Annotated in this window: 54 protein-coding genes (1 of these 54 only partly in view); 28 read left to right on the plus strand and 26 right to left on the minus strand. The window is 71.9% G+C overall.

What is annotated here, in order from left to right; genetic code table 11:
* The coding region (locus J5Y09_RS06795; RefSeq protein WP_209351005.1) for a hypothetical protein at nucleotides 1–249 on the minus strand (249 nt) is incomplete at its 3' end.
* A gap of 169 nt (nucleotides 250–418) precedes the next feature.
* Between J5Y09_RS06795 and J5Y09_RS06800 the strand changes: the two genes are divergently transcribed.
* The gene (locus tag J5Y09_RS06800) at nucleotides 419–1933 is read left to right on the plus strand and encodes a glycosyltransferase family 61 protein (protein WP_209351006.1); all 1515 of its coding nucleotides are present in this window, start codon (nucleotides 419–421) and stop codon (nucleotides 1931–1933) included.
* Here the strand turns inward: J5Y09_RS06800 and zapE are convergent.
* From zapE to J5Y09_RS06815, 3 genes are all read right to left on the minus strand, one after another.
* A complete protein-coding gene (gene zapE / locus J5Y09_RS06805; RefSeq protein WP_209351176.1) occupies nucleotides 1926–3122 on the minus strand; it encodes a cell division protein ZapE in 1197 nt (398 codons plus the stop codon). The two genes, J5Y09_RS06800 and zapE, sit on opposite strands and share 8 nt — an antisense overlap.
* A gap of 81 nt (nucleotides 3123–3203) precedes the next feature.
* Nucleotides 3204–3794 carry a c-type cytochrome gene (locus tag J5Y09_RS06810; RefSeq protein ID WP_209351007.1) on the minus strand — a complete coding sequence of 197 codons (591 nt, stop codon included), beginning with the start codon at nucleotides 3792–3794 and terminating at the stop codon, nucleotides 3204–3206.
* The gene (locus tag J5Y09_RS06815) at nucleotides 3791–5020 is read right to left on the minus strand and encodes a PQQ-dependent sugar dehydrogenase (protein ID WP_209351008.1); all 1230 of its coding nucleotides are present in this window, start codon (nucleotides 5018–5020) and stop codon (nucleotides 3791–3793) included. The genes J5Y09_RS06810 and J5Y09_RS06815 overlap by 4 nt, the downstream gene beginning before the upstream one ends.
* 129 nt (nucleotides 5021–5149) lie before the next feature.
* Between J5Y09_RS06815 and J5Y09_RS06820 the strand changes: the two genes are divergently transcribed.
* A complete protein-coding gene (locus tag J5Y09_RS06820; RefSeq protein ID WP_209351009.1) occupies nucleotides 5150–5917 on the plus strand; it encodes a sulfite exporter TauE/SafE family protein in 768 nt (255 codons plus the stop codon).
* On the opposite strand, the gene J5Y09_RS06825 is transcribed toward J5Y09_RS06820, so the two are convergent.
* Both J5Y09_RS06825 and J5Y09_RS06830 read right to left on the minus strand, forming a co-directional pair.
* Complete coding sequence (locus J5Y09_RS06825) at nucleotides 5904–6590, minus strand: RraA family protein (protein WP_209351010.1); 687 nt, start codon at nucleotides 6588–6590, stop codon at nucleotides 5904–5906. The genes J5Y09_RS06820 and J5Y09_RS06825 overlap by 14 nt on opposite strands.
* A gap of 64 nt (nucleotides 6591–6654) precedes the next feature.
* Nucleotides 6655–7887 (minus strand): MFS transporter, encoded by a 1233-nt coding sequence (locus tag J5Y09_RS06830; RefSeq protein ID WP_209351011.1) that lies wholly within the window; start codon nucleotides 7885–7887, stop codon nucleotides 6655–6657.
* A 159-nt stretch (nucleotides 7888–8046) separates the two neighbouring features.
* Here J5Y09_RS06830 and atpH point away from each other — a divergent pair, with 159 nt between their 5' ends.
* The 9 genes from atpH (at nucleotide 8047) to aat (ending at nucleotide 16903) form a co-directional block, all read left to right on the plus strand.
* Entirely contained in the window at nucleotides 8047–8619 is a 573-nt protein-coding gene (atpH, locus tag J5Y09_RS06835; protein WP_209351012.1) for an ATP synthase F1 subunit delta, read from the plus strand.
* A 2-nt stretch (nucleotides 8620–8621) separates the two neighbouring features.
* Entirely contained in the window at nucleotides 8622–10154 is a 1533-nt protein-coding gene (atpA, locus tag J5Y09_RS06840; protein WP_209351013.1) for a F0F1 ATP synthase subunit alpha, read from the plus strand.
* Between the two features lie 25 nt (nucleotides 10155–10179).
* Entirely contained in the window at nucleotides 10180–11064 is an 885-nt protein-coding gene (locus J5Y09_RS06845; protein ID WP_209351014.1) for a F0F1 ATP synthase subunit gamma, read from the plus strand.
* Nucleotides 11065–11129: 65 nt separating this feature from the next.
* Nucleotides 11130–12560 (plus strand): F0F1 ATP synthase subunit beta, encoded by a 1431-nt coding sequence (atpD, locus tag J5Y09_RS06850; RefSeq protein WP_209351177.1) that lies wholly within the window; start codon nucleotides 11130–11132, stop codon nucleotides 12558–12560.
* Nucleotides 12561–12738: 178 nt separating this feature from the next.
* Nucleotides 12739–13149: an ATP synthase F1 subunit epsilon gene (gene atpC, locus J5Y09_RS06855; RefSeq protein ID WP_209351015.1), complete on the plus strand. Its 411-nt coding sequence runs from the start codon at nucleotides 12739–12741 to the stop codon at nucleotides 13147–13149.
* Nucleotides 13150–13282: 133 nt separating this feature from the next.
* A complete protein-coding gene (locus J5Y09_RS06860; RefSeq protein WP_209351016.1) occupies nucleotides 13283–14143 on the plus strand; it encodes a ferritin-like domain-containing protein in 861 nt (286 codons plus the stop codon).
* Between the two features lie 362 nt (nucleotides 14144–14505).
* Nucleotides 14506–15636: a type III PLP-dependent enzyme gene (locus tag J5Y09_RS06865; protein ID WP_209351017.1), complete on the plus strand. Its 1131-nt coding sequence runs from the start codon at nucleotides 14506–14508 to the stop codon at nucleotides 15634–15636.
* A gap of 75 nt (nucleotides 15637–15711) precedes the next feature.
* Nucleotides 15712–16182: an Lrp/AsnC family transcriptional regulator gene (locus J5Y09_RS06870; protein WP_209351018.1), complete on the plus strand. Its 471-nt coding sequence runs from the start codon at nucleotides 15712–15714 to the stop codon at nucleotides 16180–16182.
* 31 nt (nucleotides 16183–16213) lie between these two features.
* Nucleotides 16214–16903, plus strand: coding sequence for a leucyl/phenylalanyl-tRNA--protein transferase (gene aat, locus J5Y09_RS06875; RefSeq protein WP_209351019.1), 690 nt, complete (start codon nucleotides 16214–16216; stop codon nucleotides 16901–16903).
* Between the two features lie 39 nt (nucleotides 16904–16942).
* Here aat and J5Y09_RS06880 read toward each other — a convergent pair whose 3' ends face one another.
* Together J5Y09_RS06880 and thiS are read right to left on the minus strand one after the other, a co-directional pair.
* Nucleotides 16943–17737, minus strand: coding sequence for a thiazole synthase (locus tag J5Y09_RS06880; protein ID WP_209351020.1), 795 nt, complete (start codon nucleotides 17735–17737; stop codon nucleotides 16943–16945).
* Nucleotides 17738–17739: 2 nt separating this feature from the next.
* Nucleotides 17740–17952: a sulfur carrier protein ThiS gene (gene thiS, locus J5Y09_RS24730; protein WP_245216900.1), complete on the minus strand. Its 213-nt coding sequence runs from the start codon at nucleotides 17950–17952 to the stop codon at nucleotides 17740–17742.
* 130 nt (nucleotides 17953–18082) lie between these two features.
* On the opposite strand from thiS, the gene aroQ reads away from it, so the two are divergent.
* The 3 genes from aroQ to accC are packed head-to-tail and all read left to right on the plus strand — an operon-like array spanning nucleotide 18083 to nucleotide 20357.
* Entirely contained in the window at nucleotides 18083–18535 is a 453-nt protein-coding gene (gene aroQ / locus J5Y09_RS06890) for a type II 3-dehydroquinate dehydratase (RefSeq protein WP_209351022.1), read from the plus strand.
* Nucleotides 18532–19005 (plus strand): acetyl-CoA carboxylase biotin carboxyl carrier protein, encoded by a 474-nt coding sequence (gene accB / locus J5Y09_RS06895; protein ID WP_432761233.1) that lies wholly within the window; start codon nucleotides 18532–18534, stop codon nucleotides 19003–19005. The genes aroQ and accB overlap by 4 nt, the downstream gene beginning before the upstream one ends.
* A gap of 5 nt (nucleotides 19006–19010) precedes the next feature.
* Entirely contained in the window at nucleotides 19011–20357 is a 1347-nt protein-coding gene (gene accC, locus J5Y09_RS06900) for an acetyl-CoA carboxylase biotin carboxylase subunit (protein WP_209351023.1), read from the plus strand.
* 9 nt (nucleotides 20358–20366) lie between these two features.
* Here accC and J5Y09_RS06905 read toward each other — a convergent pair whose 3' ends face one another.
* Nucleotides 20367–21935, minus strand: coding sequence for an ABC transporter substrate-binding protein (locus J5Y09_RS06905; protein WP_245216901.1), 1569 nt, complete (start codon nucleotides 21933–21935; stop codon nucleotides 20367–20369).
* A 96-nt stretch (nucleotides 21936–22031) separates the two neighbouring features.
* On the opposite strand from J5Y09_RS06905, the gene J5Y09_RS06910 reads away from it, so the two are divergent.
* From J5Y09_RS06910 to J5Y09_RS06935, 6 genes are all read left to right on the plus strand, one after another.
* The gene (locus J5Y09_RS06910; protein WP_209351024.1) at nucleotides 22032–23618 is read left to right on the plus strand and encodes an ABC transporter substrate-binding protein; all 1587 of its coding nucleotides are present in this window, start codon (nucleotides 22032–22034) and stop codon (nucleotides 23616–23618) included.
* A 16-nt stretch (nucleotides 23619–23634) separates the two neighbouring features.
* Nucleotides 23635–24612, plus strand: a complete 978-nt coding sequence (locus J5Y09_RS06915) for an ABC transporter permease (protein ID WP_209351025.1) — start codon at nucleotides 23635–23637, stop codon at nucleotides 24610–24612.
* Nucleotides 24609–25535 carry an ABC transporter permease gene (locus tag J5Y09_RS06920; RefSeq protein ID WP_209351026.1) on the plus strand — a complete coding sequence of 309 codons (927 nt, stop codon included), beginning with the start codon at nucleotides 24609–24611 and terminating at the stop codon, nucleotides 25533–25535. The genes J5Y09_RS06915 and J5Y09_RS06920 overlap by 4 nt, the downstream gene beginning before the upstream one ends.
* Before the next feature lie 2 nt (nucleotides 25536–25537).
* A complete protein-coding gene (locus J5Y09_RS06925; RefSeq protein WP_209351027.1) occupies nucleotides 25538–26524 on the plus strand; it encodes an ABC transporter ATP-binding protein in 987 nt (328 codons plus the stop codon).
* A complete protein-coding gene (locus J5Y09_RS06930; protein WP_209351028.1) occupies nucleotides 26521–27558 on the plus strand; it encodes an ABC transporter ATP-binding protein in 1038 nt (345 codons plus the stop codon). The genes J5Y09_RS06925 and J5Y09_RS06930 overlap by 4 nt, the downstream gene beginning before the upstream one ends.
* Before the next feature lie 174 nt (nucleotides 27559–27732).
* A complete protein-coding gene (locus J5Y09_RS06935; protein ID WP_209351029.1) occupies nucleotides 27733–28485 on the plus strand; it encodes an FkbM family methyltransferase in 753 nt (250 codons plus the stop codon).
* Here the strand turns inward: J5Y09_RS06935 and J5Y09_RS06940 are convergent.
* The 4 genes from J5Y09_RS06940 to J5Y09_RS06955 all read right to left on the minus strand — a co-directional run bounded on the left by J5Y09_RS06940 (nucleotide 28466) and on the right by J5Y09_RS06955 (nucleotide 33247).
* On the minus strand, nucleotides 28466–29353 hold the full coding sequence (locus J5Y09_RS06940) for an esterase-like activity of phytase family protein (protein ID WP_209351030.1): 888 nt from the start codon (nucleotides 29351–29353) through the stop codon (nucleotides 28466–28468). The two genes, J5Y09_RS06935 and J5Y09_RS06940, sit on opposite strands and share 20 nt — an antisense overlap.
* Before the next feature lie 195 nt (nucleotides 29354–29548).
* Nucleotides 29549–31423: a cobaltochelatase subunit CobT gene (cobT, locus tag J5Y09_RS06945; RefSeq protein ID WP_209351031.1), complete on the minus strand. Its 1875-nt coding sequence runs from the start codon at nucleotides 31421–31423 to the stop codon at nucleotides 29549–29551.
* Nucleotides 31424–31574: 151 nt separating this feature from the next.
* On the minus strand, nucleotides 31575–32579 hold the full coding sequence (gene cobS / locus J5Y09_RS06950; protein ID WP_198375989.1) for a cobaltochelatase subunit CobS: 1005 nt from the start codon (nucleotides 32577–32579) through the stop codon (nucleotides 31575–31577).
* A gap of 56 nt (nucleotides 32580–32635) precedes the next feature.
* Complete coding sequence (locus J5Y09_RS06955; protein WP_209351032.1) at nucleotides 32636–33247, minus strand: J domain-containing protein; 612 nt, start codon at nucleotides 33245–33247, stop codon at nucleotides 32636–32638.
* An 86-nt stretch (nucleotides 33248–33333) separates the two neighbouring features.
* Here J5Y09_RS06955 and J5Y09_RS06960 point away from each other — a divergent pair, with 86 nt between their 5' ends.
* Complete coding sequence (locus J5Y09_RS06960) at nucleotides 33334–33618, plus strand: BolA family protein (RefSeq protein WP_198375991.1); 285 nt, start codon at nucleotides 33334–33336, stop codon at nucleotides 33616–33618.
* Here the strand turns inward: J5Y09_RS06960 and J5Y09_RS06965 are convergent.
* From J5Y09_RS06965 to J5Y09_RS06980, 4 genes are all read right to left on the minus strand, one after another.
* Nucleotides 33612–33983 (minus strand): hypothetical protein, encoded by a 372-nt coding sequence (locus tag J5Y09_RS06965; protein WP_209351033.1) that lies wholly within the window; start codon nucleotides 33981–33983, stop codon nucleotides 33612–33614. The genes J5Y09_RS06960 and J5Y09_RS06965 overlap by 7 nt on opposite strands.
* Nucleotides 33980–34516, minus strand: a complete 537-nt coding sequence (locus J5Y09_RS06970; protein ID WP_209351034.1) for an NUDIX hydrolase — start codon at nucleotides 34514–34516, stop codon at nucleotides 33980–33982. The genes J5Y09_RS06965 and J5Y09_RS06970 overlap by 4 nt, the downstream gene beginning before the upstream one ends.
* A 52-nt stretch (nucleotides 34517–34568) precedes the next feature.
* A complete protein-coding gene (locus tag J5Y09_RS06975) occupies nucleotides 34569–34778 on the minus strand; it encodes a hypothetical protein (protein ID WP_209351035.1) in 210 nt (69 codons plus the stop codon).
* 172 nt (nucleotides 34779–34950) lie between these two features.
* The gene (locus J5Y09_RS06980; protein ID WP_209351036.1) at nucleotides 34951–36144 is read right to left on the minus strand and encodes a phosphoglycerate kinase; all 1194 of its coding nucleotides are present in this window, start codon (nucleotides 36142–36144) and stop codon (nucleotides 34951–34953) included.
* A 28-nt stretch (nucleotides 36145–36172) separates the two neighbouring features.
* On the opposite strand from J5Y09_RS06980, the gene J5Y09_RS06985 reads away from it, so the two are divergent.
* Nucleotides 36173–36559 carry a DUF6636 domain-containing protein gene (locus J5Y09_RS06985; protein WP_209351037.1) on the plus strand — a complete coding sequence of 129 codons (387 nt, stop codon included), beginning with the start codon at nucleotides 36173–36175 and terminating at the stop codon, nucleotides 36557–36559.
* A gap of 4 nt (nucleotides 36560–36563) precedes the next feature.
* Here the strand turns inward: J5Y09_RS06985 and J5Y09_RS06990 are convergent, their stop codons facing one another.
* The 4 genes from J5Y09_RS06990 to J5Y09_RS07005 all read right to left on the minus strand — a co-directional run bounded on the left by J5Y09_RS06990 (nucleotide 36564) and on the right by J5Y09_RS07005 (nucleotide 40558).
* Nucleotides 36564–37043 carry a flavin reductase family protein gene (locus tag J5Y09_RS06990; RefSeq protein ID WP_342451426.1) on the minus strand — a complete coding sequence of 160 codons (480 nt, stop codon included), beginning with the start codon at nucleotides 37041–37043 and terminating at the stop codon, nucleotides 36564–36566.
* Between the two features lie 119 nt (nucleotides 37044–37162).
* The gene (gene gap / locus J5Y09_RS06995) at nucleotides 37163–38179 is read right to left on the minus strand and encodes a type I glyceraldehyde-3-phosphate dehydrogenase (RefSeq protein WP_209351039.1); all 1017 of its coding nucleotides are present in this window, start codon (nucleotides 38177–38179) and stop codon (nucleotides 37163–37165) included.
* A 31-nt stretch (nucleotides 38180–38210) separates the two neighbouring features.
* Entirely contained in the window at nucleotides 38211–40241 is a 2031-nt protein-coding gene (gene tkt / locus J5Y09_RS07000) for a transketolase (RefSeq protein WP_408904051.1), read from the minus strand.
* Nucleotides 40242–40288: 47 nt separating this feature from the next.
* A complete protein-coding gene (locus J5Y09_RS07005; RefSeq protein WP_209351040.1) occupies nucleotides 40289–40558 on the minus strand; it encodes a helix-turn-helix transcriptional regulator in 270 nt (89 codons plus the stop codon).
* Between the two features lie 109 nt (nucleotides 40559–40667).
* Between J5Y09_RS07005 and J5Y09_RS07010 the strand changes: the two genes are divergently transcribed.
* A complete protein-coding gene (locus J5Y09_RS07010) occupies nucleotides 40668–42323 on the plus strand; it encodes a cation:proton antiporter domain-containing protein (protein WP_209351041.1) in 1656 nt (551 codons plus the stop codon).
* A 3-nt stretch (nucleotides 42324–42326) separates the two neighbouring features.
* Here J5Y09_RS07010 and J5Y09_RS07015 read toward each other — a convergent pair whose 3' ends face one another.
* Together J5Y09_RS07015 and J5Y09_RS07020 are read right to left on the minus strand one after the other, a co-directional pair.
* Nucleotides 42327–43409: a calcium:cation antiporter gene (locus J5Y09_RS07015; protein ID WP_209351042.1), complete on the minus strand. Its 1083-nt coding sequence runs from the start codon at nucleotides 43407–43409 to the stop codon at nucleotides 42327–42329.
* A 52-nt stretch (nucleotides 43410–43461) separates the two neighbouring features.
* Nucleotides 43462–44598 (minus strand): alpha/beta hydrolase, encoded by a 1137-nt coding sequence (locus tag J5Y09_RS07020; RefSeq protein ID WP_209351043.1) that lies wholly within the window; start codon nucleotides 44596–44598, stop codon nucleotides 43462–43464.
* A gap of 78 nt (nucleotides 44599–44676) precedes the next feature.
* Here J5Y09_RS07020 and J5Y09_RS07025 point away from each other — a divergent pair, with 78 nt between their 5' ends.
* From J5Y09_RS07025 to J5Y09_RS07040, 4 genes are all read left to right on the plus strand, one after another.
* A complete protein-coding gene (locus tag J5Y09_RS07025; protein WP_209351044.1) occupies nucleotides 44677–45438 on the plus strand; it encodes a VIT1/CCC1 transporter family protein in 762 nt (253 codons plus the stop codon).
* Nucleotides 45435–48050, plus strand: a complete 2616-nt coding sequence (locus J5Y09_RS07030) for an HAD-IC family P-type ATPase (RefSeq protein ID WP_209351181.1) — start codon at nucleotides 45435–45437, stop codon at nucleotides 48048–48050. Before J5Y09_RS07025 ends, J5Y09_RS07030 begins: the two co-directional genes overlap by 4 nt.
* A gap of 74 nt (nucleotides 48051–48124) precedes the next feature.
* Complete coding sequence (locus J5Y09_RS07035) at nucleotides 48125–49288, plus strand: amidase (protein ID WP_209351045.1); 1164 nt, start codon at nucleotides 48125–48127, stop codon at nucleotides 49286–49288.
* A 162-nt stretch (nucleotides 49289–49450) separates the two neighbouring features.
* Nucleotides 49451–50779, plus strand: coding sequence for an OmpA family protein (locus tag J5Y09_RS07040; protein ID WP_209351046.1), 1329 nt, complete (start codon nucleotides 49451–49453; stop codon nucleotides 50777–50779).
* Nucleotides 50780–50797: 18 nt separating this feature from the next.
* Here J5Y09_RS07040 and J5Y09_RS07045 read toward each other — a convergent pair whose 3' ends face one another.
* The gene (locus tag J5Y09_RS07045) at nucleotides 50798–52042 is read right to left on the minus strand and encodes a Zn-dependent hydrolase (protein ID WP_209351047.1); all 1245 of its coding nucleotides are present in this window, start codon (nucleotides 52040–52042) and stop codon (nucleotides 50798–50800) included.
* 495 nt (nucleotides 52043–52537) lie between these two features.
* Here J5Y09_RS07045 and J5Y09_RS07050 point away from each other — a divergent pair, with 495 nt between their 5' ends.
* Entirely contained in the window at nucleotides 52538–52903 is a 366-nt protein-coding gene (locus J5Y09_RS07050; RefSeq protein WP_209351048.1) for a septal ring lytic transglycosylase RlpA family protein, read from the plus strand.
* A 142-nt stretch (nucleotides 52904–53045) separates the two neighbouring features.
* On the opposite strand, the gene J5Y09_RS07055 is transcribed toward J5Y09_RS07050, so the two are convergent.
* Together J5Y09_RS07055 and J5Y09_RS07060 are read right to left on the minus strand one after the other, a co-directional pair.
* Complete coding sequence (locus tag J5Y09_RS07055) at nucleotides 53046–54266, minus strand: ABC transporter substrate-binding protein (RefSeq protein ID WP_209351049.1); 1221 nt, start codon at nucleotides 54264–54266, stop codon at nucleotides 53046–53048.
* A gap of 73 nt (nucleotides 54267–54339) precedes the next feature.
* A protein-coding gene (locus J5Y09_RS07060) for a molybdate ABC transporter substrate-binding protein (protein ID WP_209351050.1) crosses the window boundary here: on the minus strand, nucleotides 54340–54840 show its 3' portion. It continues 255 nt past the right edge of the window; 501 of the gene's 756 nt are visible here — the last part of the coding sequence; the start codon falls outside the window, past its right edge; its stop codon occupies nucleotides 54340–54342.

Consider the following 54840-nt stretch of genomic DNA (forward strand, 5'->3'; position numbering starts at 1 on the left):
GGCAGCCGCCTGGCGGCCCGCCGCCGTCCGGCTGGGGGCGGCCGCCCCGCGCGGCGCGGGGGCCGCGGCCCGGGCCTGCTGCCGTTCCGGCGCCGCCGCCCGGCGGGTCGCCGTCGCCCGCGCCGCCTGGGTCGAGGCCGGGCGCGACTGGGCCTGGGCCTCGCTGGAGCGGGTGCGGGCCTCGGCCGCCGGCGCGAGGCTCAGCAGGCCGGCCAGGGCGACAAGCGCGAAAGCGAGCGGTCGGAACATGCGTGGGCCTCTCGATTCATTGCTGCGTGTTTCTTGGGCAAAGGGTCTAGACGCCCCCCGCCGGTCCGCCAAGGGGTGAAACGCATTCTTGACGATTGTGTGGGCGACGGGGCCCGGCGGTCGGGTTCCGGCGCGCCGGCCAAGCGGCTATTGTCGATCCGTGTCCGGAATGGCCAGCAGCCAGCGCCCCAGCCCCCCGCGCGCGAACCCGCGCGCGATCCTCCGCGCGGAGGTGATGGCGATGAGCGAGGCGGGCGACATCGCGGGGATCGCGCGACGCCTGGCCGATATCCCGCCCGCGGACCAGTTGCCCGGCCTGGTTCCCCTGCATGTCGCCGCGGCGATCGAATTGCGGGATGCGGACGCGATCGCCGCCTCCGTCGCCGCCGCGATAGCGGCCCCCCTCGCGCCGAGGATGCGCGCGCTGATGGCGTGGCGCCTCGCCGTCGCGGGCCATGCGGCCGAGGCCTGGGCGGTGCTGCATTCCGACCCGGCCATCCTGCCCGCCGAGGACGCGCGCGGCGCGGTGCTGCAACTGCTCGGGCGGATCGGCAACGAGGCCTCGGCCCGGCCCGACCTCCGCCTCGCCGCCCGGACGCTCGCCGCGCGCCTCGCGAGCACGCCGGCGGAGGTCCAGACGCACCCGGCGCCCTTCGCCTACGTCGCGGGGGATGCGCAACCACGCCCGGGCGGCGCGCCGCCCGAGATCGTGGCCGCGCCCGGTCTCCGGCCGCATGTCCTCGCGGCCTTCGCGAAGCAGGCCGAGACCTTCGAGGGCATGATCGCGGCCCGCCGCCGGCCGCTCGAGGTCAGGGCCCACCACGACGTCTTCATCAACCGGTTCGGCCAGGTCTGGCGGAGCGAGGGCGGGCTCCTTGGCCATCTCCTGCGCGGCGTGGAACAACCCCTGCCGGCCGCGTCGCTCGATGCCATGTCGACCGCGCCGGCGGTCGAGGAGGCCGTCTTCGCCGTCGAGCAGTTCAACAACATGTTCCACTGGGTCGCGGACGCGCTGCCCAGCATCGCCTGGCGCTTCGCGCCGGGCGTCCCCCCCGTTCCGCTCGCGATGCAGCCGGACGCGGCACCCTACAAGGCGGAAGCCCTCGCCGTGCTGGCGGGCGGCGAGCCGCCGCCGATCCTGCCCGCGGGCGATGCGCTGTTCGTGCGGCGCCTGTATTTCGGGCCCTTCGGCGCCCACACCATCGCGCCGCTCGGCGCGCATCGCGACCTGATCGGATCGATCGCCGACGCGGCCGATGCCTCGCCCGCCCCGGCGGACGGGCTGCCGCCGCTGCTCTACATCTCCCGCCGCGACGCGGCCAAGCGCGCCCTGGGCAACGAGGCCGCGCTCGAGGAAGCGCTCGCGGCGCGCGGCTTCGGCGTCCGCCTGTTCTCCGGCCGCGGCTTCCTCGAGCAGGTGCGCCTCATCCGCGGGGCGCGCGTCATCGTGGCACCGCACGGCGCGGCGCTCGGCCTGCTGCTCTTCGCGCATGCGGGAACGGCGGTGTTCGAGGTGATGCCCGGCATGGCGCAGGCGGCGGGCCTCCGCTTCTGCATGGCGCGGCTGTCGCGGCTGCTCGCGCTGCGGCACCGCATCTGGCTCGAACCGATCAACGCGCTGACGGGCGCCTGGGCCGCGAGCCTCGATCCGCTGCTCGCCGACCTGGACGCCTGGCTCAGGTGAGGTGCGGCAGGGCGAGGTAGTCCTGGCTCTGCATCTCGACCAGCCGCGACGCCGTGCGCTCGAACATCGCCGCGTTCTCGCCGCGCTCGTACAGCCGGTCGGGATGGTCCTCGGCGCTGGCCACCAGCTTGCAGCGGTGCTCGTACAGCGTGTCGATCAGCGTGATGAAGCGCCGCGCGCGGTCGAAATTCTCCGGCCCCAGGCGCGGGATGCCGTCCAGCACGACGGTGTGGAAATGCGTCGCGACGGCGAGGTAGTCCGCCGGGCCGAGCGGGCGGCCGCAGATCTCGTCGAAGGCGAAGCGCGCCACGCCGCGGGCGGCCTGCGGCACCGCGACCGACCGGCCGAGCAGCGTCAGGTGCATCGGCGCCGCCGGCGCCTCGCCCGTCAGTTCCGCGAAGGCGGCGTCGAGCGCGCGTTCCGCCCGCCCGTCCGGCGGCACGTGCCAGGTGGGCAGGCCGCGGATGCGGTCGCGCCGGTAGTCGCGCGCGGAATCGAGCACCAGCACCTCGATCCGCGACTTGATCAGCGCGATGAAGGGCAGGAAGGCGTCGCGCCCCGGCTTGCCCTTGAACAGGTCGTCCGGCGTGGTGTTCGACGTGGCGACGACGACCACGCCGCGGGCGAACAGCGCCTCGAACAGCCGGCCGAGGATCATCGCGTCGGTGATGTCGTGCACCTGGAATTCGTCGAAGCACAACAACGCGGCCTCGGCGACGATCGAATCCGCGAGCGGCGGGATCGGGTCGTGGTCGTGCACGTCGCGCGGCGCGGGCGCGTCGGCGTCGCGCATCTTCCAGGCATGGATGCGCCGGTGCGCCTGCTGCATGAACTGGTGGAAGTGCAGGCGCTTCTTGCGCGGCACGTCGGCCGATTCGAAGAACAGGTCCATCAGCATGGACTTGCCGCGCCCGACCTCGCCGACGAGGTACAGCCCGACCGGCGCGCCTTCGGGCGCTTCCTCGACCGGCTTGCGGCGGAAGAAGCGGGAGAGGAAGCCGCGGCTTTCCGGCGGCTCGGACTTGGGGTCGTAGCCGCGCGTGCGGCGCCAGAGGTCCTGCAGCTTCTCGGCCGCGAGTTCCTGCGCCGGGTCGGCGGCGATCAGCCCGGCCGCGATCCGCGCGCGCAGCGCGGGCAGGGGGCCTTCGTTTCGGGCGGCGGCGGACGCGCCGGGGGAAGCGGCCGGCATGGCGTCCGGGGGCGGTGTCATGGCGCGGCAGCGTTAGCCCGTGGCAGCGCGGGCGGCAACGGGGCCGCCCGCCCGGGGCGTTCAGTCCCGCTGCGAGAGATAGTGCGCGAGCGCGTCGAGCTCGGCGTCCGAAAGCCCGAACACCGCCCCGTTCATCTGGGAATCGACGCCGACGCGCTGGCCGTCGCGGTATTCGCGCATGGCGCGGGCGAGGTATTCCTCCCGCTGCGCGGCCAGGCGCGGCATCTGCTCCCGCCCGGAATAGCCCGGCAGGTGGCAGACGCCGCAATTGCGCGGGCCCGCGATCGCCTGCCCGGCGGCGAACAGGGCGGCGTCGCGCGGGCGCCGGTCCTCCGGCGGGCCGGGCGGCAGGCTGGCGAACCAGGCGGCGATGTCCTCGATGTCGCGGTCCGGCACGCCCTCGGCGAAGGCGAGCATCGCCGGCACCTGGCGGATGCCCTCGCGGAACAGGATCATCTGCACCGTGATGTAGCCGGCCGGCTGGCCGGCGAGGGAGGGGATGTCCGCCATCCCGCTCCGCCCATTCTCGCCATGGCAGTTGACGCAGCGATGGGCGGCGAGCTCGGCGCCGCGCGCGGCATCCTGCGCCCGCGCGGCGGGGGCCGTGGCGGCGGCGATCAGCGCCGCCGCCACGATCGTAGCGATCCTCACCGGCTGTAGGTGATGCGGTAGATCGCGCCCATCTGCTCCCCGGCCACGAGCAGCGAGCCGTCGCGCATCACGTGCACGTCGACCGGGCGGTCATGGAAGCGCTGGTTCGCGTCGTCGCGCAGGCCGGTCATGAACTCCTCGATCCGCATCACGTTGCCCTGCGGGTCGAGATGCGCGACCACCACGTCGTAGCCGGTCAGGCGTTCGCGGTTCCAGGAGCCGCGCCGGGCGATGAAGATCTGGTTCCGGTACTGCTCGGGGAACATGGTGCCCGTGTAGAAGCGCATGCCGAGCGAGGCGACATGCGGGCCGAGCAGCGCGGCGGGCTGCACGAACTCGCTGCACTGGCGGCCGTTGTTGTGCTGCGGGTCGGCCGCGCCGGCCGAGCAGAACGGGAAGCCGTGGTCTTCGCCGCTGCGGCGGATGCGGTGCAGCGTGTCCTGCGGCCAGTCGTTGCCGGCCCAGTCGCGCGCGTTGTTGGTCGCCCAGAGCTCGCGCGTGACGGGGTGGTGCGCCATGCCGACGCTGTTGCGGATGCCGCGCGCCTCGATCCGCCGGTCGCTGCCGTCCGGGTTGAAGGAGACGAGCAGCGCGAAGCGGTCGCGGTCCGTCTGGCAGACGTTACAGTTCACGCCGACATTCGTGTAGATGCGGCCATCCGGGCCGAGCGACGCGAACTTCCAGTGGTGGTTGCCCGCGTGGTCCTGCTCGGTCGGCAGGCCGAAGGCGGCGGTCAGGTCCACCGGCGCGGGGACGTTGTCGAGGTTCGCTTCGATGTTGTCGTAGCGCAGCACGCGGTTGACCGCGATGACGTACAGGCTGGTGCCGATCATCACGAGGCCGTTCGGCTGCGCCAGGCCCTGGGCGATGATGCGCGTGCGCGTCGTGCCGTCCGGGTTGCGGCTGACGGCGTAGACGCGGCCGATCGCGCGCGTGCCGGCGAAGATCGTGCCGTTCGGGCCTTCGGCCATCATCCGCGCGCCCGGCATGCCGTGCGCGTAGACCTCGGCGCGGAAGCCCGGGGGCAGGCGGATCTGGCTGACCGGCACCTGGTCGAGCGGCGTCACGGTCAGGCGCGGGGCGTGCGGCGCGAGCGTCGAGCCCTCCGGCCGGCCGACCGCCCAGCCGGGCACGGCGGGCGCCTGCGCGGGGGCCGGAGCCTGGGCGAGAGCGGGGCCGGCGACCAGTGCCGCGAACAGGCCAAGCCTCAGTCGTGAAGGTGTCATGCGTTTCTCTCCCTCCCGGCCCATGCGGGCGCGGCGGCGGGATGGAAGGACGGATCGGCGCCGTCTGCAAGCGTGGGTTGCGCGCCCCCGCCTGGACGCGGGGCGCCGGGCGGCGGAGGCTCGGCCCGGATGGAACAGGTTCTGGCGCATCTGCCGCCCGCGGCGGCGCTGCTCGGCGTCGCCGCGGCGGCGCTGGCGGGCGGGCTGTCGCGCGGCTTCTCGGGCTTCGGCGCGGCGTTGGTCTTCGTGCCGCTGGCCTCGGCCGCCGTCGGGCCGCGCGCGGCGATCCCGGTGCTGGCGCTGCTCGAATGCGTCTCCTGCCTGGTGTTCCTGCCGAATGCCTGGCGGCTGGCCGCGCGGCGGGAGGTGGCGGTGATGAGCGGCGGGGCGATCTGCGCGGTGCCGATCGGGGCGATGATCCTCGCCGCGACGGATCCGGTGGCGCTGCGCTGGGGGCTGACGGCGCTGGTGCTGCTGGCCGTCGCGGTGCTGGCCTCGGGCTGGCGCTATCGCGGGCCGGATTCGGCGCCGCTGCTGTTCGGCGTCGGCGCGCTGGGCGGGGCGATGAGCGGCACGGCCATGCTGGGCGGCGTGCCGCCGGCGGCCTGGTGGCTGGGGCGGGCGGCGCCGGCGGCGACGGTGCGCGCCAACATGAACCTGTACTTCGCCGTCCTGACGGTGGCGGTGACGGCGGCCTTCGCCTGGCGCGGGCTGTTCGGCTGGCAGACCGCCTGGCTCGCGCTCGCCGCCGGCCCGGCCTACGCCGCCGGCCTGTGGGGCGGGACGGCGCTGTTCGGGCTGGCGAGCGAGCGCGTCTTCCGCGGCGCCGGCTACGCGCTGATCCTGGTCGCGGCGGTGCTGGGGATGCCGCTGTGGGATCCGTTCACGGGCCGATGATGCGCGCGCCGGCGACGAAGGCGCGGATGCGGTCGTTGCCGGTCGCACCGCCCTCGACATTCGCCACCGCCTTGGCTTCGGCCGCCCGCACGGCGGCGAGGCGGTCCAGCACCGCCGCCGCGCGGTCCTGCGGCACCACCACGACGCCGTCCGCGTCGCCGACGACGATGTCGCCGGAGCGCACATGCTGCCCGCCGATGGTGATCGGCGCGCCGACGAGGCCCGGCCCGTTCGCGGCCGGGGAGGCCGGCATGATCCCCGCGGCGAAGAGCGGCAGGCCGGCGGCGACGATGCCCGCCCGGTCGCGCGCCAGCCCGTCGGTGACGAAGGCGGCGACGCCCTTGTTCTTCATCATGCCCGCGACGAGGTCGCCGATCACGGCGGTGCCCGTATAGGCGTCGTTGGCGACGACGATGACGTCGCCGGGCTCGGCTTCCGACAGCGCGCCATAGACCGCGACGATGTCGGCCGGGTAGGCGAAGGCGGTGATGGCGGGGCCGACGAAGGCGGCGTTCGCCTCGTCCATCGGCTTGATGCGCCAGTCGAGCGCGCCGCGCCCGTCCATGGCATCCGCCAGGTGGGAGGTCTGCGCGCCGCGGAAGGCCTCGATGAGCGCCTTGTCCGGGCGGTGGTGGCCGCGATGGATGGTCAGCAGCGGCGGATTGTCGAGCATGTGCGCTTCGTCCCCTGGGCGATCGGGCGGATGCTCGCCCGCGCTGGGCGGGGCGGCAAGCGCGTCAGCGGCGGCGCAGCACCATCGCCGCGGCGAGCAGCTGCAGCAGCAGGGCGGCGGGCGCGACCGGCGCGTCGCCGGCCGCTTCCCGCAGCAGGCCGAAGATCGCGGGGGCGAAGGCGTAGCAGGCCTGGGTGACGGCGCTGAGGGCGGCGACCACCGCGCCCACCTGCGCCGGCGGCCATTCCGCCTGCACGATCAGCGGCGGCAGGGACAGCAGGTTGCCCAGGCCCAGGCCGAACAGCGCGCAGGCCAGCAGCGCGAGCGCCGCGCCATCCCCGCCCGCGGCGACCAGGCACAGGCTTCCCGCCGCCTGGACCGCGAAGTTCAGCACCGCCGCGCGCCGCCGGTCCGCCCCGGGCGGCAGCAGCCAGCCGACCGCCGTGCGCCCGACCACCGCGCAGATCGTGGCGAGGCTCAGCGCGAGGCCCGCCCCCCGGACGCCCAGCGCGGGCGCGAGCAGCGAGGCGAGCTGCGACAGCAGCCCCATCTGCGCCACCATGCCCAGGGCGAAGGCGATGGTCAGGCTGCGGAAGCCGGGCTGGGAGCGCAGCGCCCCGGCCGGCGCGGCCACCGGGCGGGGCGGCGGCGCGGTGGGGGCGCCGTCCGGATGCTGGCCCATCGCGGCGGGGTCGGGGCCGAAATAGCGCCCGGCCAGGGGCCAGAGCAGCAGGATGCCGCCCGCGCCGATCAGCAACGCCGCGGCGGGGAAGCCCAGGCCCGCGATCAGCGCCGTCCACAGCGGGGCAAAGAGGATCCCGCCCATCGAGGCGCCGTTGTAGGCCATGGCGAGCGCGGCCGGGCGGGCGCGGTCGAACCAGCGGGAGATCAGCGCGTTGATCGCCGCCCCGCCGGTGACCGCCCAGCCCGCGGCGGTCAGCAGCGCCGCCGGCGCGAGCTGCCAGGGTGCTGCGGCGAAGGCCCAGGCGGCCGCGCCGGCCGCGGCCAGCACGATTCCGGCGCGGGTGACCGCGACCGGGCCGAAGCGGTCGTGCAGCCGGGGCAGGCGGGAGACGATCGCCGCGCTGGCCAGGAAATGCAGGGTGATGGCGGCCGAGACCGTGCCCACCGACCAGCCGCGGCCTTCCGTCAGCGCCAGCAGCCACAGGCCCGGCCCGTAGAAGCCGATTCCCCAGGCATAGGCCGCGAGCGCGAAGGCCGCCGCCACCACCCGCCAGCCGAAGAAGCCGCCCGCCATGGCGCCGATGCTGGCACAAAGCGGCGAAAGGCGCGTCATGGGGCGCTTTTCGTGGCGCGGTCGGTTGCGGTGCGGCAAACGCCATGTTAAGCGCCCGCCGCCGCCGGGGGCAGCCTCGCGTGGGCATGTCCTTACGTGCAGCCAAGCAGAACAGGACCCGGATCGCCCGTGGCCGCCGCCGAGACCATCCAGACCAGAATGTCCGCCCCCCACAACCCCGTGGGCGCGCCCGCCCGCTATGCCCAGGCGCTGATCGGCCTTGCCGACGACCTGCGCCAAGCGGAGCCCGGCGCGATCGACCGCATCGCCGCCGACCTCGAGGGGCTGCTGTCCCTCTGGCAGGGCGACGAGGGGTTCCGCCGCTTCATCGCCGATCCGCGCCTGGACGGTGCCAAGCAGCGCGCGGGGGTCTTCGCGATCCTCGACCGTGTGGGCACCGGGACGGAGGTGCGCAACCTGCTCGGCGTGATGATCACCAACCGGCGCCTGTCGGCGCTGCCTTCCGTTGCCGCCGCCTTCGGCATGCTGCTCGCCGAACGGCGCGGGCAGCAGACGGCCGAGGTGACGACCGCCCATCCGCTGACCGACACGCAGCGCGCGCAGATCGTCGCGCGGCTGACCGAAGCGGGCTTCTCCGGCGTGCGCCTGTCCGAGACCGTCGATCCCGCCATCCTGGGCGGGCTCGTCGTGCGGATCGGCTCTCGCCTTTACGACAACAGCATCAAGTCCAAGCTGCAGCGCCTGCAGTACGCGATGAAAGGGGCCGCCTGACCATGGATATTCGTCCCGCCGAAATCTCGGAGATTCTCAAGAAGCAGATCGCCGGGTTCGACGCCGACGCCAACGTGGCCGAGGTGGGCACCGTGCTGACCGTGGGCGACGGCGTCGCCCGCGTGTATGGCCTGGCGAACGTGATGTCGGGTGAGCTGGTGGAGTTCCCCTCCGCCGGCATCCGCGGCATGGCGCTGAACCTCGAGGCCGACAATGTCGGCGTCGTGATCTTCGGCGACGACAAGAACATCCGCGAGGGCGACACCGTCTCCCGCACCGGGTCGATCGTCGACGTGCCGGTCGGCAAGGGCCTGCTGGGTCGCGTCGTGGACGCGCTCGGCAACCCGATCGACGGCAAGGGCCCGCTGACCGACGTGACGCGCACGCGCGTCGAGGTGAAGGCGCCCGGCATCATCCCGCGCAAGTCGGTGCATGAGCCGATGCAGACGGGCATCAAGGCGATCGACGCCCTGATCCCGATCGGCCGCGGCCAGCGCGAGCTGATCATCGGCGACCGCCAGACCGGCAAGACGGCGGTGATCGTGGACACGATCATCAACCAGAAGACCATCAACGCGTCCGGCGACGAGTCGAAGAAGCTCTACTGCATCTACGTCGCGATCGGGCAGAAGCGCTCGACCGTCGCCCAGCTGGTGAAGCAGCTGGAGGAGCAGGGCGCGCTCGAGTACTCGATCATCGTGGCCGCCACGGCGTCCGACCCGGCGCCGATGCAGTTCCTCGCGCCCTACTCCGGCTGCGCGATGGGCGAGTTCTTCCGCGACAACGGCATGCACGCGGTCATCTTCTACGACGACCTTTCCAAGCAGGCCGTCGCCTACCGCCAGATGTCGCTGCTGCTGCGCCGCCCGCCGGGCCGCGAGGCCTATCCGGGCGACGTGTTCTACCTGCACTCGCGCCTGCTCGAGCGCGCCGCCAAGATGAACGACGACTTCAAGGCGGGCTCGCTGACGGCGCTGCCGGTGATCGAGACGCAGGCGGGCGACGTGTCCGCCTACATCCCGACGAACGTCATCTCGATCACGGACGGCCAGATCTTCCTGGAGACCGAACTGTTCTACAAGGGCATCCGCCCTGCGGTGAACGTCGGCCTCTCGGTCTCCCGCGTCGGTTCCGCGGCGCAGATCAAGGCGATGAAGCAGGTCGCGGGCAAGATCAAGCTCGAGCTCGCGCAGTACCGCGAGATGGCGGCCTTCGCGCAGTTCGCCTCCGACCTCGACGCGACGACGCAGGCGCTGCTCGCCCGCGGCGCCCGGCTGACCGAGCTGCTGAAGCAGCCGCAGTACAAGCCGGTGCCGGTCGAGGAGCAGGTGATCTCGATCTTCGCGGGCACGCGCGGCTATCTCGACCGCATCCCGGTGAACCAGGTGGGCGAGTTCGAGCGCCGGCTGCTGGCCGACCTCAAGACGCGCGAGCCCGGCATCCCGGAGGCGATCCGCAACGACCGCGAGATCAAGAAGGAGACCGAGGCGAAGCTGATCGCCTTCCTCGACTCCTTCGCCAAGACCTTCGGCTGAGCGGGCAGGGCGCGGAGAGCCACACATGGCGAGCCTCAAGGCCCTGCGCATGCGGATCAACAGCGTGAAGTCCACGCGGAAGATCACGCAGGCGATGAAGATGGTGGCGGCGGCGAAGCTGCGCCGCGCGCAGTCCCGCGCCGAGGCCGCGCGCCCCTATGCCGAGCGGATGGAGCGCATGCTCGCCTCCCTCGGCGCCGGCGTCGCGGGCCAGCCCGACGCGCCGGCCCTGCTGGTGGGCACGGGCGGGGACAGCGTTCACCTGCTGGTCGTGGTCAGCGGCGACCGCGGCCTGGCGGGCGCCTTCAACACCAATGTGGGCCGCTTCGCGCGCGCGCGCATCCGGGAGCTTGAGGGCCAGGGCAAGACCGTGAAGGTGCTGGCCGTCGGCCGCAAGGGCGCGACCTTCCTCAAGCGCGAATTCGCGTCGCGCTTCGTGGGCGAGATCTCCTTCGCCGGCAAGAAGGCGGTGGGCTTCGAGGACGCGGCGGAAGTGGCCGCGCAGCTGACGGCGATGCTCGACAAGGGCGAGTTCGACGTCTGCACCCTGGTCTACAACCGCTTCAAGAACGTGATCACGCAGACGCCGTCCGAGCAGAAGCTGATCCCGACCGCGCTGCCGGAGACCGAGGAGGACACCCTCGCCGGCCCGCAGCCGCTGTATGAATACGAGCCGGCCGAGGACGAGATCCTCGCCGCGCTGCTGCCGCAGAACCTGGCCGTGCAGATCTACCGCGCGCTACTCGAGACCACCGCCGGCTTCTACGGAAGCCAGATGACGGCGATGGACAACGCGACGCGCAACGCGGGCGAGATGATCAACAAGCTCACCCTCAACTACAACCGCACGCGTCAGGCGAACATCACCAAGGAGCTGATCGAGATCATCTCCGGGGCGGAGGCCTTGTGATGGCGCGTGCACCGAAGAAGAAGTCCGATGCCGCCGAGGCGGCGCCGATCGAGCAGGGGATTGCCATCGTGAAGAACAATGTCGGCAAGGTCACGCAGGTGCTGGGCGCCGTCGTGGACGTGCAGTTCCCGCAGGACCTGCCCAACATCCTCAACGCGCTGCACACCAAGGTCGAGGACCGCAAGCTGGTGCTCGAGGTGGCGCAGCACCTGGGCGAGCGCACCGTGCGCTGCATCGCCATGGACACGACCGACGGCCTGGTGCGCGGCACCGAGGTGGTCGACACCGGCGCGGGCATCTCGGTGCCGGTCGGGCCCGAGACGCTCGGCCGCATCCTGAACGTCATCGGCGAGCCGATCGACGAGCGCGGCCCGGTGAACGCCGAGAAGTCCTACACGATCCACCGCGACGCCCCCGCCTTCGACGAACAGGCGACGGCGGCCGAGATCCTCGTCACGGGCATCAAGGTCATCGACCTGCTCGCCCCTTACCTGAAGGGCGGCAAGATCGGCCTGTTCGGCGGTGCGGGCGTGGGCAAGACCGTGACCATCCAGGAGCTGATCAACAACGTCGCCAAGGGCCATGGCGGCGTGTCGGTCTTCGCCGGCGTGGGCGAGCGGACGCGCGAGGGCAACGACCTGTACCACGAGATGGTCGATGCCGGCGTCATCAAGCTGGGCGAAGGCACGACCGAAGGCTCGAAGGTGGCGCTGGTGTACGGCCAGATGAACGAGCCGCCGGGCGCCCGCGCGCGCGTCGCGCTGTCCGGCCTGTCGATGGCGGAATACTTCCGCGACGAGCAGGGCCAGGACGTGCTGTTCTTCATCGACAACATCTTCCGCTTCACCCAGGCGGGCGCGGAAGTGTCGGCGCTGCTCGGCCGCATCCCGTCGGCGGTGGGCTACCAGCCGACGCTGTCGACCGACATGGGCGCGCTGCAGGAGCGGATCACGTCCACCAAGAAGGGCTCGATCACCTCGGTGCAGGCGATCTACGTCCCCGCGGACGACCTGACCGACCCGGCGCCGGCGACGTCCTTCGCGCACCTCGACGCCACGACCGTGCTGAACCGCTCGATCGCGGAGCTGGGGATCTTCCCGGCGGTGGACCCGCTCGACTCGACGTCGCGCGCGCTCGACCCGCGCATCGTGGGTGACGAGCACTACAAGACGGCCCGCGAGGTGCAGCGCATCCTGCAGACCTACAAGTCGCTGCAGGACATCATCGCGATCCTTGGCATGGACGAGCTCAGCGAGGAGGACAAGCTGGTCGTGGCGCGCGCGCGCAAGATCCAGCGCTTCCTCTCCCAGCCCTTCCACGTGGCCGAGGTCTTCACCGGCACGCCGGGCGTGTTCGTGAAGCTGGAGGACACGATCCGGTCCTTCGCCGCGATCTGCGCGGGCGAGTACGACCACCTTCCGGAAGCCGCCTTCTACATGGTCGGCACGATCGAAGAGGCCGTGAAGAAGGCCGAAGGGTTGAAGGCGGCCGCGTAGCTTTAGGCCCTCAGGCGCCGGGCGGGCGGCATCCGCCGCCCTTGGCTTCGCCGCGTTGCGGTGGCGCCCGAGGGAGAAATCGAGTGGGCGGCGCCGGCCGCTGTGCGGCCGGATCCTCCCAAGGCGGTGCGCCGTCGGCGATGGCGCGCCAGATGTGAAGTCTTAGGGGATACCCCGGATGGCCACCTTCCAGCTCGAACTCGTCTCCCCGGAGAAGCTGCTGCTTTCCCGGCCCGTGGAGATGGCGGTGCTTCCCGCCGCGGATGGCGAGATGGGCGTGCTGCCCGGCCATGCGCCGATGATCGTCGCGCTGCGCGGCGGCGTCATCACCGTGCGCGAGGGCGGGCAGGAGACCGAGAAGCTGTTCGTCGCCGGCGGCTTCGCCGAGGTCTCGCCCAACCGCGTCACCATCCTCGCCGATGAGGCTACCCCCGTGGCGAGCCTGTCCCGCGCTACGGCGGAAGAACGCATCGCCGCCTGCCGCAAGGCGCTTGAGGGCGCTGCGGAGATGACTCCCGAGAAGCGCGAGGCGGCCATGGCGCGGCTTCTCGCCGCCGAGGCGATGCTCGCCGCGGCCCAGGCGGCCTGACCCGCGCGCCACGCCGGCGCGCCGAATCACCACATCGCCTTGAAACCGCCACGCGGGGGCCGAAAATGCCGTGGCATCGAACGGGGCGCCCGGCAGGGACCCCGCGCGCCGCGTCCGCACCCGCGAGGTAGGCATGAAGCACTGGCATATCGACGAGGTCGGCTGGGACCGGTTCGACCCTTCCAAGGTCGATCCGGCGATCATCCCGCTGGTCAAGGCCGCCGCGATGGTCGAGCGCAACGCGGCGGACTACGTCACCTACCTCACGCGCGTCTTCCACGACGACCCTGACTTCCAGGCCGCGGCCGAGCATTGGGGCGTGGAGGAGACGCAGCACGGCGACGCCCTGGGCCGCTGGGGCATGCTGGCGGACCCCGGCTGGGACTTCCAGGCCGCCTTCGCGCGCTACCGCGAGGGCTACAAGATCCAACTGGACGCCGATGCCTCGATCCGCGGGTCGCGCACCGGCGAGCTGATCGCCCGCTGCATGGTCGAGACCGGCACCTCCTCCTACTACACGGCACTCGGGGAGGCGACGGAGGAGCCGGCGCTCAAGCAGGTCTGCCGTCTGATCGCGGCGGATGAGTACCGCCACTTCAAGCTCTTCTATGACCACATGCGGCGCTACCTCGCGCGCGAGAACCTGTCCTTCCCACGCCGGCTGCGCGTCGCGCTGGGGCGGATCGGGGAGAGCGAGGACGACGAGCTCGCCTACGCCTTCCATTGCGGCAACGACCCGGTGGGCACGCCCTACGACCATGACCGCTGCATCGCGGGCTACATGGGCCGGGCGATGCAGTTCTACCGCTTCCGCCACATCGAGCGCGGCATGGGCATGATCTTCAAGTCGATCGGGCTCGAACCCCGCGGCCGCATGGCGGACATCGCGGCCAAGGGCGCCTGGCGGCTGCTGTGCTGGCGGCGGGAGAAGTTCCTGCAGGCGCTTCGCCGCGCGGCGAACGAGAATGCCGGCGGGGCCGCGGCGGCCGCCTGACGGACAGGTAACCTTCCTGCGAATCGCGGGGATGGCGGGACGAAACGCCCGGAGGCCAGCGAGGCATCGGGCCGCTTTCCTGGCCTTTCGCCGGGTTTGAGAAAAAAATTCGGGGTGGGGCGAAGATTTCGCTTTGCACCCCCCGCATCGCGGCGTATAGGCCGCGACAGACGCAGTACGCACGTGCCTCTGGCCCCCGGCCTTACCGGCCAAAGGGTTTACGCAACGACGTCAAGCGTTCTGGCAACCCCGTCCGGCGCCAGCCGGGCGGCTCATTTTGGTCGCTGGTTCGTTCGACCGTTTCGTCAACCTTGGGCCGTCGCCTGGACAGGCGGCCCACCGGAGCCTGGAGAGGTGCGGCGATGACCCCGAAGATCGCCCAGTTCCTGCGCGACCACGCGCCCGCGACGCCTTGCCTTGTCCTCGACGTGGACAGGGTGGAGGAGAACTATCGGCGCCTGAAGGCGGCGCTGCCGCTCGCGCGCGTCTACTACGCGGTGAAGGCCAATCCGGCCGCGCCGATCCTGTCGCGCCTGACCGCGCTGGGCTCGTCCTTCGACGCCGCGTCGTGGGAGGAGATCGAGGCCTGCCTTGCTGCCGGCGCGCGGCCGGAGGCCATTTCCTATGGCAACACCATCAAGAAGGTGTCCGCCATCCGGGCCGCGCACGACGCCGGTGTGACGATGTTCGCCTTCGACAGCGAGGCGGAGCTCGAGAAGCTCGCGCGCCACGCGCCGGGCGCGCGCGTCTATTGCCGCATCCTGGTCGAGAACAAGGGCGCGGAATGGCCGCTCAGCCGCAAGTTCGGCTGCGAGCTCGAGATGGCGCGCGACCTGATGGTCCGCGCGCGCGACCTCGGCCTCGACCCCTATGGGATCTCCTTCCATGTCGGCAGCCAGCAGACCAGCACGGCGGCCTATGAAGGGGCGATCGCGCGCGTCGCGATGCTGTTCACCGACCTCAAGGACGCCGGCGTGAAGCTGCGCATGGTGAACCTCGGCGGCGGCTATCCGGTGCGCTACCGCGCCGAGGTGCCGGGCATCGACGATTTCGGCATGGCGATCATGGGCGCCATGACGCAGCATTTCGGCAACGACCTGCCGGAGATGCTGATCGAGCCGGGCCGCTTCCTCGTGGGCGACGCGGGCGTGGTCAGCAGCGAGGTCGTGCTCGTCTCCCGCAAGGGCAAGGACGATCCGGTGCGCTGGGTCTATCTCGACATCGGCCGCTTCGGCGGGCTTGCCGAGACCGAGGGCGAGGCGATCAAGTACAGCTTCCGCACGCCGCATGACGGCGGTGCGGACGGCCCCGTGACGATCGCCGGCCCGACCTGCGACAGCACGGACACGCTGTACGAGAAGTCCAACTACCGGCTGCCCATGGCGCTGGCCTGCGGCGACCGCGTGGAGCTGCTCTCGACCGGCGCCTATGTGACGACCTACGCGTCCCAGGCCTTCAACGGCTTCCGGCCGCTGGCCGAGCACTACGTCTGACGTGTCTCGCGCGGGCAGGGCAGCCCGCGCGATTTCTTCCTTTCCAGATGGGGCCGTGCCGGATATGGTGCGGCCATGGACAGCATAGACCGGAACATCCTGGTCGCGCTGCAGCATGACGGCGCCGCGGGGCTTGCCGAGCTGGCGAAGGTCGCCGGACTCTCGGTCTCCGCCACGGCCGAGCGCGTGAAGCGGCTTGAGGAGCGCGGGACGATCCGCGGCTGGCGGGCGGATCTCGATCCCGCCGCCGTCGGCTGCCCGTTGCTCGCCTTCGTCTTCGTGGCCCTGCGCGCCGGGGCGCAGGAGGCGAAGTTCCGCGACGGGCTGCTGGCGCTCGAACAGGTTCTCGAATGCCACGCCGTGACCGGCCCGTGGACCTTCCTGCTCAAGCTGCGCGTGGCCGGGCTCGCGGAACTCGACGCCTTCGTCGCCGAGGAGATCCGCCGCCGCGCCGGCGTCGAGCGGATCGAGACCGTGCTCGCCCTGGCGACGGCGAAGGAGACCGCGATGCTCCCCGTCGCGCCGCCGGAGGACGAGGAAGAGTGACCCGCCCCGGCCCATGGCGCGGACCCAGCCCATGAGCCGCCGCCAGGCCGAGGTGACGCCCGACCTTGTGCTGCGCGCCTATGCCGCGGGTGTCTTCCCCATGGCCGAGAGCCGGGCGTCGGATCGCGTCTACTGGCTCGACCCCGCGCTGCGTGGCGTGCTGCCGATCGATGCCGGCTTCCACCTGCCCCGGCGCCTGATGCGCACCGCGCTGTCCGACCGCTTCGAGGTGACGGCGGACCGCGACTTCGGCGGCGTCATCCGCGGCTGCGCGGAACCGGCGCCCGGCCGCACGGATACCTGGATCAACGACGACATCGAGCGGCTGTTCCTCGACCTTCATCGCCGCGGCGCGGCCCATTCGGTCGAGACCTGGCGGGACGGGCGGCTCGTCGGCGGCCTCTACGGCGTGGCGCTGGGCGGCGCCTTCTTCGGGGAGAGCATGTTCTCCCGCGTCACGGATGCCTCGAAGGTCGCGCTGGTGTATCTCGTGGCGCGGCTGCGGGTCGGCGGCTTCGTGCTGTGCGACACGCAGTTCCTGACCTCCCACCTCGCGCGCTTCGGCGCGATGGAGATCCCGAAGGCGGAGTACAAGCGGCGCCTGGCGGCCGCGCTGGCCGTGCCGGCCGTCTGGCGGGCGGATCTGTCGCCGGCGGATGTGGAGGCCGAGATCAGGGCGATGAGGTCCGGCGAGGCAGACCCCACCGACAAAGAAGGTTGAGGGGGCGCGGGGGGAGAAGTTCCCTTCTCCCCCCGCCCTTCAGCGAATGAGCCCTGCCATCGGGCTGGACGGATCCGCGCTGTAGTTGCGCGGCATGCGCCCCGCGAGGAAGGCATCCCGCCCCGCCTCGACCGCCGCCTTCATCGCGCGCGCCATGCGCACCGGGTCGCGCGCGTGGGCGATGGCCGAATTGAGCAGCACCGCGTCGCAGCCCAGTTCCATGGCGAGCGCCGCGTCGGACGCCGTGCCGATGCCCGCGTCCACCAGCACGGGCACCTTCGCCTCCCGCTTGATGGCGCCGATCATATAGGGGTTCACCACGCCCATCCCGGACCCGATCGGCGCGCCGAGCGGCATGATGGCGACGCAGCCCATCTCCTCCAGCCGCTTGGCGGCGAGCGGGTCGTCGGCGCAGTAGACCATCACCTGGAAGCCGTCCTTGATCAGGGCCTCGGCCGCCTCGAAGGTCGCGCGCATGTCCGGGTAGAGGAAGGGCGGGGGCCCCAGCACCTCGAGCTTCACGAGGTTCCACCCGCCGGCTTCACGCGCCAGGCGCAGCGTGCGCACCGCGTCGGAGGCGGTGTGGCAGCCGGCCGTGTTGGGCAGGTAGGTGTAGCGCGACGGCGGGACGAAATCCTGCAGCATCGGCGCGTTGGGGTCGGACAGGTTCACGCGGCGCACGGCGACGGTGACGATCTCCGCGCCCGAGGCCTCGATCGAGGCCGCCGTCTCCTCGAGCGACTTGTAGCGGCCGGTGCCGACGATGAGGCGGGAGCGGAAGCGCCGCCCCGCGACCTCCCAGGTATCGTCGATGGTGGCGGGATGCCCGTCCATGCTCAGCCTCCGCCGATGAAGTGCACGATCTCGAGCCGGTCGCCGGGGGTGAGCGCCACGGCGGCGTAGGTCGAGCGCGGCACGATCTCCTCGTTCCGCTCGACCGCGACCTTGCGCGTGTCGAGGCCGATCTCGGCCAGCAGGGCCGCGACCGTCGCGCCGGCGGCGATGTCGCGGGCTTCCCCGTTCACGGTGATGGCGATGCGTGCGTCCATGCTGGCCCGGAATGTGGCGAAGCCGGGGGGGCGCCGCAAGGCAGGGGCGCGCATGGCAGCCCCGGGCGCCGCTTGCCCCCCGGAAACCCCCCGTGCTAGCCCCATCCGCCCAAGAAAGCGGGATACATCCGTGAGTCCGCCCCTGATCGCCGTGCTGAACGGCCCCAACCTCAACATGCTTGGCGTGCGAGAGCCGGAGAAGTACGGCACCGCGACGCTCGACGACGTCGAGGCGCTCTGCGCCGAGACGGCGGAGGAATTCGGCCTCGCCATCGATTTCCGGCAGACCAATTCGGAAGGCGAGCTGGTGACCTGGATCCAGGAATGCCGCGGCCGCGCCGCGGGCATCATCATCAATCCGGCGGGCTACACCACCACCTCGATCGCGGCGATGGACGCGCTTCTCGCGGTCGATGTGCCGGTGATCGAGGTTCACATCACGAACATCCACCGTCGGGAGGAATTCCGGCACCACAGCTTCATCTCGAAGGCCGCGACCGGTGTGATCTGCGGGCTCGGCGTGGCGGGCTACGCGCTGGCGATGCGCGCCATGGCGGAACTCGTGCAGCAGGACGAGGAATGATGGGCAACTTTATCCAATTCGACGCCGCCGCGATTCGCGAACTGGCGCAGATCCTGCGCGAGACGGACCTGACCGAGATCGAGCTGGTCGACGGGGAATCGCGGCTGCGCGTGGTGCGCCAGTCGATCGTCGCCGCCCCCGCCGCGGTGACGGTCGCCGCACCGGTCGCAGCCGCCGTCGCCGGCCCGGCGCCGATCGCCGCGGCCGTGGCGCCGGAGGCGCTGGACGCCGACCACCCCGGCGCGGTGACGAGCCCGATGGTGGGCGTCGCCTATCTTTCGCCCGAACCGGGCGCCGCGCCCTTCGTCACGGTCGGCTCCAAGGTCGCGCAGGGCCAGACCCTGCTGCTGATCGAGGCGATGAAGACCTACAACCAGATCAAGGCGCCGCGGGCGGGCACCGTGACGCGCGTGCTGATCGAGAGCGGCATGCCCGTCGAGTACGGCGAACCGCTGATGATCATCGAATAACCATCATGTTCGGCAAGGTCCTGATCGCGAACCGGGGCGAGATCGCGCTCCGCGTCCACCGCGCCTGCCAGGAGATGGGCATCCGCACCGTCGCCGTGCACTCCACGGCGGACGCGACGGCGATGCATGTGCGCCTGGCGGATGAGAGCGTGTGCATCGGCCCGCCCGCGGCGCGCGATTCCTACCTGAACGTGGCGGCGATCCTGTCGGCCGCGACCATCACGGGCGCGGACGCGGTGCATCCGGGCTACGGCTTCCTGTCGGAGAACGCCCGCTTCGCCGAGATGGTGGAGGCGCACGGTCTGAAGTTCATCGGCCCGATGCCCGAGCACATCCGCATGATGGGCGACAAGATCGCGGCCAAGGACGCGATGCGGCGGCTCGACGTGCCGCTGGTGCCCGGTTCCGCCGGCGCGCTCGACACCTTCGAGGAAGCCCGCGCGGTCGCCGAGCAGGTGAAGTATCCCGTCCTGATCAAGGCTGCCGCCGGCGGCGGTGGGCGGGGGATGAAGGTGGCGCGCAGCGCGTCGGAGCTTGAGGAAGCGTGGCGCGTCGCGCGCGCCGAGGCCAAGGCCGCCTTCGGCGACGACAGCGTCTATCTCGAGAAGTATCTCGACCGCCCGAGGCACATCGAGCTGCAGGTGCTGGCCGACACGCATGGCAACGTCGTGCATTTCGGCGAGCGCGACTGCTCGCTCCAGCGCCGCCACCAGAAGCTGGTCGAGGAAGCGGGAAGCCCGGTGCTGAGCGCGGCGGATCGCGAGGCGCTCGGCGCGCGCGTCACGGCGGGGCTGTCGAAGCTCGGCTACCGCAACGCCGGCACGCTGGAGTTCCTCTGGCAGGACGGGCAGTTCGCCTTCATCGAGATGAACACCCGCCTGCAGGTCGAACACCCGGTGACCGAGATGGTCTGCGGCATCGACCTGGTGAAGGAGCAGATCCGCATCGCGGCCGGCGAACCGCTCGGCTACACGCAGAAGGACATCGCCTTCAGCGGCCATGCGATCGAATGCCGCATCACCGCCGAGGACCCGGAGACCTTCGCGCCGAGCCCCGGGCGGGTGAACACCTACCACGCGCCGGGCGGGCTCGGCGTGCGCGTCGATAGCGCGCTGTATTCCGGCTACACCGTGCCGCCGCACTACGACAGCCTGGTCGCCAAGCTGGTCGTGCACGCGCCGACGCGCGCCGAGGCGATCGGCCGCATGCGCCGCGCGCTGGGGGAGATGGTGGTGGCCGGCATCCGCACCACGCTGCCGCTGCACCAGGCGGTGATGGAGGATGCGGAGTTCCAGGCCGGCGACTACACGATCCACTGGCTGGAACGCTTCGTCGCCGGCCGGCAGGGCTGACGCGCTGATTCAGTTCGCCGGGCGCACCGCCATCGCGGTGGTGCGCTCGTCCATCCGCGCCTCATAGGCCAAGCCGCGGCGCGTCGCCCAGAAGTTCACGAGCTGGTACAGCGGGATCATCGCGACGTCGTCCGCGACCATGCGGACGGCGTCGCGCAGCATCGCCTCCCGCTGCGTGTCGTCGAGGGTGGCCGCGGCGCGTTCCGTCAGCGCGTCGAGCGCCGGGTTGGAATAGCGCGAGGAATTCGCGGCACCGCGCCGGCGTTCGCGGTCGTAGCTGCCGAAGATGTTCACCAGCATGTAGGACGCCTCGCCGGTCACGCTGCCCCAGCCGCCCATGCGCATGTTGAATTCCTGGCGCGCCGTGCGGGCGGAATAGGTCGTCCAGGGCAGCGCCTGCAATTCGGTTCGCACGCCGATGCGCGTCCACATCTGCGCGATGGCCTGGCAGGTGCGCGCATCGTTCGGGTAGCGGTCATTGGGGCAGGAGAGGGTGATGCGGAAGCCCTGCGGGTAGCCCGCTTCGGCCAGCAGCCGGCGCGCGCCCTCGGGGTCCGTCGCCGGCACCGGCACGTCCGGGTTGAAGCCGAAGGCCCCCCGCGGCAGCCATTGGCCGGTCGGCCGCGCGGTGCCCTCCATGACGCGATCGGCCAGCGCGGCGCGGTCCACCGCCATCGACATGGCCCGGCGCACGCGGATGTCCTGGAAGGGGTTCTGCGCGAGCGGCCTTCCGTCATTGTCCGTCACCCAGACCGGGCCGTCCCGCCGCGAATAGTCGGGGATCAGGTAGATCAGCCGCAGGCCCTGGATCTCAAAGAGGCTGATGCGCTGGTTCTGCCGCAGCCTGGCGAGGTCGGTGGACGGCACCTGGTCGATCACGTCGACATCGCCGGCGAGCAGCGCCGCGGTGCGCGCCGCGTCGTTGGCGATGAAGCGGTAGGACACGCGCGCCCAGGGCTGCGCGCCGCCCCAGTAGCCGTCGTTGCGCGTGAACTCCGTCCGGTCGCCCGACCGGTAGGCTCCCAGCCGATAGGGGCCCGTGCCGATCGCCGCCTGGCCGGAATTGTACTGCTCGGTCTCCGCCCCTGTGCCGGCGTGGCGGGAGATGACCTGGATCGAGGCGAGCTCGGTCGGCAGCAGCGGATGGGGGGCAGCGGTGTGGAAGCGGATCGTCAGCGGATCGACCACCTCGACGCGGGTGATGGCGCGGATCAGCCCGGCGAAGGACCCGGGCGAATTGCGCACCGTCGGCACGCGCTCGATGGTGAAGGCGACGTCGTCGGCCGTCAGGTCGCGCCCGTCATGCCACTTCACGCCGGCGCGCAGGCGGAATTCCCAGACGGTCGGCTCGATGGCGCGCCAGCTCTCGGCGAGCATCGGGCGCAGCCGCGCCTCGGCGTCGCGCTCGACCAGCGTGTCGAACAGGTGCTGCGTCAGGCTGCTGTTGGGGGAGGCGTTGTAGAAATGCGGATCCAGCGAGGTCGGCGACCCGCCGATCGCGATGGTCAGGTTCTGCGCGGCGGTCGCGCCCGGCGCCAGGGACAGGGCGATCATCAGGGTGCGGGCGTGGCGTCGCATGGGGCTTTCTCCGTCGGCGGTCGCGGGGCGCCACGCTAGCGGGGCTCTGGGTCGGCTGCTACAAGGGGGCACGGGTACTCGACCGGGGGGCGAAGGATGAAGAAGCAATTCGGGCGGCAGCTTGCCGTCGCTGCAGTCGTTGCCGCGGCCGGCATGGGCCAGGCGGCTGCCCAGACCGCGACCGTCGCGGTGGGCGCCCCGGTCACCTCGCTCGACCCGCACTACCACCAGCTTTCGCCCAACAACGCCGTCGCGGACACGATCTTCGACCGGCTGGTGAACACCGACCTCCAGTCGCGCGCGATCCCCGGCCTCGCCACCGAATGGCGCGTGGTCGAGCCGACGGTGTGGGAATTCCGCCTGCGGCCGAATGTCCGCTTCCAGAACGGCAACGCCTTCACCGCGGACGACGTCGCATTCACCCTGGCGCGCCTGCCCAACGTGCCGAACAGCCCGTCTTCCTTCGCCGTCTATTCCCGGCCGCTGACGCGGGTCGAGATCGTCGATCCGCTGACGATCCGCTTCCACACCGCCGCCCCCTATCCGCTGCTGCCGCTCGACATGACGAATGTCCGCATCGTCGACAAGGAGACGGTGGAGAACGCGACCACCGCCGACTTCAACGAGGTGCGCGCGGCGGTGGGCACCGGGCCCTACCGCGTCGTCTCCCACCGCAACGGCGACCGGATCGAGTTCGAGCGCTTCGACGGCCATTGGGGCGAGCGCCCGGCCTTCCAGCGCATCAACTACCGGATGGTCACGAACGACGCGGCGCGCACCGCGGCGCTGCTCGCCGGCGATGTCGACCTGATCGACCAGGTGCCGACCTCCGACCTTGCCAACCTGCGGCGCGACCAGCGGGTGCGGCTGGCCGAGCAGGTCGGGCTGCGGCTGATCTTCCTCGGCCTCGACCACCAGCGCGCGGCGAACGAGAACTCGCCCTTCATCACGGACAATGACGGAAGGCCGCTCGGGCGGAACCCCCTGCAGGACGTCAGGGTCCGCCAGGCGCTGTCCATGGCGATCGACCGGCGCGCGATCGTCGACCGCATCATGGAAGGCGCGGCCGTGCCCGCGAACCAGTTCCTGCCGCAGGGCGTCTTCGGCAACGTGCCCGACCTGCCCGCCATCCCCTTCGATCCGGACGCGGCGCGCCGGCTGCTGGCGGAAGCGGGCTACCCGCAGGGTTTCCGGATCCAGCTGAACGGCCCGAACGACCGCTACATCAACGATGCCCGCATCATCCAGGCGGTCGGCCAGATGTGGACGCGCATCGGCGTGCGCACGACGGTCGAGGCGCAGCCCTGGACCACCTTCATCGGCCGCGCCGGGCGCGTGGAGTATTCCGCCTTCCTGATCGGCTGGGGCTCGAACCCGGACGGGTCGCACCCGCTGCGCAACATCATGGCGACCTTCAACCGCGACCGCGGCTGGGGCGCGTCCAACCGCGGGCGCTATTCCAACCCGCAGGTGGACGGGCTGCTGGAACAGTCGCTCGCCGAGATGGACGAGCCGAAGCGCGAACGGCTGATCATCGAATCCATGCGCATCGCGATGCAGGATGTCGGCGTGGTGCCGCTGCACATCCAGACGAACATTTGGGCGACGCGGCGCGGCTTCGAATACGCGGCGAGCGTGGACGAGAGCACGCTGCCGCAGCGCCTCCGTCCCGCGGCGCGCTGAACGCGGAGCGGCGGCGATGACCGTCTACCTCGTGCGCCGCCTGATCCAGGCGCTGTTCGTCGTCCTGGCCATGTCGGTCATCGTCTTCGTCGGGGTCTTCGCCATCGGCGACCCGGTCGAGATCCTGATCAGCCCCGACGCCGACCAGATCGAGCGCGAGCGCGCCGTCCAGGCGCTCGGGCTCGACCTGCCCCTGTGGCACCAGTACCTGGTCTTCCTCGGCAACGCGCTGCAGGGCGACCTCGGCCGGTCCTTCGTGTTCAACGAGCCGGCGCTGAAGCTGATCCTGCAACGCATGCCGGCGACGCTCGAACTCGCCTTCGGGGCGATGTTCCTGTCGATCCTGATCGGCCTGCCGCTCGGCCTCTATGCCGGGCTGCGGCCGAACGCGCCGGCGTCCAAGGCGATCATGGCCGGATCGATCCTCGGCTTCTCGCTGCCGACCTTCTGGGTCGGGCTGATGCTGATCATGGTCTTCGCGGTGCAGCTGGGCTGGCTGCCCTCGACCGGGCGGGGGGACACGGGCGCGCTGTTCGGCCTGCAATGGTCCTTCCTGACGGTGGACGGGCTCGCGCACATGGCGATGCCCGCGCTCAACCTCGCGCTGTTCAAGATCAGCCTCGTCATCCGCCTCACGCGCGCGGGGGTGCGGGAGACGATGCTGATGGACTACGTGAAGTTCGCCCGCGCCAAGGGGCTGAGCCCGGCGCGCGTGACCTTCGTGCACGTGTTCAAGAACATCCTGATCCCGGTGGTGACCGTGGTGGGCCTGGAACTGGGCTCGACCATCGCCTTCTCGGTCGTGACGGAAAGCGTCTTCGCCTGGCCGGGCATGGGCAAGCTGATCATCGACAGCATCAACGTGCTCGACCGGCCCGTGATCGTCGCCTACCTGATGATCATCGTGCTGATGTTCATCACCATCAACCTGATCGTGGATCTGACCTACTCCATGCTCGATCCGCGGGTGCGGCTGGAGACGAAGGGCACATGAGCGACGCGACGGTGAACGGCGCGGCGCCGCCCGCGCCCCGCAAGGACAAGGTCGAGACTCCCTTCCAGCGCTTCGTCTCCGAATTCGCGGAATCGAAGATCGCGGTGGGCGGGCTGATCGTCTTCACGGCGATAGCGCTGGTGGCGATCTTCGCGCCCTGGATCGCGCCGCAGGATCCCTACGACCTCGCCCAGCTCGACATCATGGACGGGCGGCAGGAACCGGGGACGACCGGCGGGGCGGGCTTCACCTTCTGGCTCGGCACCGACGACCAGGGCCGGGACATGATGTCGGGCATCATGTACGGGCTGCGCATCTCACTGATGGTCGGCGCGGGCTCGGCGCTGATCGCCTGCGTGGTGGGCGCGTCGCTCGGCCTGCTCGCGGCCTATGCCGGCAAGAAGACCGACACGGTCATCATGCGGCTGGTCGACCTGCAGCTGTCCTTCCCGTCCATCCTCGTCGCGCTGATGATCCTCGCCTTCCTCGGCAAGGGCATCATGAACGTGGTCATCGCGCTGGTGATCGTGGAATGGGCCTATTACGCGCGCACCGTGCGCGGCACGGCGCTGGTGGAACGCCGGCGCGAATACATCGAGGCGGCGCAGTGCCTCGCCCTGCCGACCTACCGCATCCTGTTCCGGCACCTGCTGCCCAACTGCCTGCCGCCGCTGATCGTCGTGGCCACCATGCAGGTGGCGCGCGCCATCGCGCTGGAGGCGACGCTGTCCTTCCTCGGCCTCGGCGTGCCGATCACCGAGCCCTCGCTCGGGCTGCTGATCGCCAATGGCTACGAGTACATGCTCTCGGGCAAGTACTGGATCTCGTTCTATCCCGGCATCGCGCTGCTCATCACCATCGTCTCGATCAACCTGGTGGGCGACCAGCTGCGCGACGTGCTGAATCCGCGGTTGAAGAAGTAGCCATGGCCGAGCCGACGCTGGAGGTGCGCAACCTCCGCACGCATTTCTTCACCCGCGCGGGCGTGGTGAAGGCCGTGGACGACGTCTCCTTCACCGTGGAGCGCGGCAAGGTGCTCGGCCTGGTGGGGGAATCCGGGTCGGGGAAGTCCGTCACCGGCTTCTCGATCATCGGCCTGGTGGATCCGCCCGGGCGCATCGCCGGCGGGCAGATCCTGTTCAAGGGAAGGGACCTCGCGCGCATCAGCGAGGAGGAGATGCGCAGCCTGCGCGGCAACCGCATCGCCATGATCTTCCAGGACCCGATGATGACGCTGAACCCGGTCCTGCGCATCGACACCCAGATGATCGAGACGGTGCAGGCCCACCGGAAGTGCTCGAACGAGGAAGCCCGCCAGCGCGCGCGCGACACGCTCGGCATGGTCGGCATCCCTTCGCCGGATGAGCGGCTGAAATCCTATCCGCACCAGTTCTCCGGCGGCATGCGCCAGCGCGTGGCCATCGCCATCGCGCTGCTGCACGAACCCGAGCTGATCATCGCGGACGAGCCGACGACGGCGCTCGACGTGACGATCCAGGGCCAGATCCTGGCCGAGGTGCAGAAGCTTGCCGCGACGACCGGCACCTCGCTGATCTGGATCACGCACGACCTGTCGGTCGTCGCCGGCCTCGCCGACGACATCGCGGTGATGTACGCCGGCCGCATCGTCGAGAAGGGCGCGGTGTCGGAGGTGCTGGACACGCCGCTGCATCCCTACACCGCCGGGCTGATCGGCAGCGTGCCCTCGCGCAACAAGCGCGGGGAACCGCTGCGCCAGATCCCGGGCATGACGCCGTCGCTGCTCAACCTGCCGCCCGGCTGCGCCTTCCGCAGCCGCTGCCCGCGCGCGGCCGAACCCTGCATGGCCGAGCCCGCCATGGAGCAGATCCTGCCCGGGCGGGAGGTGCGCTGCTTCCTGCCTCTGACCGGCACCACGGAGCAGGCGGCATGAGCGCGGCCGTGACCGACACCCGCGCTGCGATCGACGCCGGCGCGCCGATGATGGAACTGCGCGGCATCTCGAAGCGCTTCGAGAAGAAGCTCGACTTCGCCGGCCGCATCGCCCAGCGCCTGGGCGCCTCGCTGCGCGAGGAGGTGGTGCACGCCGTGGACGGCGTCGACCTGACCATCCGCAAGGGGGAGGTGGTCGGCCTGGTCGGCGAATCGGGATGCGGCAAGTCGACGCTGGGGCGGATCGTCGCCGGCATCATGCCGCCTTCCGAAGGCACCATCCTGCGCGATGGACTCGACGTGCTCTCGCTCTCCGCCCAGGTCGTGCGGGCGATGAAGCTGCGCACGCAGATGATCTTCCAGGATCCCTACGCGTCGCTGAACCCGCGCATGCGCGTCGCCGACATCGTGGGGGAGGCGCCGCTGGTCCATGGCCTCGTCACCCGCGCGGGCTTCGATGCCTATGTGGACGAGCAGATGCGCCGCGCGGGCCTCGACCCCGCCTTCAAGCGCCGCTACCCGCACCAGTTCTCGGGCGGCCAGCGCCAGCGCATCGGCATCGCCCGCGCGCTGGCGGTGAAGCCGGACTTCATCGTCTGCGACGAGGCTGTGGCCGCGCTCGACGTGTCGATCCAGGCGCAGATCCTGAACCTGTTCATGAAGCTGCGGCAGGAGCTGGACCTCACCTACCTCTTCATCAGCCACGACCTCGGCGTGGTGGAGCATCTGAGCGACCGGGTCGTGATCATGTATCTCGGCCGGGTGGTGGAGGAAGCGCCGTCCGAGACGGTCTTCTCCCGGCCGAACCACCCCTACACCCAATCGCTGCTGGCCTCCGTGCCGCGGATCGAGGCGCGCAAGCGCGCCTTCGCGGTGGTGAAGGGGGAAATCCCCTCGCCGCTGAACCCGCCCGGGGGCTGCCATTTCCACCCGCGCTGCCCGCACGCCATGCCGCGCTGCAAGGTGGAGAAGCCGGTGCTGCGGGAAGTGGCGCCCGGCCAGCGCAGCGCCTGCCACCTGAACGACGCGGCCTGAGGCCCGTCGCGCGACGGGTATCGCGCGAGGGGCCGGCGCGGGGCGGCCGCATGCGATGAACGCTGTCCGCATGAAGATCGACCCTTCGCGCGGATGCCATGGGTGCTGCGGCGCCCGATTGCGGGCCCGCCCGGTGCGGCTATCATGTTCCGATAACGGAATGGAATCGCCGCCATGTCGGAAGACCTCGCCACGCAGCTCAGGACCCATGCGCGCAAGCTCGACGAGTTGCGCGCCGCCGTCCTGTTCCAGGCCATGGGGCCGGAGCGGATCGTCGAGTTCCTCGCCTTCGACACCCCGATCCGCATGCACCTGCCGCAGGCCGCGACGGATGCGGTGCAGCGCCTGATCCTCCTGCACGGCACCTTCTATGAGACGCGGCAGATGACGCAGGTGCTGCCGATGCTGCCGCCCGAACCCGTGGTGGTCGACGCCGGGGCGAACATCGGCAACCACACGGTCTTCTTCGCCAAGGTCTGCCGGGCGAGGGAGGTCCACGCCTTCGAGCCCCTGCGCAGCGTCTTCGCCATCCTCCAGCGCAACGTGGCGCTGAACGCGCTCGAGAGTGTCCGCTGCCACAACCTCGCGCTGGGCGCGACGGAAGGCCGGGCCGCGCTGCACAGCTTCCCGCATGTGAACATCGCCGCTTCCGTCTTCGGCGCCGCCGCCGACGGCGCCTATCCGATGGTCAGCCTCGACGCGCTCGCCCTGCCGCGCATGGACGTGCTGAAGATCGACGTGGAGGGCGCGCAGGTGCCGCTGCTCGAAGGCGCGCGCGACAGCATCCAGCGCCATCGCCCGCTGATCTGGATCGAGCTGCGCGCCAACCATGGCGAATTCGAGCCCGGCGACGCGGCCCTGCGCGCGCTGGGCTATGCGCAGACGGCGCAGATCTCCCCGGTGGACTTCATCTACCGGCCGGGCTGAGCGGCGCCCCGCGCAGCGCGAACAGCAGCATCATGCTGCGCTGCATCACGCTGTCATTGTCGTCCGCGACCAGGACGACGATGACGCGCCCCTCATGCGCGATGGCGGCGACGCCTTCCCAGTTCTCCGCCGGCAGCGCGCCGCCATCCAGGCGCAGCACCTCCATCCCGCGCAGCAGGTCGCCTGCGCGCGCGGCCGCGACGTCCGGCGCCGCCACGCGCACGAGCCGCGCGGCGAAGCCGCCGAGCCATGAAAAGCGTCGTTCCAGCACCAGCGCGCCGCCATCGGGCAGGCCTGCCGCATCCACCGGGGAAAAGCCCTCGGCCGGTTCCCAGGCGATCGGCATCCAGCGCCCCGGCCGTCCGATCCAGCCGCGGCGCCGCGCCGGCGCGCCCTCGGGGGAGAGGGATTCGGTCAGCGCCAGCAGCCGCCCGTCGGCGAGCAGCGTCAGCGCTTCCAGCCCGCCATTGCCCGGCGCGCGGTCGAGCCCCGGCGGCGCGTCGATATAGGCGCCTGGCCCGTCGAGGCGGCGATAGGCGCGGATGCGGTGCCAGCGCTCGTAGGCCACCAGCCAGGTGCCGTCCGCCAGGCGCGTGATGGCCTCGGCATCGCCCGCGCGGCCGCGTGGCAGGGGGCGGCCTGCGCCATCGCCGAGCGGCCCGGATGCGACCGGTTCCAGCAGATGCGCCCGCCCGTCGCGCAGATGGATGCGCGCCTGCGCCCAGCGCGCGCGGTCATCCACCATGGTCGCGAGAAGGCCCGGGCCGAGATGGATGCCGGAGAGGTTCGCCGCCCCCAGCCGCCGCGAATCGATCTCGAACCCGCCAAGGCTTTCCAGCGGGCCGTCGAGCGCGACCGGCGGCAGCACGAGGCCGGTGTCCTGCTGCCCGGCCGCGCAGGCCGCGAGCAGCGCGCCCGCGGCGAGAAGGGCGCGCCGTGGCGTCAGGCGCGAAGCGCCGCGCGGTGGCGCATCAGACCAGCACGGGGCCGCGTTCCGCGGCCGCGCGCTGCGTCGCGCCGGAGGCGCGCGGGTCGTTGCGGCGTGGCGACGCGCGGTGGCGCATCACACCAGGACGGGCCCGCGCTCGGCTGCCGCGCGCTGCCACGCCTCCGCGGCATCCTCGTCGAAAAGCTCGGCGAGCTTCTTCATCATGGTGCCGCCCAGCTCCTCGGCGTCCACGATGGTCACGGCGCGGCGGTAGTAGCGTGTCACGTCGTGGCCGATGCCGATGGCGATCAGCTCCACCTGGTTCCGGTTCTCGATCTCGTGGATCACGCGCCGAAGGTGGCGTTCCAGGTAGTTGCCGGGGTTCACCGACAGCGTCGAATCATCCACCGGCGCGCCGTCGCTTATCACCATCAGGATGCGCCGGTGCTCGGGCCGCGGCAGCAGCCGCTTGTAGGCCCATTCCAGCGCCTCCCCGTCGATGTTCTCCTTCAGCAGCCCCTCGCGCAGCATTAGCCCGAGGTTCTTGCGCGCCCGCCGCCAGGGCGCGTCGGCCGCCTTGTAGACCACGTGGCGAAGGTCGTTCAGCCGGCCCGGGTTGCGCGGCTTGCCTTCCTGCACCCAGCGTTCGCGCGACTGCCCGCCCTTCCAGGCGCGCGTCGTGAAGCCGAGGATCTCCACCTTCACCGAGCAGCGTTCCAGCGTGCGCGCGAGGATGTCGCAGCACATCGCCGCGACCGAGATCGGCCGTCCGCGCATCGAGCCCGAATTGTCGATCAGCAGCGAGACGACGGTGTCGCGGAAATCGGTGTCGCGTTCGCGCTTGTAGGACAGCGCGTGCATCGGGTTGGTCACGACGCGCGTCAGCCGCGCGGCGTCGAGGATGCCTTCCTCGAGGTCGAACTCCCAGGCGCGCTGCTGCTGCGCGAGCAGCCGCCGCTGCAGCCGGTTGGCGAGCTTGGAGACGACGCCCTGCAGATGGTTCAGCTGCTGGTCGAGCTGCTGGCGCAGCCGGTTCAGCTCGTCCGGGTCGCAGAGATCCTCGGCCGAGACCACCTCGTCGAACTGCGTCGTGAAGGCGTGGTAGCGCGTGGTGTCGTCGACCTGCGGCACCTCGCGGCGCTGCTGCGGGCCGCCGGGCTTGTCGTCGCCATCGGCGGCGGCGCCGTCCTCCTCGGTCTCCTCGCCTTCCTCGTCGGACGCCTCGCCCTGCATCTGCTCGGGCTGGGCGCCGAGCATCTGGTCCTCCTGCTCGGAGGAGGACTGGCCTTCGCCGGATTGGTCCTGCTGGGGGCTGCTCTCGCCGCCTTCCTCGCCTTCCTCGTCCTGCTGCTCGCTCTCGGCCTCGACTTCCGCCTCGGCCAGGTCGAGCGCGGTCAGCAGCTTGCGCGCGGCGCGCGCATAGGCCGCCTGGTCGTCGGCGCTGCTGGCCATCTCGGCCAGCGCCTCGTCGGCCTTCTCGCCCAGCGTGTCGCGCCACAGCTCGAGCACGCGGTGCGCGATCTCGGGCGCCGGCTGGCCGGTCAGCCGTTCGCGCGCGATCAGGCCGAGTGCGGCGGGCAGCGGCAGCTGGTCCTTCCGCGTCATGCGGTCGTAGCCCTCGGCCTCGCATTCCTCGGCAAGCTTGGCGCGCAGGTTGGCCGCGACGCCCGCCATGTGCTTCGAGCCGACGGTCTCGACCCGCACCTGCTCCAGCGCGTCGAAGACCTCCCGCGCCTCCCGGCGGCCGGGGATGCGGGATGCGTGCAGCGATTCGTCGTGGTGGCGCAGCCGCAGCGCGGCGGCGTCGGCCGCGCCGCGCAGCTTCGCCATCTCGGCCGGCGGCAGGGCCCGCGTCGGCAGCGGCAGGCGCACGCGCTTGCCGGCGACGCCGGAGGGGCCGGGCTGGAAGGCCACCTGCACCTCGGGGTCCGCATGCGCGATCGCCCGCAGCGCGCCCGCCGTGGCGCGCTTGAACTCTTCCTGCCGCGTCAGGTCCTGCTTGCCGGACATCGTGTTCGCCTCCGCTTCGCTGCGGCGGGGCCGGCCTGATTCAGACTTCGCTCCTCGCGCCTGCGGCGCTGCGGGGCTTCGTCGTCAGGGCGGCCGTCTGCGTTACCGCGTGGTCACGGGCGGGGTGCCCCGCCCGTGCGAGCCCGGCCCTTCAGCCCGCCTTCTTCATGAGACCCGTCGGGATCTCCTCGTTGAAGCAGCGCTGGTAGTATTCGGCCACCGTGCTGCGTTCCGCCTCGTCGCACTTGTTGAGGAAGGTGAGCCGGAAGGCGAAGCCGACATCGCCGAAGATGCGCGCGTTCTCGGCCCAGGTGATGACGGTGCGCGGCGACATGACGGTCGAGATGTCGCCCGCGATGAAGCCCGCGCGCGTCAGGTCGGCGAGTGCCACCATCGCCTCGACCTGCTTGCGCGCCTTGGCGTCGCCCTCCATCGCCATCTTGGCGAGGACGATGTCCGTCTCCTGCTTGTGCGGCAGGTAGTTCAGCGTCGCCACGATCGACCAGCGGTCCATCTGGCCCTGGTTGATCTGCTGCGTGCCGTGATAGAGGCCGGTCGTGTCGCCCAGGCCGACCGTGTTGGCGGTCGCGAAAAGGCGGAAGTTCGGGTTCGGCCGGATCACCTTGTTCTGGTCGAGCAGGGTGAGCTTGCCCTCGACCTCCAGCACGCGCTGGATCACGAACATCACGTCCGGGCGGCCGGCGTCGTATTCGTCGAACACCAGCGCGCAGGGGTGCTGCAGCGCCCAGGGGAGGATGCCCTCGCGGAACTCCGTCACCTGCTTGCCGTCCTTGAGGACGATCGCGTCCTTGCCGATCAGGTCGATGCGGCTGATGTGGCTGTCGAGGTTGACGCGGATGCAGGGCCAGTTGAGCCGCGCGGCCACCTGCTCGATATGCGTCGACTTGCCGGTGCCGTGGTAGCCCTGGATCATGACGCGCCGGTTGAAGGCGAAGCCCGCGAGGATGGCGAGCGTCGTCTCCTTGTCGAAGCGGTAGGTGTGGTCGATCTCGGGCACGTGCTCCGTGCGGATCGAGAAGGCCGGCACATCCATGTCGACGTCGACGCCGAAGACCTCGCGCGCCTTGACGGTGATGTCGGGGGAGTCGATCGCGGAGGTGGGGCGAATGTCGGCGATCTGTGCGACCTTGTTCATCTCAAATCCGGTTCCGGTTCTGCTGTTGGCATACTAGGCCCGACCGCGGCGAAGGGCTACCCGGCGGGGGCGCCCGCGGCCTGTTCGGGCGCGCGGGCGGTGGCTGGCACGCGCCGCTTGAGCAGGCTGTAGGCGCGGTTGATGTCCTTGAGGCGTTCTTCCGCGACGCGGTCCCCGCCCGTGGCGTCCGGGTGGTAGCGCTTCGCGAGTTCCTTGTAGCGCGTGCGGAGGTCGGTCTGGTCGAGCGGCCAGGTCAGGCCGAGCAGGTCGAGCGCGGCGCGGAGTTCCGGCGGGGCCTCGCTCGCCTCCCGCGCGCGGCGGCGCTGCGTCGGCGCCTCGTTGCGGAGGATGCCGAGCGGGTCGCGCAGCAGGTCGGCCTCGAAGCGGCTGGCGCCGCCGAGCCGCCCGAGCGGCCAGGACGGGCGCTGCCAGGCTGTGTCCGACCGAAGCGCCGCCTCGATCTCGGACGGGCCCATGCCCTTGTAGTAGTCCCAGGACGCGTTGTAGGCGCGGACATGCGGCAGGCAGAACCAAAGGAAGCCCGACAGGGTGCGGTCGCGCGGCGCACGGAACAGGCCGGGTTCCGCGCAGCCGGAATGCTCGCAGCGGCGGGGCGGTTCGCCGGCGTCGTCATTTACCGGCACGGCCTTGCTGCCAGGACGGGGCATCCGCTTCTTATGGGCGGGCACCGCCCGCGCCGCAAGGCGCCGCAGGAAACACGACACGCAACCCCTGACCGAGATACAGGCCAAACATGACGTCCCGAGCCGACCGCATCCGCGCCGCCATCGAGGCCGCCTTCCCCCCGGCCGAGGTCGCCGTGACGGACGACAGCCACCGCCATGCCGGCCATGCCGGCGCGCGCCCGGAAGGGGAGACCCACTACAGCGTCCGCGTCGTCTCCCCGGCCTTCGCCGGGCAGTCGCGCGTCGCGCGGTCGCGCGCGGTGCATGCCGTGCTGGCGGCGGAATTCTCGGGCGGGCTGCATGCGCTGTCGCTCCGCCTGCTCGCGCCGGGCGAAGGCGAGGCCGCTCAGTAGGAGAAGGGCACGCGCAGCCGGGCGCCGGGCGCCGGGTTGCGCAGCAGCCGGTCCTCCCGCGCCTGCAGCCCTTCGCGCTGCGCCGTGGCGCCGGGGCGGGGATCGTTCGGGTCGATCAGCGCCGGGTCCAAGCGCGCCGTCGGGCGATCCGCGCGGCGGGGGCCTTCAAACTCGCGGTCGGGCACCGGGGCGGGGTCGCCGGGGCGCGGCGCGGCCACCTGCGGTTCGGGCGGCGCGGCGGGGCGGGTGGCGCGCCGGCGCGCGCGCTGCTGTTGCTGCTGCGGGCGCGCCTGGCGCTGCTGCGCCGCGGCCGGCGTCGCGGCCAGGAGAAGGGCGGCGAGGATCAGCCCGCGCCGCCCCGTCACGGCACGGCCCCGGTGAGCGGGCGCGTGCCCCGCGGATCCTCGGGCGGGTTCAGCGCGACGGCGCCCGGCGCGCCATCCCGCCAGGCGCGCAGCGCCCAGCGGACGGACGGGAAGGCCAGGTCGTCCCAGGGGATATCGTCCCAGGCGAAGGGGCGCACCTCGAGGCTCTCGGGACCGGCCTCGAAGCCCGGCTGCTCGAAGCGGGCACGAAAGATCACCTGCACTTGGCCGAGGCGGGCGATGGAATAGACGGCGAGCACGCCTTCGAGGGCGATGCGCGCGCGCGCTTCCTCCCAGGCTTCGCGGCGCGCGCCTTCCTCGACCGTCTCGCCCATTTCCATGTAGCCGGCGGGGATGGTCCAGAAGCCGGAGCGCGGCTCGATGGCGCGGCGGCAGAGCAGGACGGTGTCGCCATCCGCGACGATGGAGCCGACGACGACCTTCGGATTCTCATAGGCGACGTGCCCGCAATCGGGGCACATCAGGCGTTCGCGGTCGTCGCCTTCGGGAATGCGCCGGACGAAACGGGACATGCCCGCAAGATGGGCTTGCGGGTGCCTCCCGCGCAAGCGGGTGTGCGGTGCCCTAGACGCGAAGGTCGAGCAGCGAGCCCCGCGGCAGGGACTGGCCGGCCGGCAGGGCGCCGGCGGGGGGGACGGCCTCGAGGATCCGCTGCGGCGCCGGGCTGGCGGCGCGACCGGCGGCTTCGGGGCGCTCGGGCCCGCGCACCTGCTGGATGCCGGCGCTGCGGGTGACCTCCTGCGTGAAGGCGGCGAGGGAGTTGAGGCTGATCATGCGCAGCATTGTCCAGCCAAGACGTGAAGAATGGCTTAACCCGACCGAGGAACGGCCTGTGCGGGCGACGGGACGGGCGGCACTGATGCGCATGGGCACAGAATGCGCCCAGGTCGCGTTAACCTTCCAGCAACTTTTGATTGCAGACCGGGCAAATCGCCCGGCCGCGCCCCTAGCCGGCCGAAAGCGCCGCCACGCCGGGCAGCGTCTTGCCCTCGAGCCATTCCAGGAAGGCCCCGCCGGCGGAGGACACGTAGGTCATGCGTTCGGCCACCCCCGCATGGCGCAGCGCGGCCACCGTATCCCCGCCGCCGCCGATCGACTTCAGCGCCCCGGATTGGGTCAGGGAGGCGACGATCTGCGCCACCCCCACCGTCGCCGCGTCGAAGGGCGGGGTTTCGAAGGCGCCGAGCGGGCCGTTCCAGACCAGCGTCGAGGCCGAGCGCAGCCGCGCCTCGATCGCCTGTTCCGTCGCCGGGCCGACATCGAGCGCCATGCTGTCCGCCGGCACGGAGCCGACGCCCACGGTCCGCGTCGGCGGGTTGGGGGCGAACTGCTCGGCGACAACCAGGTCGGTCGGCAGCAGGATCTCGCAATTGGCGGCCTTGGCACCGTCCAGGATCGCGCGGGCGGTGTCGTGCATCTCCGCTTCCTGCAGCGACTTCCCCATGGCGTGGCCCTGGGCGGCGAGGAAGGTGTTCGCCATGGCGCCGCCGATCACCAGCACATCGACCTTCTTCGAGAGGTTCCCGAGCAGGTCGAGCTTGGTCGAGACCTTTGCCCCCCCGACGATGGCCACCACCGGCCGCGCGGGATTGCCCAGCGCGGCGTCGAGGGCCTTCAGCTCGACCTCCATCAGCCGCCCGGCATAGGAGGGCAGGAGATGGGCCACGCCCTCGGTGCTCGCATGGGCGCGGTGGGCGGCGGAAAAGGCGTCGTTGACGAAGGCATCGGCGAGCTTCGCGAGCGCCGCGGCCATGGCCGGGTCGTTCTTCTCCTCCCCGGCGTGGTAGCGCGTGTTCTCCAGCAGCAGGACATCGCCGTCGGCCAGCGCGGCGACGGCGGCCTCGGCCTCCGGCCCGATGCAGTCATCGGCCCAGGCGACGGGACGCTTCAGCGCCGCCGCCAGCGCTTCCTGCAGCGGCTTGAGCGACATTTCCGCCACGCGCTTGCCCTTGGGCCGGTCGAAATGGCTGCAGACGACGACGCGCCCGCCATGGGAGGCGAGCTCGGCGATGGTGGGGCAGAGCCGCTCGATCCGCGTGCGGTCCGTGATGCGCCCGTCCTTCACCGGCACGTTGAGGTCGGCGCGCAGCAGGATGCGCTTGCCCTTGGCGTCCAGCGCATCGATGGTTCGGTAGGTCATCGCGTCGTGGTTCCGGGAGAGGGTTGGAATGGTCCGGTGGGTCGCGGCTTTGGTCCTGTTCCCGCTCCTAGCATCCGCGCAGGAGGCCTTCCAGTTGCCCTCGGGCAATATCCACTGCGCGGTGTGGGACGGGACGATCCGCTGCGACGTGCTGAACTACACCTACCGCCCGCCGCGGCGGCCGGCGGGTTGCGACCTCGACTATGGCGGGGCGGTGGAACTTGCCCCGCGGGGCCAGGCGCGGCTGATCTGCCATGGCGACACGGTGGCGAACCCGATGGCGCCGGTGCTGGGCTATGGCCAGGCTTGGCAGGGGCGGGGGATGAGCTGCGTCGGCTCCCAGGCCGGGCTGCGCTGCCAGAACGCGGAAGGCCGCGGCTTCGAGATGGCGCGGGCGCGGCTGAGCTTCTTCTGACCTGTCACGCCTTGCCGGAGGGCAGGCGGATGACCCGCCCGTCCAGCGCGAAGGTTCCCCATCCCTGGTGGTGGATGGTCTTCGCGCCGCGCAGCGCCGGGTTCGTCCAGGCATGGACCACTTCGAGGACGAACATGCCGTAGGCGCTGACCATCCGCGTATCGACCACGCGGCATTCCAGGTTGGCGATGCAGGCGGGCAGCAGGGGCGCGGCGACGTGGCGTGCCGCGCGCGTGGCGAGGCGGAAGCGCGCGACCTTGTCGACCTCCGCCCCCGAGCAACTGCCGATGCCCACCACCGTCTTCGCCATGGCGGCGGGCGGTATGGCGATCACGCATTCCTTCGTGCGCTTCAGCGCCATGAAGGAATGGTTCCGGTTGCTGACGATGCAGGCGATCTGCGGCGGGGTGAACTCGACCATCATGTGCCAGGACATGGCCATGACGTTCGGGATGCCGCGGTGGCTGGTGGCGAGCAGCACCACCGGCCCCGGCTCGATGAGTTGGTAGGTCCTGTCGAGCGGGGCGGATCGCAGGTGATGGGTTCCAAGGGCCTTTCGGCCCTTGGCGGCGTGGTCCGGAGGGGCGGGCCCCCTCCGGGACATCACAGCGAGCCGAACAGCGCCGCCGTGTCGCTCATGCGGTTCGAGAAGCCCCACTCGTTGTCGTACCAGGACAGCACGCGCACGAGGCCGCCATCGACGACCTGGGTCTGCGTCGCGTCGAAGGTCGACGAAGCCGGGTTGTGGTTGAAGTCGATGCTGACCAGCGGCGCCGTGTTGTAGCCGAGGATGCCCTTGAGCTCCCCTTCGGCGGCCGCCTTCATCGCCGCGTTCACCGCTTCCTTCGTCACGCCGTCCTTGGCGGGCACGAAGTCGAGCGAGACGAGCGAGACGTTCGGCGTCGGGATGCGGATGGCCGTGCCGTCGAGCTTGCCCTTGAGTTCCGGCATGACGAGCCCGACCGCCTTGGCCGCGCCCGTGCTGGTCGGGATGGCGGAGACGGCGGCCGCGCGCGCGCGGTGCAGGTCCTTGTGCAGCGTGTCGACCGTGTTCTGGTCGCCGGTATAGGCGTGGATCGTCACCATGTAGCCGCGGACGATGCCGAAATTCTCGTGCAGCACCTTGGCCACGGGCGCGAGGCAGTTGGTGGTGCAGGAGGCGTTGGAGATGACCGTCATCTCCTTCGTCAGCGTCTTGTGGTTCACGCCGTAGACGATGGTCGCGTCGGCATTGTCGCCGGGGGCGGAGATGACGACCTTGCGCGCGCCCGCGGCAATCAGCGCGGAGGCCTTCTCCTTGCTCGTGAAGATGCCGGTGCATTCCATCGCGACGTCGACGCCCTGGAAGGGCACCTTGGTCGGGTCACGCTCGGCCGAGACGGTGATCGGCGCATAGGTGCGGCCGTTCGCGCTGATGATCAGCTTGTTGCCGTCGACGGCGATCTCGCCCGGGAAGCGGCCATGCACGCTGTCGTAGCGCAGCAGGTGGGCGTTCGCCTCGACGCTGCCGAGGTCGTTGATGGCGACGCATTCCACGTCGGTGCGCCCGCTTTCGACCATCGCGCGCAGTACCAGGCGGCCGATGCGCCCGAACCCGTTGATGGCGACCTTCACTGCCATAGTCGTTGGTTCCTTCCCCTGGATGGTGCGTTCAGGCGAGGCGCTTCTTCACCGCCGCCGTGATGGCATCGGCCGTGATGCCGAAATGCCGGTAGAGGTCTTCCGCCGGCGCCGAGGCGCCGAAGCCGCCCATGCCGACGAAGATGCCGTCCGTGCCGAGCCAGCGTTCCCAGCCCATGCCGACCGCGGCTTCGACCCCCACGCGCAGCGCGGAGCCGAGCACCTGGTCGCGGTACGACGCGTCCTGCGCGGCGAAGATCTCCCAGCAGGGCAGGGAGACGAGCGCGGTCGGGATGCCTTCGGCTTCCAGCGCGTCGCGCGCTGCGAGCGCGATGTGCACTTCCGAACCCGTGGCGATCAGCGTCGCGCGCCGCGCGCCGCTCGCCTCGGCCAGCACGTAGCCGCCGCGGGCGCAGCGATTCTCGCCGGTGTCGCTGCGCAGGGCCGGCAGGTTCTGGCGCGACAGCGCGAGCAGCGAGGGCCCGTCGGCGCGCTTGACCGCGAGTTCCCAGCACTCGGCGGTCTCCATCGCGTCCGCCGGGCGGAAGACGCAGACATTCGGCATGGCGCGGAAGGAGGCTACGTGCTCGACCGGCTGGTGCGTCGGCCCATCCTCGCCCAGGCCGATCGAGTCATGCGTCAGCACATGGATCACCCGCTGGCGCATCAGCGCCGCGAGGCGGATCGACGGGCGCATGTAGTCGGAGAAGACCAGGAAGGTGCCCGAATAGGGGATGATGCCGCCATGCAGCGCCATGCCGTTCATGGCCGCGGCCATGCCGTGTTCGCGCACGCCCCAATGGACGAAACGGCCGGCGAAGTTGCCCGGAGCGATGGGCGGGATGCCCTTCACATTGGTGTTGTTCGACCCGGTGAGGTCGGCCGAGCCGCCGACCATCTCGGGCACGGAGGGCACCAGGGCCTCGAGCGCCTTCTGGCTCGCGACGCGCGTCGCGATCTTGGGCTTTTCCTCGGCATGCTTCGCGCGCAGCGCGACCAGCGCCTCATGCCAGGATTCCGGCAGGCGGCCGGCCATCGCGCGGTCGAACTCCGCGCCCTGCGGGTGCTTGGCCAGGCGCTTCAGCCAGGACCGGCGGGTGCCCGCACTGCGCCGCCCCGCGGCTTCCCAGGCGGTCTTGAGGTCCTCGGGCACGGTGAAGGCGGGCGCCGTCCAGCCGAGCAGTTCCTTCGCCGCGGCCGCTTCCGCCGCGCCGAGCGGGCTGCCGTGGGATCCGGCGGTGCCCGCCTTGGTCGGCGCGCCGAAGCCGATGATGGTGCGGCAGGCGATCAGCGTCGGCTTGCGGTTGCGTATGGCCCAGGCCATCGCGCCCTCGATCGCCGCCGCGTCGTGGCCGTCGATCCGGCGCACCGCCCAGCCATAGGCCTGGAAGCGCTTCAGCACGTCCTCGCTGAAGGACAGCGCGGTGTCGCCGTCGATCGAGATGTGGTTGTCGTCCCACAGCACGCAGAGCTTCGACAGGCCGTAATGCCCGGCGAGCGAGGCCGCTTCGTGGGAGACGCCTTCCTGCAGGTCGCCGTCGGAGGCGATGACCCAGGTGCGGTGGTCGACCAGCGACGCCCCGAAGCGCGCCGCCAGCATCCGTTCCGCGAGCGCCATGCCGACCGCCGTCGCGATGCCCTGGCCGAGCGGGCCGGTCGTCGTCTCGATGCCCGGATGCTCGCCGAATTCCGGATGGCCGGCGGCGGGGGAATGAAGCTGGCGGAAGCGGCGCAGCTCCTCGATCCCCATGCCCGCATGCCCGGTCAGGTGCAGCAGGGCATACAGCAGCATGGAGCCATGCCCGGCCGACAGCACGAAGCGGTCGCGGTCCGGCCAGCGCGGATCGGCCGCGTCGTATTTCAGGACCTTGGTGAACAGCGCCGTCGCGACATCGGCCATGCCCATCGGCATGCCGGGATGGCCGGACTTGGCGGCTTCGACCGCGTCGATCGCGAGCGCCCGGACGGCATCGGCCATGCGCCGGCCCTCCCCGCCGCGGGCGAGGATCTCCGCCTGCGCGGCGAGCGCCGGGTTCTGCGTGGCATCCGGGGTGGGGGCGATGCTGGCCAAGTTCGGGCACCTGCGAAGGAAACGGGGGGCGGGCGCCGCTATAGAGGCGGGGGGGCCTGCGGGCAACCTGCCGCGCCCGCGGCGCGGCGCACGCCTTCCCCGCCTTCCGCGCAGGGGTCGAGGAAGCGGATGCCCGCATCCTCCAGCGCGCCGCGGATCGCCATGGCGGTGGCGCGGTGCAGCGCGTGGTGGCCGCCCTCGAAGCCGCGCACCGTGCCGGGGCTGATGCCCGCGGCGCGGGCGAGCTCCGCCTGGGTCCAGTCGAGCAGGGCGCGGGCAGCCCGGCATTGCGCGGCGGAAAGCGGCATTCGGATGACCTGGGATATCGACGCTAAAAATCAATATCAACGAAAAAATTGAAATTCAACCGGCGCTCCCCCATCTGGGAAGGAAACCCAGAAGCAGGAGGCGGGACAGATGCCGGACCACCAGACCCCCCTGATCGCGACCATCGTCGTCGGCCTGGTGCTGGCCTTCGCGCTGGGCCTGCTGGCGCAACGGCTGCGCGTCTCCCCGCTTGTCGGCTACCTGCTCGCCGGCGTCGCGGTCGGGCCCTTCACGCCCGGATTCGTGGCCGATGCCGCGCTCGCGGCGGAACTGGCGGAAATCGGCGTCATCCTGCTGATGTTCGCGGTCGGGCTGCATTTCTCCTGGCGGGACCTCGTCTCGGTCGCGGCCATCGCGGTGCCGGGGGCGATCGTGCAGATCGCGGTGGCGACGGCGCTCGGGCTGGGGCTCGCGCTGCTGCTCGGCTGGAGCGTGCCGGCGGGGCTGGTCTTCGGCCTGGCGCTGTCGGTCGCCTCGACCGTCGTGCTGATCCGCGCGCTGCAGGAACGGCGGATCATCGACAGCGAGCGCGGGCGGATCGCGGTCGGCTGGCTGGTGGTGGAGGACCTCGCCATGGTCCTCGCCCTGGTGCTGCTGCCCGCGCTGGCGGCGGCGATGGCGGCGGGCGCCCTGTCCGCCCGCGACATCGCGCTGGCCATCGGCATCACGCTCGGCAAGGTGGGGCTGTTCGGCGCGGCGATGCTGCTGGTCGGCCGGCGCGCCATCCCCGCGCTGCTGCACTACGTCGCGCATACCGGCTCGCGCGAGCTGTTCCGACTCGCGGTCTACGTGGTCGCGCTCGGCGTCGCCTTCGGCGCGGCGAAGCTGTTCGGCGTGAGCTTCGCCCTCGGCGCCTTCTTCGCGGGCATGGTGCTGTCGGAAAGCCGGCTCAGCCAGCGCGCGGCGGAGGAAGCGCTGCCGCTGCGCGACGCCTTCGCGGTGCTGTTCTTCGTGTCGGTCGGCATGCTGTTCGACCCGGGCGTGGTGCTGCGCGACCCGGTCGGGCTGCTCGCGACGGTGCTGATCATCGTGGTGGGCAAGTCGGTCGCGGCCTACGGCATCGTGCGGCTGTTCGGGCATGGGCACGGCACGGCGCTGACAATCTCGGCCTCGCTCGCGCAGATCGGCGAGTTCTCCTTCATCCTGGCCGGGCTCGGCGTCGCGCTGTCGCTGCTGCCGCCGGAGGGGCGCGACCTGGTGCTGGCCGGGGCGATCCTGTCGATCATGCTCAACCCGCTGGTGTTCTGGATCGCGGAGCGCACCCTGCCGGCCGCGCCGCGGTCCCCCGTGCCGCCGCCCCCGCCCGCGCCGGCCGCCGAGCCGGGGCATGAGGTGCTGGTCGGCTATGGCCGCGTCGGCAGCCTCGTCGGCCGGCGGCTGATGTCGGCCGGGCGCCGCGTGGTGGTGATCGAGGCCGGGGAGGACGCGGCCGAGGCCGCGAGGCGCGACGGCGCGCACGTCATCGCCGGCAACGCCGCCGATCCGGATGTGCTGGCCGAGGCCGACCTGCCCGCCGCGCGCCGCGTCTTCGTCGCCATCCCCGAGCCCTTCGAGGCCGGGCAGGTGGTGGAGCAGGCGCGCGCCGCGCAGCCGGACCTCGAGATCCTCGCCCGCGCCGGGTCGGAGGAGGCGATGGAGCACCTCAAGGGCCTCGGCGCGACGCTGACCGTGATGGGGGAGAGGGAGATCGCCCACCGGATGCTGGAACGCGCCCTCGGCCGCACGGCGCAGCGGCCGGCGGCCTGATCGTCAGGGTGCGAAGACGCTGAAGATGTAGGTCGCCAGCAGCACGAGGTGGACGATGCCGGACAGCAGGTTCGTCCGCCCCGTGCCGTAGGTAATGATGGCGACGATGAAGCCGAGCGCCATCAGCACGCTCGCGCCGGGGGATATGCCGAGTTCCAGCGGCTGGCCGATCCACCATGCGACGATGGCGACCGAAGGCACGGTCAGCCCGATGCAGGCGACGGCGCTGCCGAGCGAGAGATTGATGCTCGACTGTAGCCGGTTGGCCGCGGCGGCGCGGACCGCCGCGGTCGTCTCAGGCAGCAGCACGATGGCTGCGATCATCACGCCGACGATCGCGAGCGGCGCGCCCACCGCCTGCACCCCTTCCTGCAGCGCCGGCGCGAGGCTTTTCGCCAGCACGACCACCGAGAGCAGCGCGACCGACATCAGCGCGAAGGAGATCAGCGCCATCCGCGTCGTTGGGCGGGCATGCCCCGTGCCCTCGCCGTCATCGCCCACCGGCATGAAGTAGTCCCGATGCCAGTTGGTCTGAATGAACAGGAACGCGACATAGAGCGCGAGGCAGGCGATCGAGACGAAGGCCAGCTGCACCGGGGAATAGTAGGGGCCGGGCGCCGAGACGACGTGGTTCGGCACGACCAGCACCAGCACCGCCATCGGGATCAGCACTGCGAGGAAGGCGTTGGCACCCTCTACCTTGAACTCCGTCACGCGGTGGCGAATGGCGCCGACGACGATGCACAGCCCCGCCAGCCCATGCAGCACGAGCATCACGACGGCATGGACCGAATCCCGCATCAGCGCCGGGTTTGGCTCCCCGGCCAGCATGATGGAGATGATCAGCCCGACCTCGATCACCGTGACGGCCAGCGCCAGGACGAGCGTACCGAAGGGCTCGCCCACGCGTAGCGCGATCACTTCGGCATGGTGGACGGCGGCGATGACGTTGCCGAGCAGGATCGCCGCCAGCAGCAGAGCGAGCGGCCCAAGCCCGGCCTTGCCGAGCGCGAGCCAAGCCGCGACGCCGAGCACGGGCAGCAGGATGGTGTGAAGCGGGATGCGGTCAGTCGGGGCGCCGGCCATGAAAGTCCCGTAATGGAACCCAGCCAGCGCCGCAACCGCAACCGCAACCTTCTCAGCCCGCGCGCCCGCCCTCCCGCCGGCGCGGCTGCGGCGCTTCCCGCATCAGCCCGCGGCGTTCCATCCAGGCGTCGATGCGCCGCGCCACGTCGTCGCTGTTGGTGTCCATCATGATCATGTGGCTGTTGCCGCGCACGCCTTCGGCCGGCATGTCGAGGAGGTCCGCCGTGCCGCCCGCGTCGCGGATCTGGCCCTGCCAGCGGTCGATGTTGCGCCGGACATTCTGCCAGAAGGGCGTGGCGTCCAGGTGGTCGCCCCAGACGACCAGGTGCGGGATGTTGCGGACGCGGGCCGCCTCGGCCGTCGCGGGCGGCGCGCCGGAGGGTTCCACCGCGATCACGGCGCGCACCTTGTCCGGGGCGTTCAGCGCGGCGGTGAAGCCGAAATTGCCGCCCTGGCTGTGCACCAGCATCACGCAGGGGCAGACGCGCTGCACCAGCGCGTCGTAGGCCGCCTGGATCTGCCGGTCGGTCGTGGTCCAGCGCGGCACGCCCTGCATCATGAACTGGTTCCAGGCGCCGACCGGAAAGCGCGTGTCGGGGAAGGCGCGGCGCTGCGCGGCATCGAGGTTCCAGCCATCCTGCGGGCCGATGCGGAACAGGCCCCAGCCTTCGCCCATGGTGCGGAAGATCGGCTCCCCGGCCAGGATCTCGGGGAAGCGCGCCCAGCCGGACCGGCCGCGTTCCATCGCATCCGTCACGATCACGTCGTGCCCGGCGCGCAGGAAGAACATCTGCCAGCCCGGCCGGCCATCGGGCGTCGTCTCATAGGTCACGCCGGTCAGCCCGCCGCCATGGGCGAGGATGATGGGGAAGCGCGCGCGCGGGTTCTGCAGCCGCACCACCTGCGCGTACATCTGCTCGACCTGGAAATGGCCGTTGGGGTTGATGCGCATGGGCGGGGCGCCGGCGCTGAACACGATCTCCCGCTCCGGCAGGCCGGACAGCTCGGCGATCCGACCGCCCACATGGAAGGAGGAGATCTCCCGGATGCGCAGCGGCGGCGCCTCCGCCCGCGGTCCGCGCCCTTCCATGTGTCGGCCCTGTCCCTGGCCGGGTCCGGGGCCGGGCTGGGCCATGGCCATGGGTGCGAGCAGCGCGGCGCCGAGCGCCGCCAATGCGATCCGCTTCATCGTTTCTCTCCCCCGCGGCCGGGCCGGCACCGAGTTGAGAGCCTGTCGCGCCGGCCGCGATGCGCTAGCCTCCACCCCATGGAGACGACGACGCAAGCCCCGCCGGCGGAAGCCGTGAACCGCGACGGCCTCTGGCCCATGCCGCCAGGCCCGCCGCATGAGGAACGCCACTTCACCCAGGTCGAGACGATCCGCGACCTGATCGCCGGCGCGGCGGAAGGCCCCGTGCTGCCCTTCGCGGTCGCCACCGCCCTGGCCGGCAGCGCCGCCGGGCGGCCGGCCATCCTGCTCGCGGGGCTCGCCGCGCTCGTCGCCGGCGCGCTCGCCGGCGCGCTCGCCCGCCTGCTCGCCGCGCGCGACGAGGCCGCGCACTACGCCGAGGAACGCCGGCGGGAGGAGGAGGAGACGGTCGAGTACGAGGACCGCGAGCGCTGGGAAGTCGCCGCGATCCTGCACCGCTACGGCGTGCGCGGGGATGCGCTGCGGCTCGCGGTCGATTCGATCTGCGCCGACAAGACGCGCTGGGTCGACTTCATGATGCGGTTCGAGCTCGACCTGAAGGAACCCGACCCGCGGCGTGCGATGCGCGCGGCGCTGGGCGGCGGGATCGGCCATGCCGCGGCGGGCCTGCTGCCGCTGCTGCCCTGGATGCTGCCGTTGGGCGGGCTGGCAGCGGCGCTAGGCTCGGCCGCGCTGGCCGCGGCCGCGCTCGGCGGATTCGGCTGGCTGAAGGCGCGCGGGGCGGGGCTGCCGACCGCGCGCGGCGCGGCGCTCGGCCTGCTGACCGGGGGCATCGCGGCGGCCGGCGCCGTGCTGGTCGCCCGGGTGGCGCTCGGCTGACCGACACGCCCCCACCACCCTGGCACGCGCTGCCGGCCGCGGCGGCGCTGGCGCGGGCGGAGAGCGGGGTCCGCGGCCTGGCGGCGGAGGAGGCGGCAGCGCGGCTGGCCCGCCACGGGCCGAACCTGCTGCCCGCGCCGCCGCGCCCGGGGCTCGCCGCGCGCTTCGCCCGGCAGTTCCAGGACCTGCTGATCCGCCTGCTGCTGGCCGCCGCGGCGCTGACGGCCTTCCTCGGCGAATGGGCGGATACCGTGGTGATCCTCGTGGTCGTCGTCGCCAATGCGACGATCGGCCTGTTGCAGGAAGGCCGGGCGGAACGCGCGCTGGAGGCGATCGGCACGCTGCTCGCCCCGCGCGCCGCCGTGCTGCGCGACGGGGTGCGGGAGAACCTGCCGGCCGAGGCGCTGGTCCCCGGCGATGTCGTGCTGCTGGAAGCCGGGGACCGCGTGCCGGCGGACCTCCGCCTGGTCGAGGCCGCGTCCCTGCGCATCGAGGAAGCGGCGCTGACCGGCGAATCCGTCCCCGCCGAGAAGGACGCGGCGCCGGTCGCCGCCGCCGCGCCTCTCGCCGACCGGCGCGGCATGGCCTTCCTCGGCACCCTCGTCGTGGCCGGCCAGGCGCGCGGCCTCGTCGTCGCGACGGGGGCGGCGACGGAGATCGGCCGGCTCGGCGCCATGCTGGCCGGGCTCGAGGCCGCCGAGACGCCGCTGCTGCGGCAGATGAAGCGCCTGGCGCGGCAATTGACCGTGCTCGTGCTCGGCGTCGCGACGGTCGTCTTCGCGGTGGCGGTGCTTGTGCACGGCATGAAGGTCGCGGATGCGGTGCTGGTGGTGGTCAGCCTCGCCGTCTCGGCCATTCCGGAAGGGCTGCCGGCGGTGCTGTCGGTCACGCTCGCGCTGGGCGTGCGGCGGATGGCCGCCCGCCATGCGATCATCCGCCGCCTGCCGGCGGTGGAGACGCTCGGCGCCGTCGGCGTGATCTGCACCGACAAGACCGGCACGCTGACGCGCAACGAGATGGCGGTGCGCAGCGTCGCCTGGCCCGGCGGCGCGGCGCGCGTGGCCGGCGATGGCTACGCCCCCTTCGGCGCGATCGAGGGGGACGATGTGCCCGAGCGGCTCGCCGCCATCGCCGCGCTCTGCAACGACGCGGCGCTGCGGGAAGGGCCTGAGGGCTGGACCGTCGCCGGCGACCCGATGGAGGGCGCGCTGCTCGCCTTCGCCGCGCGGGCGGGGATCGAGGCCGATGCGCTGGCGGTCGCGCATCCGCGCCTCGCGGCGCTGCCCTTCGACGCGACGACCCGGCTGATGGCGACGCTGCATGGGCGGGAGGGCGGCGTGCTGCTGGCGGTGAAGGGCGCGCCGGAGGCGGTGCTGCCGCGCTGCGCCGGGATCGACGCGGCGGAGTGGCTCGCCCGCGCCGAGGCGATGGCCGCGCGCGGGGAGCGTGTCCTCGCGCTCGCGCTGCGGGAGGATGACGCCGCGCCCGCGACGCTGGCGCCGCCCGAGGGGCTGGCGCTGCTGGGCCTGGTGGGGCTTGCCGACCCGCCGCGGCCGGAGGCGCGCGCGGCGGTGGCCGAGTGCCGCGCTGCGGGCATCCGCGTGGTGATGATCACCGGCGACCACGCCGCGACGGGGGCGGCGATCGCGGCCGAGCTCGGCATCGCCGCCGCGCCGCGGGCGATGACGGGGCAGGCGCTGGCGGCGCTGCCCGCCGAGGGCTGGCCGGCGGCGGTGCGCGACACCGATGTCTTCGCCCGCGTCAGCCCGGAACAGAAGCTGCTGCTGGTCGAGGCGCTGCAGCGCGACGGCACCGTCGTCGCCATGACCGGGGACGGGGTGAACGACGCGCCGGCGCTCAAGCGCGCCGATATCGGCATCGCGATGGGGCGGCGCGGGACGGAGGCGGCGAAGCAGGCGGCGCAGATGGTGCTGGCCGACGACGACTTCGCTTCCATCGCCGCGGCGGTGCGGGAGGGGCGCACGGTCTACGACAACCTCCGCAAGGTGATCGTGTGGAACCTGCCGACCGATGGCGGGGAGGCGCTGGTGATCGCCGGCGCGGTGCTGTTCGGCCTGATGCTGCCGATGACGCCGCTGCAGGTGCTGTGGATCAACACCATCACCGCGACGGCGCTGGGCATGGCGCTGGCCTTCGAGCCGACCGAGCGGGGCGTGATGGCGGAACCCCCGCGCGACCCAAGGCGGCCGCTGCTGACGGGCTTCCTGCTGTGGCGCTTCCTGCTGGTCTCGGCACTCGTCGCGGCGGCGGCCTTCGGCGTGTTCGGCCTGGTGCTGGCGCGCGGCGGGACCGAGGAGGTGGCGCGCACGGCGGTGGTGAACACGATCGTGGCGCTGGAGATCGCCTATCTGTTCGCGGTGCGGCGCGGGCGCGGCGGGCTGCTGGCCGGCGGGGCGCCGACGCCGGCGCTGTGGCTCGGGCTCGGCGTGACGGTCGCGGGGCAGGCGGCGCTGACCTATGCGCCGCCCCTGCAGGCGGTGTTCGGCACGGCGGGGCTCGGTCTTGCGGAATGGGGGGCGGTGGCGGCGGCGGCGGTGGCGCTGCTGCTGGTGCTGGAGGCGGAACGGATGGGGCGCGCCAGGATCCGCTGACGCCCATGGGCGCGGCGCAGTGGGAGAGGGCGCGCGCCTCGGCCTAGACTGCGCGCGCAGCAGCAGGAGCCGCCATGTCGCCCTTCGTCCCCGGCACGTCGATCCGCATCGAGGGCCGCGCCGGCGGCCCGCTCTCGGGCCTGACCTTCGCGGCCAAGGACCTGTTCGACGTCGCCGGCCACCCGACCGGCGGCGGCAATCCGGACTGGGCGCGGCAGAACCCGATCCCGGACCGCCATGCCTGGGCGGTGCAGGCGCTGCTCGATGCCGGCTGCACGCTCATCGGCAAGACCATCACGGACGAGGTCTCGCTCGGGATCCTCGGCGAGAACGCCTTCGAGGGCACGCCGCTCAACCCCGCCGCGCCCGGACACGTGCCGGGCGGGTCCTCCTCGGGGTCCGCCAGCGCGGTGGCGCAGGGGCTGTGCGACACGGCGCTGGGGACGGATACCGGCGGGTCGGTGCGCGTGCCGGCTTCGTTCTGCGGGCTCTACGGCATCCGTCCCACGCATGGGCGGCTCGACCTGACGGGGATGCTGCCGCAGGCGCCGACATCCGACACGACCGGCTGGTTCGCCCGCGACGCGGCGACCTTCGCGCGCGTCTCCGCCGTGCTGCTGGGGGAGGAGACGCCGCCCGCGCGCCCGACGCGGCTGATCGTCGCGACGGATGCCTTCGGGATCGCGGACGCCGAGACGGCCGAGGCGCTGCAGCCGATGCTCGCGCGGCTGAAGCGCCTGGTGCCGGACTGGCGGGAGGAGGTGATGGCGCCGCCCGGCCTCGCCGCCTGGTCGCGCGCCCAGCGCACGCTGCAGCCCGTCGAGGCCTGGGAAACCTTCCGCCCCTGGGTCGAGCGCGACAATCCGCGCTTCGCCTTCAACGTCGCGCGCGGGCTCGTGCTGGGCGCCACCATGCCGGAGGCCGAGCGCGGCTGGGCCGCGCTGACGCGGCGGGAAGCGCGCGGGCGGCTGCGCGGGCTGCTGCCGCCGGGGACCGTGCTGGCGCTGCCCACCACGCCTTTCCCGGCGCCGAAGGCCGGCTTGCCGCTGGCGGAACTCGAGCCGATCCGCGCCCTGATCAACCTGCTCTGCGCGCAGGGCGGGCTCGCCGGGCATCCGCAGGTGAGCATCCCCGGCGCGACGGTGGGCGGGCATCCGGTCGGGCTTTCGCTGATCGCCGCGCGGGGCGCCGATGCGCTGCTGGTCGGGACCTGCCTGGCGCTGGCGGAGACCGCGTGATGGCGGCGACATCCCCGGTGTGCCGGCGGAGGTCCGCGCATTGTCCGGGCGCTGCGAGCGGGTTCTGATCGACCCCGGACGGCGCCGAAGGTCCCGCCGCCGCGAATCCCCTCCTGCCGAAGATCGCGCTGCGCCATGATGGACAAGGCGCGGAGGATGCGGATGCGGCGGACAGGGTTGTGGCTCTTGCTCGGCATCGCGGCCATCCCGGCAGCCTTGGCGCAGGACGCGCCGCCCAACATGCGGCCGGGCTGGGAACGCCAGCTGGAACGCGTGGTGGGCGGGCCGGAAGGCGCCGTGGTGCTGCGCGTGGGGGACATCGACAATCTCGGCTTCGGGTGGCCGGATGGCTACGATCCCTTCTCGGGCCGCAGCAGCGACGTGCATCCCTGGCCCTTCGCGCCCGCCGCGGGCGACGCGCCCGGCACCGACCGGATCATGGTGGGCAGCGGCGTGCGCTATCCGCTCGACCCCGACGGCCCGGCGGGGGACGGCTACCACGCGGAAACCGGGCGGCCCGCCAATGCGCCGCAGCCCATCGCCATCCCGATGGGGGAAGTGCCCGCCTTCCGCCGCGCCTTCCTGCAGATGTTCGTCGATGACTTCCAGGCGCCGACCTGGGGCGGCGCCTTCCAGGTCTCGCTGAACGGCACGCGGATCCCCGCGCTCGACACGGCGCTGAACGCGCTCGACCAGACGGGTCCGGTCGGCAAGCTGCTGACCATGGCGGTGCCGCCCGAGTTCCACGGCCTGCTGCGCGCCGGCACGCTCACGCTGCTGGTCGACGACCCATCGAGCGGCGCGCGCGACGGCTTCGCCATCGATTTCGTCCGCGTCATCCTGGACCCGCGGTTCCGCAATCCCGCTGCGCTCGACGTCACGGTGGTGGATCGCGCGGACGGGCGCCGCCTGCCGGGCGCCGCCATCGCGACGCTCGACCTTTCGGCGCGGGCGGATCGGGAGGGGCGCGCGATGTTCCGGGACCTGCCGGGCGGACTTCTCGTCGTCTCCGCCAGCGCGGAGGGCTACGAGGACGGCACCGCGGTGGCGGAGTTGATCGTGGGGGAGACAGGCACGGCGCAGGTCGAGCTCACCCGCCGCCCGCGCCCGCCCGCCGCGGCCGAGCTGCGCGAGGAACTCCGGCGCGAGGGCCGCGTCGTGCTGCGCGGCATCCGCTTCGACACGGACAGCGCCGTGCCGCGCCCGGACAGCCTGCCGGACCTCGAGGCGCTGCTCGCGCTGATCCGCGAGACGCCGGGCAATGCGCCCTGGCGGATCGAAGGCCATACGGACAGCACCGGCGGGGGCGCCCACAACCGGCGCCTGTCGGAAGCGCGGGCGCGCGCCGTGGCCGAATGGCTCGCCGCGCGGGGCGTGCCCGCGGCGCGGCTGCGGCCCGCGGGCTTCGGCGCGGAGCGCGCCGTGGCGGAGAACACCTCGATCGCCGGGCGCGCGCTGAACCGGCGCGTCGAGGCCGCGCTGGAGCCCTGACGCGCCGTCGGCGGCGGGTCAGATCGCGCGGTTGGCCCGCGCGACGACCGCCTCGAACAGCACCTGGCAGCCATCGGCGGCTTCCTCGGGCAGGATGCTCTCGGCCTCGTTGTGCGACAGCCCGTCCTTGCAGGGGGTGAAGATCATCGCCGTGGGGATGCTGCGCGCGACATAGACGGCGTCGTGGCCGGCGCCGGAGATGATCTCCCGCGCCGGAAGGTTCAGCCGCCGCGCCGCCTGCCGCACCAGGTCGACGCAGGACGGGTCGAAGGGCTGGGCCGGGATGCGGAACAGCTCGGTCAGCTCGAGCCGGCAGCCGGTCTCGGCCACCAGCCGAGCGGCTTGCTCGGGGAAGCTGGCGGCGAGGCCGAGGATCTGCTCGTCCGACGGGTGGCGGAACTCGACGCTGAAGCGCACCTCCCCGGGGACGACGTTGCGGGAGGGGCTGGCGATCTGCAGGAAGCCGACCGTGCCGCGGCCGTCCTCCCCGCGCGCGCGCATCAGCTGGTCGACCAGCGTGACGACCCGTGCGGCGGCGACCAGCGCATCCTTGCGCGCCGACGGCGGCGTGGTGCCGGCATGGCTGTCCTGGCCGACGATCACCGCGTCGTACCAGACCTGCGCCTGCGCGCCGGTGACGACGCCGATGCGCTTCTCCTCGCGCTCGAGGATCGGGCCCTGCTCGATGTGCAGTTCGAAATAGGCGTCGGCGGGGAAGGGCTTCGCCGCGTGCGCGCCCTTGTAGCCGATCGTGTCCAGCGCTTCGGACACCGACACGCCGTCCACGTCGCGCAGGCCATAGGCCTTCTCGAGCGGGTAGATGCCGGCCCAGGTGCCGCTGCCCATCAGCGAATGGCCGAAGCGGCTGCCTTCCTCATCCGTCCAGTTCACCAGCTCGATCGGCGCCTCGGTCGTGATGTTGAGGTCGTGCAGCGTGCGCATCACCTCCAGCCCCGCGATGACGCCGAGCGCGCCGTCGAACTTGCCGCCCGTGGGCTGGCTGTCGAGGTGGCTGCCCATCAGCACCGGCAGGCGCTTCGGGTCGCGGCCCTCGCGGCGGGCGAACATGTTGCCGATCGCGTCCACGCGCACCGTCAGGCCGAGCGCCTCGCACCAGCCCTTGAAGCGGTCGCGGCCCTGGCGGTCGACATCCGAAAGCGTCAGGCGCTTCACGCCGCCCTTGGGCGTCGCGCCGATCTCGGCCATGGCCATCAGGCTGTCCCACAGCCGCTTGCCGTCGATGCGCTGGTTGGTGCCGCTCATGCCTGCCTCGCTCGTCCGATCCGGGCCGCCGGGACTAAGGCCAAGGGCGGCGCCTGTCCACCTGCCGGCCGGTCGGGGGCGGTCGCCTCGAATACTTCCGGCAGGGCTACCAATATTGAAATTCCGCAGAAGTCATCCGTGATATCGGTGGCGGAAAAAAGTGTTAACGCAGAAGTCTTCCCAGCAATCACGAAAAATCGTGACGGCCCGGGGCGATCGCCGGCCTGCCCCAGTGTTGCCAGGATCTGCCCACATGTTGCCAAGGACGAGGGTCCGTGCTTTGAACCCCGTCCGAGTTACACACCCCGACGACCGGAAGATGCCTCCAGCGCCCCGCAAGGCGCTCCCCCCAACGGCTCCTGCAGCCAAGATCGCCACGGAGATGCGCCCATGGGGTCCCCCACCCTCGCCACGCACCCCCGCCGAAGGCCGCACCGTGCGGCCGGATGCACCGCCCTCCTGCTGGGCATGCTCGCCGCCGGATGCGCGGGCCCGATGCCGGAAGCCGATGCCCGGAGCGCCTCCTCCGAGGCGATGCGCGAAGCCGGCCCGTCCCAGGTCGGCGTCGCTTCCTACTACGCGCGGCACTTCAACGGGCGGCGCATGGCCAATGGGCGGCCCTTCGACCCGGCCTCCGACACCGTCGCGCATCGCACGCTGCCCTTCGGCACCGTCGTGCGGGTGACGAACCTCAGCAACGGTATCAGCGTGGTCGGCCGGGTGCAGGATCGCGGCCCCTGGACGCGCGGGCGCATCCTGGATGTCAGCCCGCGCATCGCGCGCGACCTCGACATGATGCGCAGCGGGCTCGCGCGCGTCGAAGTCGTGCCGGTGGTCGAGGTGGCCGAAGCGCGGGACTGAACCCGACCGCGCGAAGGACGAACCTTCGCACGGTCGGCATCGGTAGGCTCGTTCGGCGCGCGGCAGCCCCGCCGGCCCCGCGCGCGATACTCTCAGAACAAGCGGCAAGCGGAGGCCACGGTCCCGCGCCTCCGCCCCCGGTTCAGCGCACCAGCGGGCAGCCGCCCTCGGCCAGCGGCCGGAAGGCCTCGTTCGCCGGGATGGTCTGAACCACCTCCAGCAGGTCCCATTCCCCGCGCGCCTGGCGCGGCTGCTTCGCCCGCATCAGGTACATGTCGCGCATCACGCGGCCATCGATGCGCAGGCTGCCGTTGGTCGTCATGAAGTCGTTGATCGGCATCTCCCGCATCTTGGCCATGACGGCCTGGGAGGCATCGGTGCCCGCCGCCTGCACCGCCTTGAGGTAGTGCGTCACCGCACCCCACATGCTCGCCTGGAACATGGTCGGCGGGCGGCCATGGATGCGGGCGAAGCGTTCGGAATAGGCGCGCGTCGCGTCGTTCTGGTCCCAGTAATAGGCTTCGGTGAAGACCATGCCCTGCGCGGTCTCGAGCCCGATCGCCTTCACATTCGTCAGCAGGCAGAGCAGCGCCGCGGGCTGGATGCCGCGCCGCGTCAGGCCGAACTCGCCCATCTGCTTGACGATGTTGATGAAGTCCGTCCCCGCCGCGGCGATGCCCACCACATTGGCGCCGGACTGCGCGGCACGCACCAGGTGCGAGGAATAGTCGGTCTCGCCCAGCGGCGCCCGCGCGCTGCCCACCACCTGCCCGCCCAGCTGGCGGATCACGGCGGCCGCGTTGGCTTCCAGCGAATGGCCGAAGGCGTAGTCGGATGTGATGAAGTACCAGCGCCGCCCGCCGCCCTGCATCACCGCGCCGACCGTCCCGCGCGCCAGCGCGTAGTTGTCGTAGGTCCAGTGCACGCCGAAGGGGGAGCAGCCCGGCCCGGTCAGGTCCGTCGTGCCGGCGGCGACCACCACGTCGATCTTCTGCTTTTCGCGCGCGAGGTTCTGCACGGCCAGCGCGACCGCCGAATTGCCCAGGCCGAAGATCGCATCGACGCGTTCCTGGTCGTACCAGCGCCGCGCGATGGAAAGCCCGACATCGGGCCGGTTCTGCAGGTCGCCATAGACCAGCTCGATCGGCATGCCGTTCACGCGGCCGCCGAAATCCTCGACCGCGAGCCGGGCGGACACCACGTCCCCCATGCCCTGCTGGTCGGCGAAGACGCCCGACATGTCGTCGAGCACGCCGATCTTGACCACGCCGTCCGAGATGCCGGACTGCGCGCGCCCTTCGGACGGACTGATCGCGACGAGCGGCAGGGCCGCCGCGCCGGCCAGGAGATGCCTGCGGTTCATGGGTGTGTTTCCTTCCCCTTTGGATGGTTCTTGGCCGGCATCATGGCACGGGTGCGCGCCACGGCCAGGGGGGTCAGCCGGTGGCGAAACCCGCGGCCCGGAAGCGCGCCTGCCCGTCCGGCCCCGCAAGATGAGTGAGGAAGGCGAGCGCGCCCTCCCGGTCCGCCGCGCGCGCATGCACGGCGCCGAGATAGGCGGTGACGAGCTGCGCGCTGTCCGGCAGCGGCCCGACCAGCACGGCGCCGGGCACGGCGATGATCTCGCTGACCTGGGAGAGCGCGAGCGCCGCGCGCCCTTCCGCCACCGCCTGCACGGCCGCACCGCCGCCGGGGAAGACCAGCGTGCGGGGGCGCATCTGCTCGGCGATGCCCAGGCGCTCGATCAGCCTGGCGGCATGGGTGCCCGCGGTCGCGCCCGTCGCCGGGTCCGAATGGGCGATGACGGGGGCGGCGAGGATCGCCGCGCGCAGCGCCGCCTCGGTCGAGATGTCGGGCAGCGGCGCGCCCTGCCGTACGGCGGCGCCGATCAGCATGCGGCCGAGCTCGCGCCGCGTGCCGCCGTCGAGGATTCCGTC

Origin of the sequence: Roseomonas nitratireducens, assembly GCF_017813355.1 — a bacterium.
Lineage (GTDB): Bacteria > Pseudomonadota > Alphaproteobacteria > Acetobacterales > Acetobacteraceae > Neoroseomonas > Neoroseomonas nitratireducens.

What these genes read in the sequence shown, in the direction of transcription:
- J5Y09_RS06800 (WP_209351006.1), top strand. Translation starts at nt 419, where the DNA reads ATGGCCAGCAGCCAGCGCCCCAGCCCCCCGCGCGCGAACCCGCGCGCG.
- zapE (WP_209351176.1), bottom strand. Translation starts at nt 3,122, where the DNA reads ATGCCGGCCGCTTCCCCCGGCGCGTCCGCCGCCGCCCGAAACGAAGGC.
- J5Y09_RS06815 (WP_209351008.1), bottom strand. Translation starts at nt 5,020, where the DNA reads ATGACACCTTCACGACTGAGGCTTGGCCTGTTCGCGGCACTGGTCGCC.
- J5Y09_RS06820 (WP_209351009.1), top strand. Translation starts at nt 5,150, where the DNA reads ATGGAACAGGTTCTGGCGCATCTGCCGCCCGCGGCGGCGCTGCTCGGC.
- J5Y09_RS06825 (WP_209351010.1), bottom strand. Translation starts at nt 6,590, where the DNA reads ATGCTCGACAATCCGCCGCTGCTGACCATCCATCGCGGCCACCACCGC.
- J5Y09_RS06830 (WP_209351011.1), bottom strand. Translation starts at nt 7,887, where the DNA reads ATGACGCGCCTTTCGCCGCTTTGTGCCAGCATCGGCGCCATGGCGGGC.
- atpH (WP_209351012.1), top strand. Translation starts at nt 8,047, where the DNA reads ATGTCCGCCCCCCACAACCCCGTGGGCGCGCCCGCCCGCTATGCCCAG.
- atpA (WP_209351013.1), top strand. Translation starts at nt 8,622, where the DNA reads ATGGATATTCGTCCCGCCGAAATCTCGGAGATTCTCAAGAAGCAGATC.
- J5Y09_RS06845 (WP_209351014.1), top strand. Translation starts at nt 10,180, where the DNA reads ATGGCGAGCCTCAAGGCCCTGCGCATGCGGATCAACAGCGTGAAGTCC.
- atpC (WP_209351015.1), top strand. Translation starts at nt 12,739, where the DNA reads ATGGCCACCTTCCAGCTCGAACTCGTCTCCCCGGAGAAGCTGCTGCTT.
- J5Y09_RS06860 (WP_209351016.1), top strand. Translation starts at nt 13,283, where the DNA reads ATGAAGCACTGGCATATCGACGAGGTCGGCTGGGACCGGTTCGACCCT.
- J5Y09_RS06865 (WP_209351017.1), top strand. Translation starts at nt 14,506, where the DNA reads ATGACCCCGAAGATCGCCCAGTTCCTGCGCGACCACGCGCCCGCGACG.
- J5Y09_RS06870 (WP_209351018.1), top strand. Translation starts at nt 15,712, where the DNA reads ATGGACAGCATAGACCGGAACATCCTGGTCGCGCTGCAGCATGACGGC.
- aat (WP_209351019.1), top strand. Translation starts at nt 16,214, where the DNA reads ATGAGCCGCCGCCAGGCCGAGGTGACGCCCGACCTTGTGCTGCGCGCC.
- J5Y09_RS06880 (WP_209351020.1), bottom strand. Translation starts at nt 17,737, where the DNA reads ATGGACGGGCATCCCGCCACCATCGACGATACCTGGGAGGTCGCGGGG.
- thiS (WP_245216900.1), bottom strand. Translation starts at nt 17,952, where the DNA reads ATGGACGCACGCATCGCCATCACCGTGAACGGGGAAGCCCGCGACATC.
- accB (WP_432761233.1), top strand. Translation starts at nt 18,532, where the DNA reads ATGATGGGCAACTTTATCCAATTCGACGCCGCCGCGATTCGCGAACTG.
- accC (WP_209351023.1), top strand. Translation starts at nt 19,011, where the DNA reads ATGTTCGGCAAGGTCCTGATCGCGAACCGGGGCGAGATCGCGCTCCGC.
- J5Y09_RS06905 (WP_245216901.1), bottom strand. Translation starts at nt 21,935, where the DNA reads ATGCGACGCCACGCCCGCACCCTGATGATCGCCCTGTCCCTGGCGCCG.
- J5Y09_RS06910 (WP_209351024.1), top strand. Translation starts at nt 22,032, where the DNA reads ATGAAGAAGCAATTCGGGCGGCAGCTTGCCGTCGCTGCAGTCGTTGCC.
- J5Y09_RS06915 (WP_209351025.1), top strand. Translation starts at nt 23,635, where the DNA reads ATGACCGTCTACCTCGTGCGCCGCCTGATCCAGGCGCTGTTCGTCGTC.
- J5Y09_RS06920 (WP_209351026.1), top strand. Translation starts at nt 24,609, where the DNA reads ATGAGCGACGCGACGGTGAACGGCGCGGCGCCGCCCGCGCCCCGCAAG.
- J5Y09_RS06925 (WP_209351027.1), top strand. Translation starts at nt 25,538, where the DNA reads ATGGCCGAGCCGACGCTGGAGGTGCGCAACCTCCGCACGCATTTCTTC.
- J5Y09_RS06930 (WP_209351028.1), top strand. Translation starts at nt 26,521, where the DNA reads ATGAGCGCGGCCGTGACCGACACCCGCGCTGCGATCGACGCCGGCGCG.
- J5Y09_RS06935 (WP_209351029.1), top strand. Translation starts at nt 27,733, where the DNA reads ATGTCGGAAGACCTCGCCACGCAGCTCAGGACCCATGCGCGCAAGCTC.
- cobT (WP_209351031.1), bottom strand. Translation starts at nt 31,423, where the DNA reads ATGTCCGGCAAGCAGGACCTGACGCGGCAGGAAGAGTTCAAGCGCGCC.
- cobS (WP_198375989.1), bottom strand. Translation starts at nt 32,579, where the DNA reads ATGAACAAGGTCGCACAGATCGCCGACATTCGCCCCACCTCCGCGATC.
- J5Y09_RS06955 (WP_209351032.1), bottom strand. Translation starts at nt 33,247, where the DNA reads ATGCCCCGTCCTGGCAGCAAGGCCGTGCCGGTAAATGACGACGCCGGC.
- J5Y09_RS06960 (WP_198375991.1), top strand. Translation starts at nt 33,334, where the DNA reads ATGACGTCCCGAGCCGACCGCATCCGCGCCGCCATCGAGGCCGCCTTC.
- J5Y09_RS06970 (WP_209351034.1), bottom strand. Translation starts at nt 34,516, where the DNA reads ATGTCCCGTTTCGTCCGGCGCATTCCCGAAGGCGACGACCGCGAACGC.
- J5Y09_RS06975 (WP_209351035.1), bottom strand. Translation starts at nt 34,778, where the DNA reads ATGATCAGCCTCAACTCCCTCGCCGCCTTCACGCAGGAGGTCACCCGC.
- J5Y09_RS06980 (WP_209351036.1), bottom strand. Translation starts at nt 36,144, where the DNA reads ATGACCTACCGAACCATCGATGCGCTGGACGCCAAGGGCAAGCGCATC.
- J5Y09_RS06985 (WP_209351037.1), top strand. Translation starts at nt 36,173, where the DNA reads ATGGTCCGGTGGGTCGCGGCTTTGGTCCTGTTCCCGCTCCTAGCATCC.
- gap (WP_209351039.1), bottom strand. Translation starts at nt 38,179, where the DNA reads ATGGCAGTGAAGGTCGCCATCAACGGGTTCGGGCGCATCGGCCGCCTG.
- J5Y09_RS07005 (WP_209351040.1), bottom strand. Translation starts at nt 40,558, where the DNA reads ATGCCGCTTTCCGCCGCGCAATGCCGGGCTGCCCGCGCCCTGCTCGAC.
- J5Y09_RS07010 (WP_209351041.1), top strand. Translation starts at nt 40,668, where the DNA reads ATGCCGGACCACCAGACCCCCCTGATCGCGACCATCGTCGTCGGCCTG.
- J5Y09_RS07015 (WP_209351042.1), bottom strand. Translation starts at nt 43,409, where the DNA reads ATGGCCGGCGCCCCGACTGACCGCATCCCGCTTCACACCATCCTGCTG.
- J5Y09_RS07020 (WP_209351043.1), bottom strand. Translation starts at nt 44,598, where the DNA reads ATGAAGCGGATCGCATTGGCGGCGCTCGGCGCCGCGCTGCTCGCACCC.
- J5Y09_RS07025 (WP_209351044.1), top strand. Translation starts at nt 44,677, where the DNA reads ATGGAGACGACGACGCAAGCCCCGCCGGCGGAAGCCGTGAACCGCGAC.
- J5Y09_RS07035 (WP_209351045.1), top strand. Translation starts at nt 48,125, where the DNA reads ATGTCGCCCTTCGTCCCCGGCACGTCGATCCGCATCGAGGGCCGCGCC.
- J5Y09_RS07040 (WP_209351046.1), top strand. Translation starts at nt 49,451, where the DNA reads ATGCGGCGGACAGGGTTGTGGCTCTTGCTCGGCATCGCGGCCATCCCG.
- J5Y09_RS07045 (WP_209351047.1), bottom strand. Translation starts at nt 52,042, where the DNA reads ATGAGCGGCACCAACCAGCGCATCGACGGCAAGCGGCTGTGGGACAGC.
- J5Y09_RS07050 (WP_209351048.1), top strand. Translation starts at nt 52,538, where the DNA reads ATGCCGGAAGCCGATGCCCGGAGCGCCTCCTCCGAGGCGATGCGCGAA.
- J5Y09_RS07055 (WP_209351049.1), bottom strand. Translation starts at nt 54,266, where the DNA reads ATGAACCGCAGGCATCTCCTGGCCGGCGCGGCGGCCCTGCCGCTCGTC.